Genomic DNA, 57,671 nt, shown 5'->3' on the forward strand with positions numbered 1-57,671 from the left:
GCGGCCTTAGAGATGACCCCTACTTCACCACACGTGAATTTCCCTTCTCAATCAATCGCCTAGACCGAAAATTTCCATGCGACCATTCGTCGCTTCCCCCCTGGCATACGCTTTGCTACGTATACCAAACATAAAGACAAAACCCGGGGGCGCCACCCCGGAATAAACTACCCACACTAAGGAGGATTCACCATGAAACATTTCATCAAACACATCACGCTCGGAGCAGTCTTAGGATTAGCCATGTTGGTCAGCGGTACTGGCCAAGCCCATGCCTTATTGTTAGGAGAAGACATTCGAACTGATTTTCTCGCTCCTAATACCAGCACTGTTCAGTTCTCTGATGTACAAACCGTTGTTGACCCTGGAGTGGAATATGCAGATTTCGCAAACTTAGGCCGCGTGGAGATCGACTTTTCCGCCAATTTGATTAAATTGACAGCCTTAATTGATTATACATTTGATAGCCTCCCCTTCAATGGCCTGCGCTTCTCAGATGAAAACAGCACCATCCCCAGCTGGATTGCCTCAGTCAATGTCGGGATGACCAGTGCTGGATTATTGGGAAATTTTGGCCTTTCCCATAGCGACAACGAAATTCTCCTTAATGTCCAAGGTCTCACGGTGAATGCTGGCGAGATGATCGCCTTGAATGTGAAGCCAGTGCCGGAACCCAGCACCCTGCTCCTCTTGGGCACAGGCTTGGCGGGCGTGATCGCTTGGCGGAAGCGACAGGCCAACGTGTAAGCTGACACACTAACGAAACACAGTAATTCTATACCTCAATGAAAATACCACGGGCCTCATTCTGAAAACCGAATGAGGCCCGTGATTCATTCCTACCTTCTTATTTATTTAGAAAAAGATAAGTTATAGAAATACCTATACAGCTATTCTTTTCGAAGACTCCGCGGAACCGTTTCTATTGTATTCCTCAAAAATTCCGCAAGAACTTGCACATTGGGTTCTTGTAGAAGATGCTCATGCTTTCCCAGAACAGTCTTCACTTCAAGTCCCCCCCAAGCCACTTCGCTCCACCCCAACCCTTCTTGACTCGAAAATGTTTCATCGCACTGAAAAATTGTCAGTGGCCCAGCATAGGGACGAACTTTATAACCCGCTTTCGCTTCTTCACTTGTCACGTAAAGCATATAGTGACTTCTCATGGACAAAGGAATAGGAAGTCTTAATACCCGCCATGTATAGCACATCCAACGTCGGGCCCTTGGCACTGTGCGACTCCACCAACTCCTCATCATTTCTTTGATACGACTCCAAACATAGTGCCCCTTACTGGAACTACTCAACCTCCCCACATTTTCTAAATGGCGACCAAACCATTTTTTAAAAGGTTCCTTTATTCGTTCAGAAGTGGCACGTCGTCGATAGTTCGGCCCAGGAGTATCAAACAACATGAGCACCGCTACCGTCTGCCCTATTTCTTGGAGTTGCTGGGCCATTTCATAGGCAACAACCCCTCCAAACGAATATCCCCCCAAAAGATATGGACCCTCTGGTTGGATCCGACGCATTTCATGAAGGTAGGCCTTCGCCATCTCTTCCACTGACGAATGAAAATCTTTCTTTCCATCAAGCCCTTGCGCCTGAAAACCATACAATGGCTGATTACTCCCAAGGTATTTACCAAGATATCGTAAATACAACCCAGTATCCCCTGCTCCGGGCACAACAAACATGGGAGTCTGGCCTCCGCCTGGTTGCACTTCTACCACAAATTCCCAATGGGGGGCTTTTCCTTGCTCACGTATAGCCAGGGCGAGTTGAGCAATAGTTGGAGACCGATACAGAAGAGAAAGAGGCAGGGATTGCCCTAATAAACTTTCCATTCGTGCCCAGAGTCTCACGGCTAAAAGACTATGCCCCCCGAGTTCAAAAAAATTATCGTGGACACTGATAGGCTTCACCCCCAAGGCCCCCTCCCAAAGACAGACTAATTGGGCCTCTAATGAATCACTTGGCGCTACAATTGAGTGGTGTGTTCCATAGGATTCAGCATTCAGCTTGGGCAATGCCCGGTAGTCGGTTTTCCCATTTAACGAAAGTGGGACGCGGGCAATTGATAAAAAATTTGAAGGAATCATGTACATCGGCAACCACTGCTGGAGAAAGGCTTGCAAGTCAGTCACTAAAGTCGAGGGAATGCCCCCCGACTCTTGAGCAATCTTATTTCGCTTTTGCTCCGCCGAGGGGGAAAGGACCATATAGGCGATTATCGCCGGGTGCTCTAACTGCTCATTCAATACAACCACGGATTCCTGAACGGCTGGATGAGTTGAAAGCACACCTTCCACTTCAGCCAACTCAATTCGAAAACCTCGCAGTTTTACTTGGCGATCTACCCGGCCTAAAAATTCAATGTTCCCATCCGCACGGTATCGGCACCGATCACCTGTCTTATAGAGCCTCGCCGTTGCATCTTCCTTGAAGGGATTTGGAACAAACATCTGATCGGTCAGGTCTGGTTGGTTGAAATACCCCCGTGCCAATCCATGCCCTCCAATATACAATTCCCCTGGCACCCCAATAGGAACCGGTTCTTGACAACGGTTTAAAATATACAGTTGCACATTGGAAATAGGGCGGCCAATGGGCAGCAAGTCTGATTGCATTTCCTTTATAGGCACTTCATACACGCAACATCCCACGGATGCTTCCGTGGGACCATATTCGTTTACCACAATCACTTCGGGATCCTGAATTCTCCAGACATTGATGGTACGCCCCCGTAGAGCTTCCCCACCGACAATGAATCGCTTAACGCACCCATCCCGCCCAGGCATTCGATAGGCCAACATATCCATATGGCCCGGAGTCACTTTCAAAAAACTCCATCCCCGTTGACTGGTAAGAACCTGGGGCAGCGTATCCACTTCTGTAGATTCTGGAAGAAACGTCACTGAATTCCCAACTAACAGTGGCGCAAAAAGACTTGTAACAGCCATGTCAAAACCAATAGAAGAGTGCACTAAAGAACCTATGCCACCCTTGAGGTGATAGGCTCGGGAACACCAGAACAGATAATTTACCAACCCTCGATGAGGAATCATTACCCCCTTGGGGTTCCCGGTGGTTCCGGAAGTATAGATGACATAGGCAAGATTATCTGGAGTGGCTAGGGAAGAGGGGTTTGTGTTTGGTTCCTGTTCCAATTCATGATCCATCCCGTCTAGACAGACAACCCGTGGCCAAGCCCCTTTTTCTGTTTTTTCGTATTCGACGGCGATGAATTCTGAGTGCGCCTCCTGAGAGCCATCTTGACTTGGATAGGAATTAGGAGAAGGAATTTTTCCAGATAACGAATTCTCTGTGAAAAGCACAAGCATTTCGCTTTCAGTGATAATCTTTCTGATCCGCTCGGTAGGAGATGAAAGATCTATTGGCACATAGGCCCCACCAGCCTTCAACACGCCCAGAAGTACAACCATCATATCAATCGACCGATTCAGAAAAATACCGACGAGTGCATCGGGTCCCACACCAGCCTTCCGGAGATAATGGGCGACCCGATTTGCTCGTTGGTTTAGCTCATCATAGGTCATTTGGAAATCCTCAAAAATGACAGCTGTGTCATTTGGTGTCTGTATCACTTGCGCTTCAATCAATTCTTGAAGACAGCAATTTGGGTATTCATGCTGTGTGTTATTCCACTCCACAAGAACTTGGTGCCGCTCTTCCTGAGACAAGAGCGGCAAGGACATGACGGGCTTTTGGGGGCTTTCAACAATCCCCTTCAACAACACCTCAAAATGCCTAGCCATACGCTGGATCGTTTCCTCTTCGAATAAATCCTTACGATACTCGATGGCACCATTGAGACCATTGACCGTTTCTTCAACAAACATGGTGAGATCGAATTTCGCAGTCTGCTGTGCAAGATTAATGGGGGCAACCGTCAGGCCAGAGATTCCCTCGACGACAGGACCTTGGCCTAAAGAAAAATTATGATAGGCGAACATCACTTGAAATAAGGGACTATGGCTTAAAGTTCGTTCGGGTTGGAGAGCCGTGACCACCTGTTCAAAAGGAATATCTTGATTGCCAAAGGCTTCTACCACCACTCTCCGCGTTTGCGTTAATATATCGTCGTATGAAGGCAAACCTGAAAAATTCACTCGAAGGGCTAAGGTATTGACAAATAAGCCCATTACACCAGCCACTTCTTGGATCGTTCTCCCAGCTATTGGCACCCCGACTAAAAATTCTTCTTGTTCTGAATACCGAAAAAGCAGCGTTTGAAAAGCTGCTAACAAGACCATAAATATAGTCGCTCCTTCTCGACTTCCCAATTCAGCCAGGTCCACAGCATTTTTTTGAGAAAGGTTGAAAGAAACTTTTCCACCCTCAAAATTTTGAATGGATGGCCGGGTACGATCGGTTGGGAGATCCAAAAACATGGGACATCCGGAAAGTTGGTTTCTCCAATACTCCAACTGTGGCTCCAACCGTTTCTGATGAATAGCTTGTCTTTGCCAAAGAGCAAAGTCTCCATACTGAAAAGGCAATGGCGAAAGTGCTAAAGGATGTCTCCCAAGATTCGCGTTATACAACCCTACAAACTCGCGAAAAAAGATATCCAGCGACCAGGCGTCAGCCACAATATGATGGATAACAAAAATCAACACCCACCGATGTTCCCCTTCCCGAATGAGGGTAAATTTCCATAGCGGCCCCTCACCAAGTCGGAAAGACGTTTGAGCCTCTCGCTCAAGTAATTGTCGGGTGGCCTCTTCCTGCTCTTGTTTAGGAAGATGCCTCAGATCCTCAAGATGCACGACAGCATCTAGGTCGGAGGAAACCTTTTGGATAGGACTCCCAGCAACTAGAGGAAACGTCGTCCGAAGGACTTCATGTCGTTGAACGAGTTCTCGAAGGGATTGCTCGAGCAACCGAATTTGCAGATCCCCTGAAAGAGAGAAGGCCGAGGAAATGTTGTAGGCAGGATTCCCTGGTTGTAATTGGTCAAAAAACCAGAGACGTTCTTGGGCAAAGGTAAGTGGAAGCGGATCTTGTCTTACCACCCTGCCAATCGAAGGTTCCGCGTGGCCACCTGACTGTGATGTTACCCGCAAGAGTTTCACGAGTTCTTCTTTGGACTCACGAATCCGCAACTCAAGCTCAGGAGTTAGTATGCCTTTGGGTGCATTCACCCGGACATGGCTCCCTTCGGCCCAGATTTTCACATCCTTTTGACGAAGGAGATCTAGCAAGTCAACGGTGGTCATAGGACATTGTCTTCCCGGTCACTAGAGGTCACATAAGGATTTAACGATTGGGTTTCCGCCAACCAACGCATCGTCTCGATGTATTTGGCTAAATGCTCAATCGTGGGCCGTTCAAAAAATGTAGAGACGGACACTTCAATCCCCTGATCAGTAAACACTCGCGCGAGCATATGATTGGCTAACAATGAATGGCCACCCAATTCAAAAAAGTTATCATTCACACCAACACAAGAGACGCCCAACATTTTCATCCAGAGCTGAACCAATTTTCCCTGAAGTGAGTTCTGGGCTGGGACATACGTTGTTGGAAGATAGGAGGGTTCCTCGGGATGGGGAAGATTGTGACGGTCAATTTTCCCATTTGGGGTAAGGGGGAATTTATCAAGCACCACAAAGCGCGAGGGCACCATGAAATCAGGGAGACTCTTCTTCACAAAATCTCGCAACTCAGCCATACGAGATGGTTCCACTAGTGATTCATGTTGAACACCATTCGCAACTTCATGTGGCTTGAGCAAATCCTGCATCAACAGATAGGCGACAAGTTGCATATCCTGATCAACGGACTCATATGAACGAACATGGTTGTCGGATTCTTGCTCACGCACAACCACGACTGACACCTGAACCAAAGGGTGTGAATTCAAGACCGCTTCAATCTCCTCCAACTCAACCCGAAATCCTCGTATTTTGGTTTGGGAATCCAACCGACCTAAAAACTCGATTGTGCCATCTGAACGATACTTCGTCAGATCTCCGGTTTTATAGAGTTTGGTCTTCGATTCTTTCCTAAAAGGATTTGGCACGAAATTTTTTGACGTCAGATCCGGTTGGTTCAAATAACCAAGCGCCAAACCTGCGCCCCCAATATACAATTCCCCAGATATTCCAATTGGTACTGGATGGAGATTTGCATCTAGGATATACAGCTGAGTATTGGCAATCGGATGCCCGATCGGAACAACCTCATCTCCAGGGACGACACGATGGGTAGCCGACCAAATGGTCGTTTCCGTCGGCCCATAGAGATTCCAAAGTTCCACCCCTTTGGCTAATAATTGATTGGCTAGAGCCCTCGATAATGCCTCACCTCCACAAAATGCACGAAATCCTTTTGTCGGCATCCACCCAGCCTGAACCAACAACTGCCAGGTCGTGGGAGTTGCTTGCATGACCGTGGCCCGAGATTCCTCGAGGAGCCGGTTCAACTTATTCCCATCGGCGGACGTCTCCCGACTTGCCAGGACAACTTGAGCCCCAACCACCAGTGGAAGAAACAACTCAAGAATAGAAATATCAAAAGAGAGATTCGTCACCGCCAGCAACCGATCATGTATTCCCAAACCGGGCTCATGCTGCATAGCATGCATGAAATTGGCCAGCGCTCGATGGGAAATGAGGACACCCTTCGGTTGACCGGTTGACCCCGAGGTATACATCACATAGGCCGGAGTCCCAGAACTGATGGCGACATCAGGATTGTCGCTGGACTCCTGAGTCCATTTTCCATTCGACATGGTTACCACCACAGGTCCGGCATAGGATCGAGCAGAACCATTCGATATGGAGGAAAAAGTAGGAAGGCGAGAAAGGAGAGAGTCCTGGGTCAGAACGAGGGGTACCTGAGAATCCTTCAACATAGCCAATACGCGATCTTCAGGATAGGCAGGATCCAAGGGCACATACGCACCTCCAGCCTTGAGCACCCCAAGAAGGGCGATGAGCATGTCCACTGACCGATCTAAAAATATTCCGACCAAGGACTCAGAAACAATACCCAATTTTCGAAGATGATGTGCGACCTTATTGGCTTGCTGATTGAGTTCACTATACGTCAACGACACCTCCCCACAGACTATAGCGACCCTATCGGAAGTCCGTTTTGCCTGAGATTCAAACATTTGCTGGAGAAGACATTCGCTTGAATGGTCCGCAACCGTATCATTCCAATCCACGAGTAATTGCTGGCGTTCTGCTTCGGTCAGCATAGCCGCCTCACCAATGGAACAATCGAAATCCTCGATCATATGCTGAAGAAGGGTTTGATAATGTCCCTGCATCCGCTTGATGGTATCAACTTCAAAAAGATCGGCATTGTACTCCAAGATCACCTCATGACCTTGTCCCGGAATGTCCGGAACATACATGGTCAAATCAAACTGCGCGCCTCCCCGATCCAATGGCAACACTTCAACGCTCACATCTTTAAGCTGCAATGTTGGCATGGGAACATTTGGCATCGAAAACATGACTTGGAAAAGCGGCGTACGACTTAAGTCTCGTTGCGGTTGCAGCGCTTCAACCAATCGTTCCACGGGTAAGTCCTGATGTGCATAAGCCTCAAGCGTACGCTCCTTCACCCTTGCCAATAAGTTACGAAACGAGGGGTCCCCCGAAAGGTCCGTACGCAACACTAACGTATTGACAAAGGGACCAATCAGCTTTTCAGCATCAAGCCAACGCCGATTGGCCACAGGAATCCCTACCAGCACATCATCCTGTCCTGTATACCGAAATAAGAGAACTTTGAATGCCGCCAACAACACCATGAAGAATGTCACACCTTCCTGGCGACATATTGTCATGATTTGTTCGACCAGCTGAGATGGCAATGCCTGAGTTTCTCGTGCCCCGCGAAAGGTTTGTCGAACAGGCCGTGGGTAATCAGTGGGCAACCTGAGCACCGATGAGGCATTGGCTAAACGATCGGTCCAATAGGCTAATTGTGTTTCGAGTTCCCCCCCTCGCAACCACTCCCGTTGCCAATGCGCATAATCCGTATATTGAAACGCCAACTTCGGAAGTGGGGATGGTAACCCAGCGCAAAAAGCCGGATATAGGGCTCCTAATTCTTGAAAAAAGAGGCTCAATGACCAGGTGTCGGTGATAAGATGATGCATGTTCACGAACAACACATGATCGTTGTCATGAAAACGAAACAAGGTGATTCGAGCTAAAGGCCCGCGGCCCACATCAAACGGCTGTTGAATCTCTTGTTTCACCCGACGTTGAAGTTCCGATTCCTTCTCGTGGGCAGGAATATCCGGAAGGTCCACCAATGTCAGAGGGGTTGCCTCGAAGGGGTGGATCAACAGAATCGGCAAGCCGTTTTTGGTTTGAATTGTGGTGCGTAATACTTCATGCCGACGGAAAATCTCATGAATGCTGGCTTTAAAAATTTGTAGCTGAAGAGGCCCTGTTAATCGAACCGCAAGGGGCAAGGCATAGGCACGACCATCCTGGTCGAGTTGACTAAGAAACCATATCCGCTCTTGAGAGAAAGATAAGGCCTTTTCCCCCTCCTGCGATACAGTTTCCGACGGATGCTTAAGGGCTTTGTGGGACTGTTGTTGGGTCTCAATCACACGGGCCGAAAACCCCTCCAGCGTGGGATTCTCAAATAGACTCCGAACGGGGAGTTCCACATGAAACACACTTTTCACCCTCGAAAGGACCTGAATCGCCAAAAGGGAATGTCCTCCGAGATTAAAGAAATTATCCTCAAGCCGGATTTCAGCAAGGCCTAGCACATCACGCCAGATTTCCGAAATCGATTCTTCGATGGGATCACGAGGGCGCCGGGACAATCCAGAAGACTGGGATGCTGCCCTATCGGGAAGAGGAAGCGCTTGGCGATCCACTTTCTTGTTCGGCAAACGCGGAAGTTGTTCGAGCACCATCGTCCACACCGGAATCATATGGCTCGGCAACTTCGACTTAAGAAAATTTTGCAGGGTCGTATTCGAAAGAGTTGACTCCCCTTCCACAAGCACGACATAAGCCACGAACCCTTGTTCATTGAGATGGGCAGAATTATCGTTTTCGGCCAACGTATGACGTGGAATTTCCTTGTACGCCACGATGGCTTCTTGAATATTCGGATGCTGCCGAATACTTGCTTCCACTTCCTGCAACTCCACACGATGCCCACGCACCTTCACTTGCAGATCGACTCGTCCCCGAAATTCCATCACCCCGTCTTCCCGGTAACAGGCCATATCTCCTGTTTTGTATAAACGAGCCCCTAGCGAATCGTTCGGCGACTCACTGTGCCCCGTCAACGGATGCGAAATAAATCGTTCGGCGGTAAGATCAGGGCGTTGGAGATATCCCAAGGCAAGTCCATCTCCTCCAATATATAGTTCACCTACTACACCCACCGGCACGGGTTGGAGATGCGCATCCAAAATATAGACTTGGGTATTTGCAATAGGACGTCCAATGGGAACAGAATTTTCCTCAAGCCCGTTCCCCTGCATCCCATAACAACAGGTATAGGTAGTATTTTCCGTTGGTCCATATCCATTCACCAATCGACAACGGGGTAAAGCCTTGAGCGCCTTTCGCACATGAGAGGCCGACAACACATCACCACCCACAATCAATTGATGAAGCGGAGTGAGAACTTGCACTCGAGTCTCAACTATTCGATGGAACATATCCGTTGGCAAGCGCATGGTCGTAATCTCATGCGCAAGAATGATACGACCTAATTCATCAAAGGTGGGGGGATGTGGAGGAAACAACACCAATCGAGCGCCGTTTAGCAACGCCCCCCAAATTTCAAAGGTTGAGGGATCAAACGCCACCGGAGCTAATTGGAGAAAAACCTGGTCCGGATCGAACTGCACAAAATCCGTACCTTTGACCAAACTCACCACCCCTCGATGAGGAATACACACTCCTTTGGGACTTCCGGTGGATCCTGAGGTATACATGACATAGGCCAAGCCCTCTGAAGAAACAGTGCAAGGTAAATTGGCAATTGGGAACCTTTCAAAATGTTTCCATTCCAAGTCCAGGCATATAAGGTCAAGGGCGTCATGAGTCAATCGGGATCGAAACTGTTCTTGTGTAAGAAGAACCTCCAGGCAGGCGTCTTCAATCATAAAACGCAATCGTTCTTCGGGATATTCCGGGTCGAGTGGAACATAGGCACCGCCCGCTTTGAGAATGCCGAGCATTCCAATGATCATTTCCAACGACCGTTCGAAGCAGATACCCACCAACTGTCCAGGCTTGACTCCCCGTTCTTGGAGACTATAGCCAACTTGGTTGGCCCGATCATTCAGCTCACCATATGTAAGAGTATCGCCCTCGAAAATCACGGCCGCACGATCAGGCTGTTCTCGAACTCGATCTTCAAAGATTTCCTGGATACTTGAGAATTTGGGATACTCGGTTTGGGTCTGATTCCAATCAACAATCATTCGTTGTTGCTCTGTGGTAGAGAGCAAGGAAATTTCCGACAGTCGTGCCGTAGGGGAGGCAACCATGGCCTCACATAATGTTTCCCATTGTCTGGCCATCCGTTCGATTCGTGCAGGAGTAAACAGGGCCGCACGATATTGAATTGCAGCTTGGATCTCGCCATTCACCTCTGTAATGATCAGCGAGACATCCATTTCAGAGGAACGCCGTTTCAAGGGATAAGGAGTCAATTCGGTATTGCCGAATTTTATCCGGGCATCGGATTCTCCAAGGATAAAACTGGAAAAACCTTCTTGCGTCATGCGCTGGGGCCGTTCATGAACCAGCATGACCTGACATAAGGGCGGCACATTTGGGTCCCGCTTCAGTGCCATCCTCTCGACCAATAAGGGAAATGGAAAATCTTGGTGATCCAATCCTCGGATCACCGTCTGATGATTCCGGGCAATTAGGGAAGCAAAGGAAGGATTATCGTCCAGACGAGCTCGGAAAGGCAGAATATTTACAAAATAGCCAATGACTGGCTCAAACTCCGATTTAGTCCGTCCCGCCACCGGCGATCCAACCAGAATATCATCTTGCCCTGATAACCGAGACAGTAATACCTGCAAAGCAGACAACAACACGACATACAACGTAGTTCCCTGTTGCCTTGCTAAGGTGTGTAATTTTTGAGTGAGCGATGCAGAAAGCCTAAAGGAATGGGTAGCTCCTTCGACATTATGGTCTGACGCTCGCGGGTAATCCAAAGGTAGCGGCAGGACGGGAATGGCTCCATGGAGTTGCTCACGCCAATACTCCCACAACCGTTCACCATCTGGGCCAGTTAGACGATCAGCTTGCCACCGGACAAAGTTGGAATAGTTCGACCCCACAGGCTCAAGGGAGGATTCGCACCCATGTTTTTCAGCGACATACAGTTGGCGAAGTTCGTCGACCAATATCGACATGGACCACATATCCATCACCAAATGATGGACCGCGATGAAAAGAATGGCTTCCTGATCCCCACGACAAAACACGTGCACTCGAAACACAGGCCCGTGCTCTAAATCAAAGGGTCGATACGCCTCCTCTTCAAGCCTCGCCTGAAACACTTCAGGAGAATCTTCAGAGGCATCAATGAGATTAAACATTTCATCGTGATACGGTCCCACCGTTTGCCGAAGAAGTCCTCCTGTTTCCAGAAAGGTAGTTCGCAACACGGAATGTCGAGCAATGAGGGTCTGTACGGCCTTCTGAAAAGCCGGTACGTCGAACGCACCAGATACCCGGGCGGTAAAACGAATTTGATAGACATCGATTTCTGGTTGTTCTCGCTGAAGGATCCAAAGTCCTTGTTGACCATAGGAAAGCGACTCGTCAGGGATCATGGGTGGGGAATCTTGACCCGGGCTGACAGTCCCTTCAAAGGACACATCTCTCTGAACCATGCGCTGATGAGATGGAACGGTAAGGCCATCAGCAGCAGAATAATTTATTTGGCATTCAATCTCGTGAGCTAACTCATTGAGGGAAACTTCATCCATCAACAGAGAAAACGGCACCATCACTCCGAAACCTTTTTCAATATGCTGTCTGAGGGAAAATAGCATCAAGGAATCCAATCCAAGCGTCACCAGTTTTTCATGGACAGGCACATTGTGAGTACTCTGGTGAAGAAGGCGGGCAAGGATGTATTGAAGGTGGTCCTGAATTGTTGCCCTTCGATCCTTGGTCGAAAGGGTGAGCAGTTCATGCACCGAGAGATGAACCGCCTCCTCTGTGGTACTGGAGGGACTCACTCTATTCTCGACAATGACGTGCAATTGTCCAGCCAGATAGGCCTGACGACAAGCCTGACGTTGGACCTTGCCGCTGGACGTTTTGGGAATCGTTCCTGCACGCACCAACACGACTGCCAAGGTGTGAAGATGATGTTCCTCAGCCACGGATCGTCGAATAGTCTCAACGATTTTATCCGTGTCTTGTCCTTTCCCCTCACGCCTGAGTTCTTGCACGATGACGAGTTTTTCTTCGCCATCTTGTTCAATGGAGAACGCAATTCCCGCTCCTTGGCGCAAAGATTCATGACTCCGTTCAACGGTACGTTCTATATCCTGCGGATAAAAATTGCTGCCGCGGATAATGATGAGATCTTTCAATCGCCCGGTGACAAACAACTGGTCATCACGAAGGAATCCGAGATCACCTGTACGCAGGAATGGACCCTGCAGCCTATCAGCCAGAAAAGCGTTATAGGTATGGGTGGTTTCCTGTTCCCGATTCCAATATCCTTTCGCGACACTGGGACCAGCCACCCAAATTTCACCCACTGTGCCAGAGATACACGGGTGCAAGGTGACTGGATCCACGATCTCCACCTTCATCCCGAAATCAACTCGCCCACTCCCCACAAGAGCTTTGCCCAAAGGATCATTGGATTCCACCTCCAGAACCTGATTCATTTCCAGTGCCTGAGAGCTAACCGTGATGGTGGGAGGAATCTCCGACTTTGGCTTCGCTGACACTTTCAAGGTAGATTCCGCTAACCCATAGGCCGGGCAAAAGGCTGACCACTTGAATCCCTGGGAGGCAAAGTTTTTGGCAAACCGACTCAGGGTTGAATGACGAACTGGTTCAGCTCCGCAATAGGCCAATTCCCATGTCGATAAATCTAATGAAAATCGTTCTTCAACTGAAATACTGTTGGCACACATGTCATAAGCGAAATTGGGGCCACCACTATGCGTGGCTCGATAGTGGGATATGGCGTGAAGCCATCGTAGAGGACGTTGCACAAACGACTGAGGAGACAAGAGGATCCCTCGACACCCTTGAAAAATTGGCTGAAGAATCCCATTCACCAAACCCATATCGTGAAAATGGGGAAGCCAAGAGACTAATATACTTTGAGGAGTGTATTCGCATCCCTGCTCAATATAAGCGAGATTATGAAACACATTTCCATGAGTCACCATCACGCCCTTGGGTTGAGATGTGGAACCGGAGGTGTATTGCAGATAGGCCAGACTGTCTTCCTTTATGGTTGGCAGGGTCCAATGCTCTTGCAAGTCTTCCGACAGTGCATCGGTGGGCAGCCAGATCAATGAGGAATTTTGTCCAGCATCCTTCTCTTGACCTTTCAATTTCGAAATCACATGTTTCGTCGAGAGAATAGACTTCGCCCCAGCATCATGAAGAATCGCCTCCAGTCGAGAAAAGGCTCGGCGGAATCCCAGCAATGGAACTGGAACGGCTACCGCCCCAGCATAGAGACAACCGAAAAAAGCGGTAATAAATTCCAGCCCCGGCGAAAACACAAGGAGGACTCGCTCTCCAACCAACTCTAACTTCTGCAACTGCGCGGCAATGGTCTTGGCTTGGGAATCCAATTGTGCGAAGGAGATGTGCGCCGACTCTTCCTCACCGTCACCAAGAAAAGTCAGCAAAGGCTTACACCCCTGCTTCTCTGCCCTGACGCGCAGCAGTTCAACCAAATTGTCCGATTTCATGGGAAGATCCCCTAGCGAGCCGTCCCCACTTGTTCAAGGAGGGTAGCTGAGGAAGACTCACGTTGATGGATGTCGGCAGGATGGAAGGTAGGCACAATGCTCTGCAACCATTGAGCCACAAAGAGAGGATTTTTTAAGACAGAGGCATTTTCAAATTCCACCAGTTTCTTGAGAAGGTGACTGGAATCTGGATGCTGCCCATTTTTCACACGGTTTATTTTTTCCACAGAAGAGGGCTGAACGTTTTCATCTCGGCCAACCAGTTCTTCATAGAGTTTTTCCCCTGGCCGAAGTCCGACAAAGGTAATCGGAATTTCCACTTCTGGAATAAAGCCTGATAACCGGATAAGATTTCTGGCTAAATCAATTACCTTGACTTGTTCTCCCATATCAAGAACATAGAGGGCACCCTGTTCTCCTAACGTCGCAGCTTGAAGAACTAAATGCACCGCCTCTGGGATTAACATAAAATAGCGTTGCATTTCAGGATGAGTCACGGTCACAGGGCCTCCCGCTAGAATTTGTTCCTTGAAGGCCGGAACGACAGAACCATTACTCCCCAAAACGTTTCCAAATCGAACCACAGAGAAACGGGTCTTTGACCGTTGAGCCATATGTTGTACGACCATTTCGGCAACTCGTTTCGTCGCACCCATGACACTGGTGGGATTTACCGCCTTATCTGTAGAAATCAACACAAATCGTTCTACGCCAAATCGATCTGCCGCCATGGCCACCATCTGAGTCCCAAACACATTATTCTTAATGGCTTCACAGGAATTCAGTTCCATAAGCGGCACATGCTTATGTGCGGCGGCATGAAATACCAGCTGAGGGCGATGCCTCGCCATAATTTCATCAAACCGCTCACGATCAGTCACATCCCCTATCACCGGATGCATGGGCGCGGCACCAACCAAGTTTTTTAATTCCATCTGAATGTTGTGTAGGCTATTTTCATATCGCTCATACAACACCAATTCCTGAGGATTGAAACTCATAATTTGCCGGCATAATTCAGACCCGATCGACCCTCCAGCGCCAGTCACCAGGACACGTTTTCCTTGCACAAGCTCACGGACCCTTTCAGTTTCCATATACACTGGCGGACGGCCTAACAAATCTTCAATAGCCAATGGCCGAATTTGAGTCACGGCCACATTACATTGCAGAAGTTCATGCACACTTGGTAACGTTTTGATTGGCACATTCCACGTTTGTAGAGCCGACACAATCCTCCGACGGATAGATGAATCGGCATGAGGAATCGCCATTAAGACTTCATCCGGGCGATGATTTTCCAATATTTTCGGGAGATCCGCACATGTTCCGAGGACCCGAACTCCGTGAATACGCTGCCCCACTTTCCTCACGTCATCATCGACAAACCCAATCGGAAGGTACAAAGATTCAGCATGCCGATGCATATCCCGGACAATCATTTCCCCAGCATCTCCCGCCCCAATAATGAGCACTCGCTTATCACTTTGAGGTATCACAATGCCCCGAACCAATCGTCGGATTAAACGAACGCCGCCGAGCATCACCACAAGAAGCAGTGCATCGATGAATATAATTGATACCGGATATCCACTTCCCGCAAGACCGGTTTTTATCAAGAGAAAAAATACACCTGAACTCATAGCGACTGCGGTAATGATATTTTTGAGATCCCATAACCCTGTGTATTTCCAAAGCCCCTGGTAAAGCCGGAAGGGAATAAACGTAAGGCACCGAATGGCAACCAACCACGGAAGGGTGTTCAGGAATAAGGAAATTTCGCTTTCAAAAATGACACCATCAAATCTCAACCAAAAGGCTAAATAGTTTGCCAATACCACCAGGGCAATATGAATCGACACCACGATTGGACGACGACAGACAGACACCAGGTGCCCTATCCGCCCAAGATGTGAGCCTCCCCCACCTGACTTCCCATTTTCTTCGGGAAGCCTAAACAATACTCTTTTGATACCACATAATCTCAGACATGTTTCTCCTATTAACAGGAGGTCATATAACAATGAAGATTGACATACATACAATTTGGCTAACCGTAGCTTATCAGGAAGAATATTGTTGACATACTCATGTTCTGGATTGGCACTGGCGCCAAGTGTCCTTTGCTCATCAACATATTTCAGGCTCGCTAAATCCGTTAATCCAGGACGAACCCTCAATACATCCGCATATTCTTTTTGAAACATGTCGACATAGCAGGGCACCTCAGGACGTGGCCCTACAATACTCATATCCCCTTTCAGAATGTTCACAAGCTGTGGAAGCTCATCCAACTTCCATTTCCGCAGGACGCAGCCAATCTTCGTCACTCGATGGTCCTGGCCGATGGTCAGTTGCCCACCCTGTTCAGAGGCGTCTTGTCTCATGGTGCGAAACTTCAGCAACTCGAACCGACGAAACCCCTTTCCAACGCGGGTTTGCTTAAAAATTATGGGCCCTGGTGAATCCCATCGAATGAGCATGGCCACGATGAAAAAAACTGGCGACAACATCACAAGCCCAAAGGCAGCCACAAGCACATCACACGTTCGTTTTATCATCGTCGATAGGTCCTAATAATTTCGCGGACAACTTCGATCACATACTCAATATCCGCTTCAGTCATTTTTGGATAAATAGGCAAGGATATAATCCGTTCAAAACAGGCACGAGCATTGGGAAAGTCTTCAGGTTGGTATCCAAAGGTCTGTCGGTAATACGGGTGAAGGTGCAATGGAATGAAATGAACACTCGTGCCGATATTGTAATTTTTTAGTATTTCGATAAATTCATTTCGTCCGATTCGCAATCGCTCCACATCTAACTGCATGACATACAAATGCCAGGCATGCTGCACATTATCCGCGACTGAAGGCCTGATAATTTCTGGTAGATCCTTGAATCCCTGGTTATATAACCCCGCATACTGTTCTCGAGTTTTTTGGAACTGATCACATTTTTTGAGCTGTTCAATTCCCAGGCTGGCAGCAAGATCTGTCAAATTATATTTATGCCCTGCATGGCAAATATCGTAACTCCATGAACCATTGGCGCTATACCGACTCCAGGCATTTCGACTGATCCCGTGCAGACTCATCATTCGCATTTTGTCCGCCCATGTTTCATTTTGCGTCGTCGCCATCCCCCCCTCTCCAGTGGTAATGGTTTTGGTCGCATAAAATGAAAAACACGTAATATCTCCAATCGACCCGACCTGCACGCCTTGGTACCATGCCGGAAGCGCATGAGCCGCATCTTCGATTACTCGTAAATTGTACGCTTTTGCCAGTTCCATAAGTGGGATCATCTCACATGGATGGCCAGCAAAATGAACCGGAATAATGGCTTTCGTCCTCGGGGTGATTAATTTCTCGATTTGGGTGACATCAAGGGTAAGATCATCAGGGCGACAATCAATTAAAATTGGCTTCGCACCCAAATAAGTCACCACTTCCCCTGTCGCGGCAAAAGTCATCGTCGGAACGATGACTTCATCCCCTTCCTTTACCCCAACGGCCTCCAAAGCTAAGTGCAAAGCAGCCGTACAAGAATTGAGTGCCACCGCATGTTGGGCACAAACTTTTGCACCGAAATCTTGTTCGAATTGCTTTACTTTGGCGCCGGTCGTCAACCAGCCTGAACGTAGCGTTTCCACCACAGAGCGAATCTCTTCTTCTCCAATTGAAGGAACGTGGTACGAAAGAAATTGAGGCCGAATATGTGGCAAAGAGGAAACCGACAAACTTTGAATACTCATAATTTTATTTCCACTAACAAATTGCAGGACGGTGAGACATCCTCAGATTCAGGTCCAATAATGGTATATAACCGTGAATAATTAGAAATAACCTGGACAAACGGTATAGACTCGAGGAGAAATGTTAAATACGAGAATTGGCGTAAAATTCGAATTGTCCAAACGGAAAAAGCTTAGGCAATAGACGAATTGAGAAATGAAAGAAAAGCAGGAAAGAAAAAAACTATGGAACAATGGAAATGATAACATTGGCTTGGGCACTCGTATCGATACCACCATTACTCGTACCACCATTATCTTCCACGTGGAATGCGAACGTACTTGTTTCTAGCCCATCACCTAACGATCGATGGAAAACATGCGGATCCTCTAAAATCACCGGTAATTGGGATTGAACAATCTCAGGACCACCAGCAGTCAGAGATAAAATGCCTGCCGTTGGAACGGTGTCCAAGACAAAACTCAGAACCTGGTCGATTTCCGGATCTCCATCTTCTCCTGTGAGAATAATGGGAACTTCGCTATTTGGATTTACTTGGAGGGCTTGAGAATGTGCAGTCGGTGGATCATTGATTCCTGAGACTTCGAACGTGACAGTTCCGGTTTTACTGAGCAACTCACCATCACTTACCGCAAACTGTAATGAATTCATCCCTACGAAATTAGGATGAGGGGTGTACATTAAATTCGGCCAATCGCCAGTTATCGTTCCATGTTGAGGGTGTTGTTGAATGACAGTGGAAAGCGGATCACCTTCAGGATCAAAGCCTGGCAACACCATGCTAATGGGTGTCTCTTCTTGAACCGCAACAAAGCGATGGCCTGACACCTCGTGAATTTCATTACTGTCCACACTTTCCTGAGTCCCATCAAAGGCTCGGATGACATAGTATGATGGAGTACCAACTGCAAATCCTTCCCCATCATGAAAACTGAACACCAAGGGTTCTTCAATTTTTGCCAATAATTCATAAGGGCCACCGGAATGTTGACTTCGATACACACGTTGCTCCACGACATTCGGAGACGATGATGGCAGCCAGGAAAGAGCGTACGATGTAATAGTTGGTGGATCATTCACCGGTGTCACTTCTACAGAAACGGTCGCCTTACGAGTGATGAGTCCATCCATTATGGTGTAGGTAAGTGTTTCGGTGCCGAAAAAATTCTGAGGTGGGGTATAATAAAGGCCCTGATGATCAGGTCCGATGGTCAACAATCCATTGTTTGTGATTGAAGTCACTTCAGTAATGGTTAATACTTCCCCAGTATCTGGAGCTGTCGTATCATTCGCCAACACATTGAAGTATGTCTCAGGGTCATCTTCCTTAATGGTAAACACATCATCTATGGCAATGGGCGGGTCATTCACAGGCAACACCGTAACCATGACATTGGCTGGCAGGCTCTCTAGGGTTCCGACACTCACTACATACGAAAAACCATCCACCCCATTAAAGTCCGGCAGGGGCGTATAGGTGAGATGAGGAGGCTGACCACTCAGATGTCCATAAGCGGGAACCGTAGCAATGGTATAGGAAACCGGAGTGACGGCATTATGATTTTCTCCCATCAGCGTAATGGACACGGCTCCATCTTCAACCACCTCAAGGTGAAGGGGTTTCGCAACCGGCCTATTGTCACGAGGTTGCCCACTCAGTTCCGGAGTCAATGGACTTTCTTGGGTCCCATCAAACGCACTGATCGCATAGTAGTAGATCGTATCAGCCACCAAAGGTTCATCGACAAAGTTGGTGGTGTGACTTCCGGATATCGTGGATACGAGGGAATAGGGGCCACCAGAAACTGACCCGCGGTACACTCGTTGTTCCACAACATCATCCCTAGGAGATGGAACCCAGGAAATTGATAAGGCAGTGCCATCATCCTGAAGCAGATCCGTAACACTCAGTCCCGTTGGAGGACTGGGAGGGAGATTATCCAACGCCAGGGCACTAGCTTCATGACTATTTTCACTTTCTTGGTTACCATCGAACGTCCGAACGATATAGTGCTGAACCACCCCATTGGCCAATTCCGTATCTTGGTAAGTCGAGACTGAAGAAGTTGGAAGGGTACCCACCAAGGAATAGGGTCCGCCAGATTGAGCACTGGAGTACACGCGATATTCTTGGATACCTGAGTGTAAAGAAGGCGTCCAACTAATTCGTATTGTTCCTCCTTCATCCGAAGGTTCATCCTCAGCCGTTACCTGGGTTGGCGGATTAGGAGGAGCCAGACATGTAGAACAAAAAAATAATTCAGTGGACCCAAGGGCTAGAGAGGAAAACGAAGCTTCACCCGAACCGCCACTAACTAAGACTTTTCCATTGTTCAGAAGGGTCGCCGTATGATGTCCGCGACCAATTGCCATCGGTTCAACCTCTGAAAAAGTCCCAGTTTCAGGGTGAAAAATCTCTACCGAACTCAACACAGACTGTTCACTGCCCGTCCAACCACCTACGACGAGAACCTCCCCATTCTGCAATCTCGTGAGCGTATGATGTTGCCGCTTATTGATCATGGGGCCCGTATGAACGAAACTTCCAGTTCCTGGAAAATATAATTCTGCTGAGGAAAGAGCTTGTCCTCCTGAGCCAACGCCTCCTGCCACAAGCACTTCCCCAGACTCTAACCGGACCGCCTGAAGGAATCCTGCACGTCCAATATGAAGTGCCCCTGTCGGAGTAAAGGTTCCTAACGCAGGATCATACACTTCAGCAGAATTCAGTATGGTCTTATTCGGCGGCCCATATCCCCCAAGCACCAGCACCTTTCCAGTCGTTAACAACACCCCACTAAAATTCGAACGCGCCCCATGCATGGATCCAGTTTGGGTAAAGACTCCAGTTGAAGGATCGTATAATTCCGCAGAGGCAAGAAAATTCGTCCCGTCATGGCCACCAACGATCAATACGTTCCCATTGGATAGTTGAACGGCAACATGCCCAGCGCGTGGCGTCATCATCGAACCAGTGATGGCAAACTCCCGGACTCCAGGTTCGTACAGCTCCGCTGTAGATTGGTATGCCCATTCATTATTGATCCCACCGGCCACCAACACGCGTTCATTTTGTAGCAAAGTCGCCGTATGTCCTGCCCTGGATTCTGACATAGATGCAACGGGGATAAATTCATCAGAAGACGTCATGTAAAGTTCCGATGCCGTGGTGGCATTGGAAACTCCATGGCCAGAGCCATCTAGCCCGGCTTGGCCTCCGACCAATAACACGTCACCATCTCCCAAAAGAGTGGCGGTAGCAAGATAGGTTCTCGCAGTATCTAGAAATCCGGCTTGCGCCCAATTTCCTTGAATATCCGCACGAGTGGGAAGATCGAGACGCGGCATAAGGACCAGAAACCAAATGACCCCTACACACAAGCCCAACCCCATCCAAATAATTTTTGTTTGCAATCGTGTTTGTTTCCCCATGTGTTTATTTTTCTAAAAGCGAAAAGACAGGTAAATGTTTAATGGTTCGATGGCATAATTCACGTACGCCCCATCAGCAACGGTCATCCTTCAAACCCCTGAAATTTCACTGTAGGCTTTAGCGGAACACCGTTGGTATCAAACCTGACGAACATCGGCCTTCCTCCGATGCCGGGGCCAGCCTTTTATTGGGGTAGGATATTTTCAAACAGAGGGGTTCAGATAAATAACCTGTGGAAATGTCCGGTTACTATGAACCACATACAAGTTCTCAAAACACTGGAGAACAACTAAACTGTTAATATGAGGAAAGCCGAATGTCTCACTCCCATGCACTACGACAATAGCACCACATTCTTGGATGGCGCCTGAATATTTCTCGTACCATAACGTGTATCAAAAACAAGAGACGCCTGCTGTACAATCATGTCATAGTTGAATGCCGAATGCGCGGTAAGAATCAGGGCACAATCACATTGGGCCAATTCATCAGCTGTAAGGTCCACCGCCTTATATTGTTTGCCATCTATCACCAAACTGGGAGTAAAAGGATCTGCATAAGACAGACAGGCGCCTTCTTTCTGCAACAACTCCATCACTTTCGTTGCCGGAGATTCTCGAGGATCTTCGATATCCGCTTTATAGGTCACCCCGAGCACTAAAATCTTCGCCCCATTTAGACACTTCTTCTTTTCATTCAGAATTCGTTGAAGTTTCCCCATCACGTAATAGGGCATATTTTCATTGATTTCCCCGGCCAACTCGATAAACCGTGTATGCAAATCATATTCTTTGGACTTCCACGCCAGATAATAGGGATCAAGGGGAATACAATGCCCGCCAACACCAGGGCCGGGATAAAACGCCATAAACCCAAAATTTTTGGTAGCCGCAGCATCAATCACCTCATACACATTGATGCCCATCCGATCACACAGCACAGCCAACTCGTTCACCAGCGCAATATTGACTGACCGGAACACATTTTCAAACACTTTAGTCATTTCCGCCGCACGAGGGGACGACACTGGAAAGACTTTTTCTATAGATTGCTCATAAAAAGATCTGGCCACTTCCAAACATGCGGGGGTAGCCCCTCCAACCAATTTAAAAGTGTTATGGGTTTTAAACGCCTTATTCCCTGGATCCACACGTTCGGGGGAAAATGCGACGAACAGGGTTTCCCCTAACTCTAAGCCTCCCTTGGTAAGTGCAGGAATAATAACTTCTTCCGTCGTGCCAGGATACGTCGTACTTTCCAATACGACCAACATATGAGGATGAGATTGGTGGGCGATATGCTGTGTCACTTTGACAATGGCGGTAATATCAGGTTCCTTATTGAGTGTCAGTGGTGTGGGCACACAGATCAGGACCACATCACATTCCTTCAATCGCCCAAAATCAGTCGTCGCAACCAACAGGCCAGATTCGACCGCCTGAGTTAATTCTTCATTCTTGACATCCAAAATGTAATTGTGGCCCTGGTTCACCCTGTCCACTTTATCTTCGGATTCATCAATACCGATGACTTTATAACCGTTTTTGGCTTGGAGGACGGCCAAAGGCAAACCCACATATCCTAAGCCAATGACGCCAACTACCGATGTGTGATCTTGAATTTTCTTTAACAACATTGAATAACCTCTTTAGTGTATGCCAGAACTGCCACTTTTACATATACTCGAAAGTGGAAAATATGGAAAAAGTTCGCCTCCCTAAATTCAAAAGTTTCAGGAAGTCGAACTTCGGGGTCTTCAATACCTTCTTCCTATTTATTTACCCTTTTTTGGAAGAAAGATACGAGAGCCTTCTTGTGAGAATTTAATGGTGAACAGGAACGAACATCAATACGCATTTAGGGCAATAACAACCGCGGGTTTCCCATATGAAAACACAGACACGGATATATTTTCTGAAAAAAACAAAGTAAAAATGAAGATATCAGCACCAAAATTACCGACATCAATAAAGCCTGACAAATTGTCTCAAGGACAAATGAGAAAGGATTTCACTGCGGATTAGGAAGTGTGGCTATTTTCTTGAGTGGTTGACATATACGATAAAGAGTTGTACTCCACCGTTCGATCATTCGATCCAAACTAAACTCTTTGATGGCAACGGCTTGGCCTTCTAAGGCAACCTCATGCAAACTTTTTCTATCAAGCACGAATTTCTCAAGGATGTCGCGCAAGGCCCTGCTATCGCCCTTTGAAAAAAGAGGAAGATTCGCCAATTTGGCAATTTCCATCGCTCCTCCGCTTCCAGTTGTCACAACCGCACAACCAGCCAACATGGCTTCGACCATCGTTAACGGCAAGCCTTCATCCCTCAAGCTTGGAAACACTAGGACATCATGCTCTTGATACACACATGGCATCTTTTCATGGTTGACCTTTCCTAAAAATGACACCAATCGCGACAAATTCAATTTCTCTACTTGTTGTTTTATTTCTCGACCATACTTTGACATGTTGTCTCCGGCGATACTCAATGAAATATTTGAACGCACCTTTTCGTCCATAAGACCGAGAGCGTCAAGCACGGAATGCAGGCCACGATCTGGAGTAATTTGTCCTGCATAGAGAAGCCGTAATCTGCGAGGTGTTGCGTCTCGTCCATTGAGCGGATGAAAAAACTGTTCGATAGGGATACCACCATGAATTACTTCCGTAGATGGAAATACGAGCCCCTCTTCATGGTAAAGTTCCCTAAGATGTTCGCTCACAAAACAGACGTGCTTTGGGCAATTTGGAAATTCTCGGGTTGGGAACCCAGCCTTGGTAAACTGCTTTTCCAGCTTCCTCCCCGCCAGTCGGAAGAAAGGGCGGAATATAGATGGCCCCCAGTTCCCATCCCAACAACCGCTCCAAATTTCCGAGGCATTTTCTCCCTTCGCACCATATTCACGAATCATCCACCAATGTTCGATCCAATGCACATCAGGAATTCCCCACTCCTTTGGCAAAGGAAGCAGCATTTTTGAGAGGCCATACATACTCCACCAATTGACCACATCAGGTTGAAAGGAAGCTATGATTTCTTGAAACTTCTTTGCATCAAAAAAATGACGTTTGGCGTCAAACAGTCTTCCCGGCAAACGCTTGGGTTGTGGTTTATAGTGATACTGATTCAAGCTGCGGTAAATCTGAACTCCATTGATGGTTTCCAATTTTTCTGATGCGTTTCCGAAAGTTGGCATGGGAAGCCCATAGGTACTCGTCAACACACAGACATCATGCCCTTCTCCATGAAGTGCTTCCGCAACTTGAGCACATCGAACTTCGTACCCCCCTTGGTAATAGGGAGGATAAAGATTAGAAACCATTAAAAGTTTCATTAAAACCTAAAGATATTTGCGTTGTAATTTTTCAATTAAACTTATCGCCAGAGGTCTTGTAATTGGACATGCCTTAGCCAACAAGCAAGGAACGAAATTTTGTTAACATTTGGTTGATGTCAAAATTATCTCTAACTCTACACTTTCCATTTTGTCCCATCTTGAGCCGCTGCTCTTTATCCATGACAAGCGTACGGATAGCTTTCGCCAATTCTCCTACCACTCCCGGGGGAACAATTAGTCCATTCTCGCCATGAATCACCGCTTCCCGATTCCCTCCTACATCAGTAGCAATACAGGGCAAACCAAAAGCCATGGCTTCAAGTAAAGAAAATGGAAGACCCTCTTTAAACGAAGGAAGCACAAAAATGTCAGCCTCTTGTAAAAATGGCCTGACATCATCCTTATGACCTATAAAATGAACCTGCTTACTGATATCAAGCGCTTCAACCTTTTCTCGTAAATCTTTTTCGGCTGGACCATCACCGACCAAAAAACAAGAAAGGGAAACATTCTCCCGTTTCACTTTATTGATTGCATCCAATAAAATCCCTATCCCTTTTTTCCGATCCAAACGAGAGACACATACAAGGATGACTTCCTCAGGCCCAATTCCCAGACCTTTTCGTAAGTTCAATCCTTGGTCGGTGATGGCCCCATAGTAATGTAGATCAATTCCATTCCAAATGGTCTTCGTTTTATCTCGGGGATACCCATAATCATCAACCAGTCTATTTCTTACGGCATGGCTAACACAGATGGTTTGGCTGGTTAAAAGCCCAGGAATTTTCCGGCGCCCGATCTTTTTTGCTATTTTGTCCTTCCAAGATAACAACCCACCATTTCTTAAAAGTGGATCCCCAATGGAATGTTCAATGGCCAACACTTGCTCCGCACCTGACAATCGTGCGGCCAGGTAGGCTTTCCACGGAAATAATCCGAGTTGGCCATTAACAAAAACAATGACGGAAGGCTTGACACGTAGAAACCGTATCCAATACGAAAAAAAACCTTTTACGGTTGGACTATCATCAGAAAGCACAATAGGAGAAGTGCCTTTAGGAAATATTTTTTCATAAAAGGCCTTCGTGAATGACAAGATATAGGTAGTCACATCCTTGCTCTGTAATCCAAGAACAAGATCTTTTAAATGCTTTTCTGTACCTCCAAACCCCAAAGGCCAAGTCACGTACAGTATAGTTTTCTTATCCATTTGAGGATTCATCAACATAAATTAAATTTTTAAAACCTTCTTATTCAGTTTTCTTACCAACCTAACAATGAGCGAGTTTCAACAAACATAGGACTCCGAGAAAGACAATTGGCTCTACCTGGGGAAAGATGTTTGGGTCCAAGTCGCACCCCTTAATTTCACACGTCGGTGTTTTTCTCACTAGACGGGAAACCAAGTTGATATTCTTCGAGAGAATTCCTCTCCGTTCCAATCTCGAGTCGAGACCCTGGGTAATTGAAAGGGATCCACTCCTCTTCGAACGATTCCTGAATAGTTTGAACACGCATAGGAAAATCCCAACTGCTTGACAAGTTCAGGGGTCTGTACCGAATAGTCCGATCGTTCACCATAGGGATAAGCAAAACTCAAGATCGGTCGATTGAGTTTTTCCTCTAGGCCCTCCTTACTTTGTAAAATCTCATCTCGCTGCTCAGAAAGAGAAAGACTAGATAATACGGGGTGCGTCACCGTATGAGCGCCAATCTCTACCAGTCCCCCCTTGCCTAATTGTTCTAATTCATTCGTTGTCAAAGAGGCATGTGTCACTCGCCCCTTTCGATTAGAACCAGACCACTTTGCAATTTCATCCAATAAGGGTCTTCTTTTTTCCTCCGGTAAGGGACGCAGTAAGGAATGAAGGGATCGGTACAATTCTTTTCTCCCCAATTTTCCCTCTTCTTGAATTTTTGAAAATTTTGGTGGAACGATTTCCGTTGAGGGAGAAGGATTCGATGGCACATCAACCTTCCATGAATGCTCAATACCTTCTACAGTCAAGGTAAGTGTCTGTGGTAGGCTTTGCGGTTGTAGTAACATACGATCCAAATCATCCCACCAAAACTCTTGTTCTTGATCCAAGCATCCACATGTGACATAAAACGATGCCGGGACATCGTATTTTTCTAATAACGGTTTGGCATTATAAAGATTGTCGGCATACCCATCATCAAAGGTAACGGCTACTGCACCTTTTGGAATTTTTCCCTTTTGCGCTGCACGATGTAATTGTTGCAGGCTCATCGGATAAAATTTCTTCCGTAAAACATCCAAATGTTCCCCAAAATGTTGCGGTGTAACCGACATTAATTGCCAATCAGAAGGCAATTCCGCAACCCGATGATAGATCAGAATGGTAGCCCCCTGAAACATATGGTTTTTTATATATCGCCCAACCCATCGAATGTTAGAAATAACCGTATTTCCCATCACACGCCTCTTCTACTCCATCGTTGTAATTTCGTATTCATCTAAACGATCGCCAAAAATTTCTATTTAACACGACGATGACTTGCTTGAAGCCAATGATAGACCGGACTGGGCAATACTCGCTGAGCCAGATCCTTCCCAATCCCGATAATGACATTTTTCAACTGAATGGTCCGTCGACGTACTAATTTTATATGCCAATATTGGTAGCGTTGAAATTCCTGATGAAACACTACCCAGACTTCTTTATCTAGCACATTACATCGCTTGAGATAGCGTTCCAGCCAAAGTAGGTACTCTCTCCGTACTGCATGGTGTTCACCACTTTGCACAGTTAACGAACAGCGCTGCTTGTCATGTTGTCGATACCGAAACCAACATTTACCCGACACAAATGCCGTAACATGAAGACCGAGCTTTGCATAAAGAACCTGATCGTCATAAATACTCCGAAACGATTCTTCAAAACCACCAACCTGTTGCAAGATTCCCCGGTCAACCAGTATTCCCGAGGGAGGAGGAACCGCAGCCCCATTATGATGCAAATAAAGAGGAAGCAGTTGAGGTGAAGGAATAATCGAATTCAACGAACAATGAAGGTCTTGAATGACGTCACTCTGAGGGATTTGAGACTGATGGTCCCAACTATACCACCATTGTCCAGGTCCATAAACAAAGTTGACTCCTGGATGAGATTGAAAAATGGCTACTTGTTCCGCCAACTTTTGGGGTACCCAAACATCATCCGCATCTAAAAATGCCACATACTGACCTTTAGATTCTCTCATTCCCAAATTCCGGGAAGCACTGGCTCCACGATTTTGATGATTGAGATGCTCAAGATAACGAATCTTCCCTGGAAATCGAGTGACATAACCCATGGCAAGGGCAGTACTGGCATCGGTCGAACCATCATCCACGAGGAGCAATTCCCAATGAGAGTAGGTCTGGCAAATAACACTTTCGATGGCTTCTTGAAGAAATTCTTCGCCATTCAAGAAATTACACACCACGGACACTAATGGGCTACCCAGCATGTCCTGTTCACATTTTAGAGTCGTGCCCATTGTATCCACGCTTTTGTACGCCTCATTCCTTCAACAAAATCGATTTTGGGCTCATATCCAAGGACATTTTTGGCCTTTTCGATACTGAACCTAACTTGTTCAAATGCCGTTACCATATTTACTTCTGGTGGAGACAGTGGCGAAGGAATTGCTAGTGTGGCACCATGAGAACTCTTCGGCTTCGCCTTGGGCGTCATTCTTCGACGCAAAGCACCACGAATAGACATTGGAAGTATTATCCTAGCCACACTTCGCGTCAAAGATTCCATACGCCTCACGAGAGGAATAGAACGTAGGGCCTTGAGGGTCTTGCGGTCGGAAATAATGTTACAAATTTGCTTAAAAGATGAGGGAACCTGACTCTTAATGTACTGCCTCATTTGTTCTATCTCTTCCACCGTTTGTTCCTTTAGTGGGAGATAGGTCGATCCTAACGCATGAGCATGCTCTTCAATAAAAGCCTTCCATGTGACAGGGCTCTCATCAGAAATATGGAATATTTTCCCTACGGCCTCATCTTTTTCAGCGGCTAACAACATGGCCTCGACGAGATTATCAACATACAAAACATTACACGTTCCCCAACCTCCATTCACTAATACCATCCGCCCTTTACGAATGAGGTCAATCGTTGAAACAGAATAATCTCCAAAGGGTCCATAGACGATTGTTGGGCGTAAAACCGTAACCGGCAGCCCCTGGTCCAGAAAATATCGAAGGGCTATTTTTTCAGATTCTATTTTCCCATCGCAGTAGGCATCACCTGACAAATTAGGTTTCCCTTCCTCAGTCGAGGTGTCCGGCTTAGCTTGATAACTAAATACGGCGGTACTGCTCAGGTGCACAACACGGTTGACACCTAACTCCTTGGCCACTTGCATGACATTGTCCGTTCCCTGAGCACTCGTCTGTCGGTGAAGGTCTCCCTCAACACGATTGTCTACGGCGCAATGAAAAACCACATCACAGCCCTTCATGGCCTTACAAAGAGATTCCTTATTCAAGATATCCCCATGAACCATCTGGATCGGGAGTCGGGCTAGACGTACGGCACGAGACCATTGCCGCACCAAGGCCACAACCTCAAATTGCCGTTCACACAGCACTTCAGCCAACCGACAGCCAATAAACCCGGTTCCCCCTGTAATAAAAATTTTCTTCATCATCTTCCCACTTCCACCATTGAATAATGAGCCGATTTCATCCAAGGCCATTCCACAGGCTTCCGTTCTCGATAGCATTGCTCAATAAGCGCCACCGTTCCGAGCGCACCATCCCCGGAGGTTAATGCCCTTTCCCCCGTAAGAATTGACTGGGCAAACATTTCTAATTGAATAACAAATGCATCATGCCATGATTGGGGGCGCTCAGATTGGGAGTCCGTAATAAATCTCGAATGGCCTTCAACCTCGTGGGTCGGCCACATTCGCACTGAGTCCATGCTGGATAGATCCCATTCAAGGGTAAATTGTTCTCCAACAATCCTCACTACATTACTCAGGTTTCTCAGGCGACTAAGCACAACGGTGCCAGAAACGGGACCAGTCGGACCATCGAGCGTTAAAGATAATTCACAATCACTTTCTACTCCTCCTAGTGAATCGTCTCGATACTCGACATCTTTCACCTCCCCGAACCACCACAAGAGGAGATCCAGCATGTGGCTCCCTATATCAACAAGCTGTCCGCCGCCAGCCTGGTCTTTGAGGACGATCCCCCCTGATGCAGCCGGCCAGTCATACAGCAGGCCGTTTTCCAATGAAAAACCTTCCAATTTTCCTAGCCAATCATTCATCAACGCTCGTTTGATCAGTTGAGCCCCTTTGAAATAGCGAGACATCAGCCCAACCTGCAAAGGAACCGCATGGCGCTTCGCAAGGTCAACCATCTCCTCTGCATCCGTCACTGTCAGAGCCATTGGCTTTTCAACGAGTACCGCAATCCCTTTTGTAAGAAACTCCTTGGAAACTGAAGCGTGTAGATAGTTGGGAAGACCAATGATGACACCATCAATTTCAACTTCTGAGAGTTGCTGGTAATTCTCCAGACATTTAGACACGCCAAACTGTTTCGCGAGAGTTTCAGCGCGAGGAAGCTGTCGATCAACCAATGCAACGACTTCCATATTTGATATCTGCTGCACAGCAGGAAGATGGCACAATTCGGCAACCGCACCACACCCAATAATGGCAATACGCAATGGCCTATTATTCGAAGGCCTCATTTCACTCTGCATTTCTCTTTATCTCCACAATGAAATATTGTCACCCATACCGCGGTTTCCAAAAAACTCATTTCCCCGAATCAGGCTGGAATTTTCTCCGTCTCTCTAACGATCGAGTTTTTCTGCCTTGGTAAATTTTTCCGGAAATTTGATTTATAATATTCAATGGTTTTCATGAGTCCCTCTTTTAACTCGACCTTGGGTCTCCACCCTAAAATCTTATTGGCCTTTTGAATATCAGGACGTCGTAAAGCCGGATCATCTTGAGGCAGTGGCTTAAACTCCACTTTTGATTTGGATCCAGTTAAACGTATGACCTCTTCGGCTAATTCGAGTATGGTAAATTCGTGGGGGTTGCCTAAATTGATGGGCCCCGTTTCCTCATTTCCCGATTCCATAAGTAATATCAACCCACTGATGAGATCATCCACATAGCAAAAACTTCGAGTCTGACTTCCATCACCATAGACGGTCATATTCTTGTTCTGTAGGGCCTGAATAATGAAATTACTGACCACCCGACCATCGTTGGGATGCATTCTCGGACCATAGGTATTAAAAATTCGTGCAACCTTGATATTCAGGTGGTATTGGCGGTGATAATCAAAAAATAATGTTTCGGCGCATCGTTTCCCTTCATCGTAGCAAGCTCTTTGACCAATAGGATTCACATTTCCCCAATAGGTTTCCACTTGAGGATGTACTCGCGGGTCTCCATATACTTCGCTTGTTGATGCCTGCAGAATCTTGGCTTTGACCCGCTTGGCAAGACCTAAGAGATTGATACTTCCGTGAACGGACGTTTTGGTCGTCTGAACAGGATCGAATTGATAGTGAAGAGGAGATGCCGGACAAGCGAGGTTATAAATTTCATCGGTCTCTATATATAGTGGAAAGCAAATATCATGCCGTTTAACCTCAAAATACGGGTGATTCATGAGATGCAAGATATTTTCTTTTCGTCCTGTATAAAAATTATCCACACAAAGGACTTCATGACCTTGCTCAAGGAGCCTTTCACAAAGGTAGGACCCCAAAAACCCAGCTCCTCCGGCAACCAAAATTCGTTTACTACTAAGATTCTTCACGAGATATCACTCCTATACGATTTTGGGTAAATGAAACTTTCCCATCCATTCTCAATCCACGTTTCATCAAACTCCTGAATTTCTTCAAATGGAATAAGAATATTCTTAAGAAAAAGGTTGTTCACCCTCCCGAATACTTCGCTAAACTCATTTGAGTTCCAAGCCAAGATTTAGAGGACTTGTGGCTATTAGAAACAATCTTATTCAGACCGACAAACCCAACAGGGGGTTCAACATCAGCACAAGAAGGGCAAATTGGAATAGGCTATATGATTTAAGAATGTAGGACAGGAACAGTGAAATACCCAAAAGGGCTATATTAAAACCTGCTCTCAACGGTTGCCAAAATTGGTCCTATGTCCGAATGCGAGAGATTCGTTTAAAACAAAGGTTTATACATACCCCCGGCCATTTTAATACCGGCTCATTGTTGAAAGCATTGACAATCACTTTTACCCGATGTTTCCAGACAGAGAGGAAATTCTTGTATTTATGGTAAGGTTTTACTGCTATCAAAATGAAAATATGGTCTCCAAGGCTTTGCACCAAACTGATGCCAAGGTGCAAAAGAAAACCACACCGGTTGACACAAGCCACTCCTAGGCTATCAGGTTCCTGGCAAACCACTTGAGTAGGCTGCAATTTCAACTCATACTGAACTAGCCCCCAATTTTCCCCATTTGGATTAAACTGATCCGGCAAGTGGTCAGAATCTCTTTCGGGATTACATTTTCGGTTTCGGCTGGCAGACCATGGTTCAAGAGGAGAGCCATGGTCTAAATGATAGAAATCATGATCTACGAGTTCTCCTAAATTGACAAACTGATACTTATTGACCAACCGCAAAATCATATCTTTTTCTTGATTATCCATATAGATAAACCGCTCATCGTAGCCTCCACAATCAGCCCACAGCTTTTTGTGCAAAAGCCATATACCGATGTAACATTGATAATAGAGATGCGGAGGTGGTGGCTCCATCAAAGGGAGAACCTTGTTAAACCATCGAATATATCGTTCAACCCCGAAAAATGAAGGGCACCGCTTTGCAAACCTGTAAGGAATTCGTCGACGATTAGACAGGAGCAATGCCGACTCCAGTGGCACAAGCAATTGAGACTTTTCATATAAATCAAAAAAGGTTTTCAAAAACTTTTTGCCAACTAGAGTATCTTGATCAATCCGACCAACATATTCTCCAGCAGCGCGCCTTGCTGCAGCGTTCAGAGCCAACACTTCCGGAAAGGGGCTATCTTTTTGAAGACTTTTGGCGACATCGGAAGATACATGTAGAAATTTCACCATCTTTGCGGCTGCAGGAGAAAGCCGAATCATCTCATGCAACCCCACCTGACTTCCCCAATCGGCGACAATTACTTCAACCTGAGTTCCCCTATTTAATTCCTCCACTTTCTGGGCAACATAATTTAATGCCGTTTCTAGCCGCCAGCGGGAATTGCCCTGGTATTGGTCATTGCGAGAACAAAGAATTAGAGACATTACCGGAGTTTGGCATTCATTAGTTTTCCTCGAACTATTTTCAAGATTATTTTTCATCCAACATTCCTTCATTTTTTCTCAATCTTGCTTGAAAATTGACTAATTCCGAGAGGCAAATATACATTCTGGTTCTTTTAGATAATTCCAAGAGTTCAAATAACCGAGATGACTATATTTTTCTTAAAGAAAGAGGAGAGGTCCACTTCTTAGAGGACCACGCTGGGCTTAACGGTCTCACATTTTCACTCAATTATTTTTTAATCGCTCTAGCCTTGCATATCTTTTTGAGGTCCATAGTCCCATAATCAATGTAGGCCAGTGGATAAGTGACTTTCCGGAAACGGTTTCCTTTACCAGGTTAAACCGATAGATCCAGGTATTAACAAAATCTTTTATTTTCTCCAATCTCGGCATGACAACTTTAAATACAGCTGCATTAATATCATCAAGGATGCCCTGGATTTTGCTGCTCGTGACCAAGGAAATAAATCCGAAGAAACTTCCCTGACTTTTTACCATTCCTTTATCAACTCCATTAGGTCTTTCACCATGAGGGGGTGATACCGTTAAATGATAAGTCCTTAAACCCCAATCAAGGCTATTAGGATGAAACTCGTCAGGAGTTTTTGTTAAATCCATATCAGCATTACTTTTCGTACTCGCATGAACTCTAGGATGGAGAATGCCAGACCAAGAAGGTTTTTCTTGATAATGATCAAGATGAAAAAAGTCATAATCAACAATTTTTCCCAAATCCACCATTTGATATTTAGTCTGAAGCCGTATTATCATTTCGACTTCCATCCAGTCATAGTAAATCATGGTTTCATTGTATCCACCACATTCTTCCCATATCTTTTTTGTTAAAAGAAAGATCCCTACGTAACTCGTCCAAAATAAGTCTGGGTAATGGGGATTATAGTTCCAAACCTTCAAAGCATCCCCATAGTCCTCGATATATTTTTCCACATAGGCGAATTTCGGGCATTGCACGGAAAATCGATAAGGAATACTTTTTCGATTTGCGAACAAAATAGCATTCTCGTAGTCACTCCCCCCTTGGGAGGAATGCCCTAGAACTTCAAAAAACCATCGCAAAAATTTTTCCCCAACAAGAGTATCTTGATCTATTCGTCCAATATAGTTTCCTTTTGCAACTCGCGCCGCTGCATTCAACGAATGCACCTCTGAAAATGGGCTGTCCTTCTGACATTTTTTTGCTATAGAAGGAGGGATACATATGAAACGAACAATATCTTTACCTGCCCGATCAATATTAAGCACATCTCGAATGGGAGTGGAACTCCCCCAATCGGCAATGATAATTTCCGCCTCTTGGACTCTATCAACCTTCACTAAATTCTTGATGAGATAATTTACCGTCGTTTCCAGCCTCCACATGGGATTTCCCATATAGTTGTCATTCCTGGAACAGACAATAAAAGAAATTTTTGGGCTCATATTTGTCATTCTATGCATTTCCTTATTTCAGAAAGAACATTGCCGTTTGTTACATGAAATCAAAATTCAAAAAAAACCCTTATTAGCTCCTCAACGATCTCTTACCTATTCACATTTACGTCTGTTGCTAAAATCTTATATGGCCCAATTTCCTGAAGCCACACTCTGCACGGTTTTGTTCTCAACAGGATTTTCTTTACCAGGAAATACCTGATCAATAATTTGTTCAGGGAGATAGTTGAGGCCAATCAAACATTCAAGAATTTCCTTAAGGTTGGCTTCTGGAGTATCCAAATCGGTATGCACGACTAATTCTGGATTATCTGGTGGCTCATAAGGATCTGACACCCCGGTAAAATTTTTGATCTCTCCCCGACAGGCTTTGGCATACAACCCTTTGACATCACGATCTATACATTTTTGCAAAGGGCAATTAACATAAATTTCTACAAATTTTCCAATTTCAGTTCTTGCTCGATCTCGCGTTTCGTGAAAGGGCGAAATGGCTGCAACGATAGGAATCGCGCCAACCTTGGTTAATAATTTTGCCACGTATGCGATTCGTCGAATATTTTCATCTCGATCTGCCTTTGAAAATCCTAGCCCTTTCGTAAGACGTTGACGAATTTCGTCCCCATCTAAAATCACTACAGGAAGACCTGCTTCCTCTAAACTCTGGCATACCAAACGGGACAACGTACTCTTACCTGAACTCGGAAGTCCGGTTAACCAAATTGTAAAACCACTGTTTAATTTCATGTCTCTCATGTCATTCTCCTTTTTCTCCATCTCGAATATACTGAATGGAGGAAAGCTAAGTACCTTAAAAAATAGATTTCTTCCTGAAAATACCTTCTTATCCCCTTTTAGGACATAGGCGTTTCAGGTTTCATTGCCTGGAATAATAATCCTAGTTCATACCGCCGTTTTGCTTCTTCCTCACTATCAGTTTCACCAGATTCAATGGCATCGTACCCACATTCGAGAAGGGAAGGATTAACAATCAGCGCCAGATCGGCCAACGTGGGTGAAGAAAACTTTCTCCATCGACCAACGCTTGTGGTCTCGATCTGAGACTTGGAAAATGTTTTCCAGTCACTAAAACCTTGAGAGTCTTTATGATGCATTGCACGAGAGAGAAGGCCCGAATCCCACGGTTCTCCAATAAAATCGAGCACACGGCGCATCTCAGCTTCCGGATTTGCCACTAAATCTTCATATCGAAGTTCAAGAGAGTTCTCCTGATGCAAGGCAACAAATTTCCGAAGATCTCTCGTTACATCCACCCAGGCATGGCAAAACGCTTCAAGCGGTCGTGGATATTGTCTGACATAGTGATATAACTCAGAAAAATACACTTGGGATTTATCACACCAATCCATCATGCTACAGGCCACATCCATACCATGCCGGGTAATGCAAATAAATAAAGCATGGTCGCCGAACAAACGACTTATTTCATTGATATAAAACGCATCGACGGCTGTCTTTTCGACCCATCGAGCTTTACCTTCACGGGCCGCGTGTTGACGTCGAAAAGTAAAGGCGAATTCTCGCAGTCGGTCGAGAACCTCCTGTGTTTCAAAACCGGCATAACCAAGCCCGTTGAGCACCCCGACATTCATACCATCAACCGCTCGATCGCTATGCAGAAAGCGAGCACAGGCCGTCAGAATATGGGTTTCCCCCGGAGCGGCGATATTGGAATGCGCATTTAACAGCCTCCGGAGTAAAGTCGTTCCGGAGCGAGGGCATCCCAAGATTATTATTCCCTCGTATTTCCTGTTTCTTTGCATACCATTTCCTCTTTGCTGTTGGGGAAATTAGTGGGAGCCGTTTTTGCCATTAGCCCGTATCTCAGTAAAAGTCAGAATACGACTGACCGAATCCAGGTTATCAAGATTCACCTCTGCCGGTTTAATCTTGATTCCACATTGTTTTTCAATAAAAAGCACAAGCTCCACCATAGTAAATGAATCAATCAACCCAGATGAGATCAGCGCCATCTCCGCCTCAATTTGGTTTGGGGCCATGTTGATTTTATTTCCCAAATAATTCAGTAACACATCTCGTTCTAAGGTCATTTTATTAATCACCTTCAAGCTAAATTTTTAATAATGTGAGAAGGCAAGGAGTGCGTCACAAACGCAAACCAAATATCGACTACCAACAAAAGGTTTTTGTCATTTTGCTAATACGAGGCCAGCCCAAATTCGATGGTTCTACTTCTGGCGGGTTAAACCTTAGGTCTTCGATCAAGCGACTTGCGGGGAATACTCATTACTTTGCAGTAGATTTGCTAAGGCCTTACGGTCCACTTTTTCATTTGAATTTAGCGGCAGGATTGCCAGTGTATAGACGCGTCGAGGTACCATATAGTCTGGAAGTTGTTTTTTGGCCGTCTCAAGGATGGCTTTCACATCGGCTTTAGGGGTCTCTAGAAAAGCCACAATGCCCTGAGCCCCATCAGCGGTGATAGGCCACCCAAGCGCAACCGCCCGATCCACTCCAGCCGCGACCCTTAAAATAGCCTCAACTTCACCCAACTCGACTCGTAACCCGCGAATTTTTATTTGATAATCGATACGACCAAGATACACGATTGGCTCTCCATCCTTTGGACGACGAACCAAATCCCCGGTCCGATAAAAGATATCCTCAGAGCCTGGTGGCCGAAGAAATGCTTGTGAAGTTTTATGAGGATTATTCCAATATCCTAGCGCCACTTGAGGTCCAGACATAAGAAGCTCTCCGGTCTCACCTTTATTGACTTCTTCTAAAGACTCGTCCACAACCATCGCCCTCATTCCTGGAAAGGTTTCTCCAATAGGCACAACCCCGTTTTCGCAGTCCTGATGCGAGGACTCTCCCCTCCAACGATACAACGTACATGCCAACGTCACCTCCGTGGGACCATAGAGATTTTCTAGAATTGAATTGGGCGAGGCCTTCTGCCAAGCGTCAGCAACACTCGCCGTTAACGCTTCCCCACAAAACAAACTCAAACGTAGACTTGGGAAAGCCCCACCCTGAAGGAACCCAAGTTGTTTCATGAGTACTGCTACAGAAGGCACTGAAAACCATACCGTAATATTTGATTCCAACAGATAGTTTGCTGGAGAAAACAAATGCTGGCTGGAAGGATTGCACACACAACCACCAACTTTCCACGCCATGAACATATCAAACACTGAAAGATCAAAACCCATGTCGAACAATTGTGAAAATCGGTCTGTCTCATTCAGCCGATAACGCTCCTGCATCACTTCTAAAAACCGAGCCACATTTCGGTGTGAAACCATGACCCCTTTCGGAACCCCTGTACTACCTGAGGTAAAGAGTAAATATGCGATTGTGTCGGCGTCAGGGATAGTGGGTTCACACAATTCCTTTTGCGTACAGTCATTTAAACCGAGGACAATATGTTGGGGAAACTTTGTCACCAAATCGGCAACATCCTGACGCTCGGGGAAAATCAAAACGAGTTGTTCCTCGATTCCTTTCAAGACACTATCGAGTTGCTTCTCCCCCATTGCATCAATAATGACTGCCCTACAACCTGCCTGGGTAAGCATTGAACGTGTTCGATCAGCTGGAAATTTCGGATTGAGTGGTACATATCCATGCCCACGAAGTACAGCCGCCAATACTCCTGAAAACGCCGTGATAGAGTGATAGGCGAAAACAGCTGTCAGAGGAGGCTCAGTGGAATTGAAGTATGCGTGCATCGTAGTCGCAAGTGACGCGGCACGGTGATATAAATCGTGATAGGTCAGCACTTGCCCATCACTCTCAAGGGCGGGACGATCAGGATACTTCTGCAGGGATGTCAAAAAGCCACTGCCAAGCCAATGGTTGTCGTTATTCATATCGCTCACACTTTTCCTAATGAAGTGGATTCAGCCCTAAATTATATCCCAGTAGTTTGGCAAATACCCGCAACCCCGTCCATCCGCCATAGCCAGAAGTTGCCGAAAAGGCATAGCTCCCGGTTACAAACGCGAAGGTAAACGGCACACCAACATACTTCCAGGAATTCCCCAATACCGTGTGCCATCCTCGACTTCGTTTAATTCTTCCCCAAGTCAAAAATATGGAAACTCCCGTGGCATGATAGGCCCCCCACAATATCCAGTTCGATGTGGCCCCATGCCATAACCCCATTGTGAGGAACGTACTGTAAACGGCTGCATAAGGGCTTCGGGTCAGCCCTATTGTTGGTAAATAAATATATCGCTGAATCCAACCCACTAGCGTCATATGCCACCGCTTCCAGAATTCACCAATGTTACTGGCCAAAATCGGAAAGTTGAAATTCTCCATGATGCGAAACCCATAGAGCCGACTTGCACCAATGGCAATATCAGAATACGCACTAAATTCGATGTACGCATACAAAAAGGTTAAGGCCAAATACCCCCACACCTCATGGGTCTGCAAACTGGTTAAATGCGAAATTAGGTCCAAAGGAGTAAGCACGCTCCCCCCCGTCACCCACGGCTGAAGAAGTTGAGCAATAAACAGCTTCCCAATAACAAACAGCTTGATGAGCCCATATACGATTCGCGTAGCACCCTCAACCATTGACTGCCGTTGCCACGAGTCCTCGCGGTTAGCCAAGAAGTGATCAAAGCGTTCAATTGGTCCGGCGGTGAATATCGGATAAAGAAATATATAACAGAAGAATCGCGATAACGAACGATCGGTAATGTTACCCCGTACGACTTCTACTGCATAATGAATCAGTTTGAACGTAAAGTAACTGATTCCTAGAGGGACAATCGGACTCTTTAAAAATTCCAGAGTAGGGAACAATCCTACCAGGATGGGAAAGTATTTGTAGTAAAAGAGATACCCGAGTATGGCGAGGATTAATGCTGGCACGATCAACCGGGTCGGCTGTTTTTCCGTCATTGCATGAGGCGTCACATAGAAAAACACCAGAATCCACGCAATTAACACCGTCACCGCGACTGGCTCGATCGAGGCCAGGTAGGCATAGGAAGCCAGCGCAAGAAAGCCAGCACGGAACTTCAGCGGAAGAAACCAGTAGATAAGAACCGTGCTAAAGAGTAGCAGCCAAAAGTTTGAAGTCTGTATCATATAAAAATCGTTGAAATAGTGTTAGAAACCCTGATATCTAAAAAGCCTCACGCCAGCAGCGGTCGATACCAATTCACATAAGGCTATAAAGAGGAACACTCCCATGACAAATCCTTGCAAGGAGACACCAAAAACATAGGCAAATTTTTTCATTAGGGTAACCTCAACTACGTGGGCCTTTGAAAACCGTGTCGAACAAACTGGAATTCGGAATCATGACACCCTTATCCGAAAGTAACGATGGTACGCCAGCCCCTATACACTACCGTTACCCGCGGCGTTGGAAGGCAATTTTGGCCATCATCTCTGAAGAGTTGCAGCCGGTTCAGTTAATTTTGCAACCATTTCCTTCTCGGTTATAACCTTTGCTACTTGCGAGGCGATGGCTTGCGTGCAGCGTTCTCTTGCCTCACGACTACGAAGGTGCCCCGCATAATCGCGGAAGTCATCGGGGAGAAACTCTGTTGCCTTATTAACAGATAAAAACGACATCCGTTGCTCAGTGGCAAATTGACGAAGGTCATTCGTGTACCTCTTGAAGAATTCCCTACCCTTGGGTTCGTCATACCACAACGGATTGATGGGACCTTGCAGTAGGATAAAGGAGGCACCATTACCCTGTCCTCTTAACTTGGCAACTATCTGTCCAATAATGCCCAGATTAGCCTGCTTATTGGATTCATAGAGAGTCGATGCCTTGGAAAGGTATGATTTCTTCCGCTCTTGCCCTAAGGCTTCCAACCGTTTGCTCTCCGTCATCCAAGAAACGTCCAAAGGGTCGCCATAAGGCTGGGGACCCCTGAAGAGCAAATTGAGGATGGCAGAAGAAAGCCGAGGTAAGATAAAACGCCAATTGTCGATGAAGTAAATACCTGTCCTATATGGCACATTCATACCCCAAGACCTGGATTCGCTGTCCAACACCTCAGATGTTAACCCTACATGGGGAAATTCCCCGATAGTTTCTAATAACGCTCGAGTTTCGTTTGATAAGACTGGCGGAGCTACTCCAAAAACCACGACACCTCTAAATTCAGCAGGAAGGTACTCCGCAAATGTTGCCCACTCCCAGGAGATAGTTCCATCTGCACTCATATCATAAACAATGGGGGCTGGCCTCTTTAGCTTTGCCGCAACCATTCCACCGAGGCGCTCTTCACTGCTAACACACCGAACTGTCACAGAATCCCCTAGGATCACGAGATCCGGAGGTTTAGAACGTCGTAAACGCAATGCCTTGGCCGTGACGATTAACTCACTGTCGTATGGATCCTTCATGAGGTAACGATGCAGGGGACCCGCAACAAAATCAGGAGTTACGTAAAGACAAAGGCCACCAAAAGCAAAGGGAGTTACAGAGAGTGTGATCACCCAAGATAAAAGGGTGGGCCGAGTAGCACCATTCCAAAATTCTGACCAGCAATCACATAACCAGCTCTTGCTCCGTTCATCGGAATTGCCCAAAGTAGGACTTTCTGCTTTTTTCAACATATATATGAACTCGATCTAACAATTCAGTGCGATTCATGAAATCCTCTAATCGTCCAAAACCTTCAAGGTTCACCGGCCGTGGGAACAATACATGTTAAATTTATTCCGAAGTCTTATTTTTTATTTAACGGGAACTGCATCAAATTTTCCCACTCCAATTGTGAAACTTTAACTCTGATACTAAACCCCTACGTTGTAGAATTTTCGACATGTAACTCTGAATAACGTTTTATGACTTCACCAACCTGAAGGGATGTTCCATCAGATTACAGCCAACAAATGCCTATTAATTGTGAAGAGCATTCCGAATTGTGGATAATAAATAAAAGTTAGCTAGAACCCTTGATATCTAAAGAGCTTTACTCCGCTAGCTGTAGCAACTAATTCACAAAAGGCAACAAACAGGAGCACCCCCAAGACAAAGCCTCGAAAATATACCCCCAATAAATAAGCATAACGTTTCATTATTACGACCTCACAAAGCGGACATGTTTTACTCGTGAAACGAACCAGTAAGGGAAAGAGAGGACAGACTAAAACAAATTCTCTTTTAGTTTCATGGAAAGCGTTAGAAAGATTTAGGGAAATGTTCTCTCCAACATCTGAGAGCTTCTTCCTACAACTAGTGGATTACTTTAACTCAGATTTTTGACTAAACCATCGCGCTGGGACACCATTTCTTTTTTGGTCATTACCTTTACTACTTGGGTAGCTATGGCTTCTGAACATCGTTCTATAGCTTCCCGATTATCGAGGTGCCCCTCATAATCCATAAAGTCCGCAGGGAGGAGAGCGGCTTGCATAGTCGCCGACAAAAAAGACATCTCATGCTTAGCAGCAAATGTTTTTAGTTCGCTATGGACTTTTTTAAAGAACCTCTCAGCACCGTGTACGTTATTCCAAGCTGGATTGTAAGGCGCTTCCATCAGTATAAAAGAAGCGTTACTACGTTTTCGAAGATTGACAACAATACGTTGAATGACATCAAAATTTATATTTTTATTCAATTCGTATTCCTGCATTAGCCATGGCAAATCATCAATCTCTTGCTCTATGAAATTCTGCCTATCAGGGCTCTCAGGCTTATTGACATCATCAAAGATATCACCAGTAGGTTGAGCTCCAGTGACAAAAAGATTACGGGCAATAAAATATCGCCGCGCCGAAAGAAATCGCCAATTATCAATAAAGTAAATCCCCGTCCGTGAGGGACCACTCAATCCAGAAAACCCCGCTTCTTGTTCGAGGGCCTTAGACAAAAACCCTAGTCTGGGATTGGCCACAATATCTTTCAATTCTTCAACACCATAAGACAACAAACCTGGACCTATTCCGATGATCAGTACTCCATCAAATTGCGGTGGCAATTTCTCGACAATTGCAGCCATCTCCCATGAAGTCTGTCCAGGCACGCTTAAATCAAAAACGGCAGAAGGGGCCTTTCCCATTTTACTAGTGACCATTCTGGCAAGACGCTCTTCACCTGCAACACAGTGCACAGTCAGTGAATCCCCGAGAACGACAATGTCTGGAGTTTCAGATTTCCGGATAGACAGAATCTTAGCCGTGCTGGATACATTGCGGTCCCACGGATCCTGCATTAGATAGTGATGACCATCTCCCATCATAAAGGCCGGTGTAATCAAAAGACTTAAACTGAAGAACACGATAAGGTTCAAAGAAATGACTATGACGAGAGAAGTCAGGGAAGGTCCAGTCACTCCACAAATAAAATTACCCCAACAATCACGTAACATTTTCAGGCCTTTCATAGAACACTAAACCCAACCGACATCATAAGTTACAAATCCTTTTTCATTACAAAAAAACAAGTCACCGCCCGAAAGTTTGTGCTTACCATTTTCAGGGAAAATCATAGGAAGGCAGGCAACTCTTTAATACTTTTCTCTACCTACACTCTTTACTCATATCCTTACTTTAGGATGAGAAATTTTTAAAGAAATCAACTTCGCCACTAAAACAAGACCATTTTTTATCTATTCAATAGGCATTAAAAAATCTGGCTGGCCCTTATTTTTCACCCATTGAGCGAATGCACCAAGGTCAGGAGCAGAATACCATTCTTCTTTAGTCTTAATATTTATTCGGTTTTGATTGAATCGATTTTCTAAACCAATATTCTGATGATATTCAAAGTTCATTGAGGTTAGAGGAAGTGGCCGAAGCATAAACGTTCCGTAGGCAAAACGGTCTGCCAATTCTTTTTGCTTCTGAGTAAGTGGCGGAATATTTTGAATACTTGAAAGTCTTGTGAAATACTGTTCTTTCGTTTGGGAGTCTATGGTAAACCCTTTGTGTGAATATCGCCCAGAACCTCCAGTGAGTACCGGCACTCCCATCCTGGCTGCTTCAATTCCCACAGTACCACGCACAGTCAGGCAATAATCCATAATCGGGAAAAGGGACAAAGTACTAATGTCATAATGTGCAGGAAGAAGAAAAATATGAGCAGGAAGAAGGCCAAAAACCTCTCGCAATGCTATCACTTCAGCCGGCTCCCCGTGAAACCCCTCGACAGTCCCCTTTCCTACATGAGCCGGATGAATTTTTATTACCCAATTTACTTGCTCGTTTTGACAAGCCATCCTGACTGTTTCAATAAACCATTCTTTATAACTTTCAAATAAGTTCTCACCATGAAAGATCGGAGCATCCCATAAAATATGGGGAAACACTATTGCTGTCTTCTTTGATGGATTTAGGCCAATTTTCTCTTTTATCTCATCAGGATTCATGAAGCGTTTGTTAAATTGTGTTCCATTGGCACTATACCAACTACCACTGGCATAGCCATTGTAAAATTCCTGATTGAGTTCCTTGGTATGTGCTTCCGTCCAATCGAGATTTTTGAGTAACTCCCAAGTTTCGTTCGATATCGACCAGGGATGATCATTTCGAATATCATAAGAGTACCGCTTAAACATAATAGAATTGTTCTTATGGCCGATATCCCATGAAATAGCTTCAATTCCATACGCCAAACAATTATCAAACAATTCTCCTTCTGGAGTATAAACTCCATCTACAAACATGGCCAAATCAGGCTTCACTTGATGAAGTATTTCTTGAGCTGACCGTGCAAAGGCCATCGATGTCACAAGGTGTTTTACTAAAGGCTCACGAATCTGTTCAGAATTAAACTCAAGTGAACCTAAACGAAGCCTGCGTAACATTGTGGCCACTGCAAATCGGCCAACTCTGGCATTACAATATTCAAAATTTAGAAGGTCATCTACAGATCTGGCGTCCCGAACAACTGTTTCAGCCACAGCCAAAAATTCAGATTTTTCAGAAGCCTCACGATAACGGAATACGTGCTTAATCCCAGCAAGGTCATAATACTGTCGAAGTAATTCATCTTCGTCCATAATCAGAACAACGGGTTCAAATCCAGCTAATTCAAATCCTTTAATCAAACCCAACTCAATTTCAATCTCTGGGAAACCAATACTACTGATCAAAACTTTTCGAAGATTAGTATTGGTGAGATTCAAATTATGCTTAAGAATACCTCCATGTGCATTTTTGTATTCGGCAAACCTCTGTTGTTTCGCTTTCTCTAAATCCTTGCCCTCTTTTTCTTGTCGCCGAAGCTCAGGATTTACTAACAAACGAATAAAATAGAAGAAAGACCAAGCAATGCTTAATAGTCCAAAAATATGAAGTAATGATTTTATTCTTTTCCTTAAAACGGGATTTCTCATATCTCGTTTATACCCTACTGTAAGAAAACGTATTTTCAGAAGAGATAGTTAATTTGGAAGTATCTCTATATGGAATCAAAAACTTTTGCGATTTTATTTCGGCACAGGAAGCTAAAAAGAGGAACACCCCTTTCCAGCATAGCTTTTGATTTTTCACAAAATTTTCTGAATACGTTGCCCTATCTCTTTTGCGACTATTTCGTTACCTTTCGGTCCCACGTGACACCAATCGATGTAAATGGGCTCAGCAACATCATCAAACATATTTCCTAAAAAATATATATTCTCATCTTCCTTATCAGACAGTCTCGCTTTGGCTTCAAAAAAAACTTTGCGTTGCGACTCTCTAAACACCGGAGTACTATTGTTTCTTAAGATCTCCGCTTCATACGGCAAGAGATTCCTTGTTCCACTAAGGAGATTGGGTTGCCAAAAGAAAAAGACCTGAAACCCATACTCTTTAGCAAGAGCTTTTACCTGGCGAACATGGGCTTCATACGCATCAATGACACCTTTAGTATTTTCAGTAACCTTTGGTTGAACGATGCTATCCCATTTTTCTAATTCTTGTTCTTCCAAGTATGCATTCGTCCACAATGAACGTTTCAGGTAACCGACAAGACTCCAATAATTAGACCATTTGAAAATTTTTACGATCAAGCTAGATTCAATAGGGCTGCCTTGTTTTTTACTTATTTGATCAGACCTGAGGTTATGAGGATCTCTAGGGATAGCCGGTGAATATGCACCGGCATATCCATCATTGACACCATCGTAGAACACGACGACATCAGGAATATTCCCCTTCACTAATTGATACATTAAATAGTTTAATTCTTGCGTTGAAACCCACCCGGTTTCACCATAGTTATAGACAACATACTCATTTCCAAGTATCGCTTGAAGAAAAGAGGGAATAGTATGTTCATCCTTTACTCCCATTCCCCACATGGTTGATCCTCCGAACAAAAACACTTTCTTCCCACCCTTGCTTTGACCAGAATTAAGCGTAAACCTCACACCATCAGAACCTACATTTATATATTTCCCACTTAACTCATTGCCTCGCCAATGGTAGTACGGCTCAAAGTGCATCGTATCGAAAGCGTTTACTTGTTCTTGCCAGAATGCCTCCTTATCTGGATAGGATTCATAGGCAGGTAGCTTTGCTCTTGAGTCAACACCGCTCAATTGCACATTTAACCCTTTGCCTACAATATGTGAATAGTTATGTTTCACATAGATACCAGCACCTAAAAGAAAGTGTCCGGCCACAAATAAAATAGCCATATAGCCTACAAACTGGCAAAATTTCCCGCACGATGAAATGAATTTCTGCACACTATTAAGGCTATTCACCCTGGTCTTTCTTATATCTTTGGTCATCTAATGATCCTCTAAGAAATCGCTATGCAAGCCTTCACGATTACGACATTTTCAAAACTACATCATGAAGACAAAGATACTTTGGAGATCTTTACTATGAAATCTCTATTTGAATGTAAGTTTGTCTCCCAATGGCTTTCCCTTAGGGGAGAAGTTAAAGTTATGTCGCCTCAGGCTAGTTACCAATCAAAACCCACTGGCACTCATTACGACGCTTTCCTTTGGTTGCCATTTCAGTTTTTTCCTTTGTGGCAGCTCAATATCTAAGATATCGGTATCTTTATTTCTGAGAGCTTCCGCAATAGCTATCGTGTCTTTCCGAACCCTTCGCAGTCCATCTGGCTCTAATGAAGCCGCATGATCTGTCCCTTTCCAGGATCGATCGAGCGTAAAATGCCGTTCAATATATTGAGCGCCTAACACATACGCAGCGCCATCTAATCCAATTCCCGTGTAATGAGCAGAAAACCCAATTGCTTTTACTCTTTCACCTAATGACTCGACGAGTTGCCGAATCCCAAGCAAGCAAATATCTCGATGTGGAACAGGATACCCTGACGTACAATGGTACAGCACGACATCTTGAAGACGTTTATGATTTTGAAGCAGTTGTATAATTTTACCTTGTTCTTCATAGGTCGTCATACCAAGTGAAATGTGTATATCCCCTTTATAATACCTGCACATATGCTCCAATAACTCCCAGTGCGTATTAATAGCCGATGGAATTTTTATATGATCCAGATTCAACTCCATGATTTCCTTTAAAGACGTCATATCCCATACAGAACAGCTATAGCCAATGCCTAAACCCTCGCAATATTCCTTCAATTGTGCATGTTGGTCGATATCAAATTCTAAAAATTCTCGATGCTGTCCATATGTTTCGCCATAGGAGTGATAGGGGACAGGATGAGGAGAATTATATTGCTCGTCCGTCATTAGTTCTCGCGAGTTTCGCTTCTGAAACTTCACATATTCCACGTTGCAAAATAGCTTTGCTATTCGAATCATCTCTTTCGCAATCCCGAGATCACCTTTATGATTACATCCTATTTCAGCAATCACTACTGGTGGTTGGGCCTGTTTAATTTTGTCCATCATCTTCTAGCCTCCAATTTAAATGAGGGTATAACCCATGCCGGGCCCCCCTCTAATGTTTGTATATTTACGCGGACTCTTCGCTCTATCATTCTCATCTTTACGTAAGGGGTCCTCCCATCAATTTCCGGAAGGGAAATCATGGCAAGGAATACGATTGTGGGGATTGACTGCCTAGGAACCGAGGAAAATATTTTTGCGTGAGGAATTCAGGAGGGTGAAATGGCTTTAATACTTTCCAATCTATCCACCCTTCGAGCACATTGCCAGAAACAAACCATGCTCACGTATTTTGTTAATACACCTCTTCTTTGAGGAGGAATTCTGCAATTTTTAAACTTAGAGGTTGATCAATATCAATGATATTTTGTTCTTCCATGATAAACGGCAAAATATAATCACCCGTCATGGAATGCTTTAGTTCTAGAGTCGATCTGGCAATGACATCAACATACCCCGTCTGCCAAAGGACCCTTGGTAAATTTTGCCGTGGCTGGTTATAGGGTTCAGGAATATTGAGATCCACGAGGGGCTTCATAAAGTGAGCTTCTTCCGTCCACATTTTAAACGGATTTTGCAATGGGAAGGTTACCGCTCTCACCGAATCGGCACTAGGATTATCGACTAAGAGTTGAATCGCTTCATCAATTTTTTCTGCCCTTCGAAGCGGTGTTGTCGGACGCAAATGGACTACAAAATCTGGCAAATATCCTTCATACGTTTTCAACCATTCCAAGGCGTGAAGAAAAACCGGGAAATCTTTAGTATCATCTTGCGCCAATTCCGATGGACGCAAAAATGGAACTTCTGCCCCCAATCCCCTACTGACCTCTCGAATTTCCTCGGAATCAGTACTGACAATAGTTCTTGAGATTAATTTACTTTGTTGAGCGACCTGGACACTAAAGGCAATAAGTGGTTGGCCTGCCAGGGAGGCCAAATTCTTCATGGGTATCGACTTTGACCCTCCTCGTGCAGGAATGATGGCTAAAATTTCAGGGGTCTCTACCATGCGGTCCATCCTCCATCAATAACCAAATTGGATCCCGTCATATAAGAGGAGGCATCGGAAACTAAAAACAACAATGCACCACAATACTCTTCTTTCTCCGCCATTCTCCCCAAAGGAGTTCGATAACTGTAGTTCTTCACAAATTGCTCTTCGTGATTATTAAAAACTCCACCAAGAGTCAAAGTATTCACACGAATATTTTTGTTAGCCCAATAAGTGGCTAAATAAGAGGTAAGGCCTAAGACAGCGCTCTTGGTTACCGAATACGTTACAGGTTTATAAACAGGTGTTCCACCAGAGTCACTTTGGTAGATTCGTTGGTCCGGTCCCACCAAACCATAAATCGAAGAAACATTAACAATCACGCCTTTTTGTTGAGCTAACATGGTCGGCGCAACTGCTTGAGCACATAAAAACATCCCTGTTACATTGACAGCCAAACTGTCATTCCACAGCTGCAGAGGATACTCTTCAAAACTATTTATTTGCTCACTAGCATGATCAGGATCAAACTTAGGATCCAGCGCAGCATTGTTCACCAAAATGTCCACTCGGCCAAATTCAGCAATGGTCTGAGCAATCATCGCTTGAACTGAGGCATTACTCGATACATCGGTTTGAATTCCTAATGCCCTCGCTTTTGAAGACTGAGTAACTTCATAAGCCAAGTTCTCTGCTGCCTGAAGATTGATATCCGCAATCACCACGTGGGCACCTGCTTGTGCAAGAGCGACGGCATACTGACGACCAAGCAAACCAGCTCCACCCGTTACGATAGTGACTCGACCTGACAAATCAGACATTTTTAAATACATATTCACTACTCACCTCAATCACTTTCCTCTGCACGCCAGATTCCTTTGCGGCCAACGCAATCTCCAAGGCGCGAATACCATCATTCAAGGATACAACGGGTTCCTCGTTTTTATATAGGCAATCAAAAAAATGTTGGACTTCATCCAAAAACATATTATTTCTTTCAAACCCTGGTGGAGAAGGAATGGCATGCCACTTTTGCTCATCCGCTTGATAATAAGTCACAGTGCCATCGGCATTATCCCATTTGATAGTCCCAGTCTGACCCGTAATTTGAATCCAATGAGAAGGAGGACGTTGCACATAATCTAAATGAACCGTGCCTATCACACCGGACTGGAACTCTACATTGATATTAGCGGTATCTTCTACTTCTAGTTCTAACCCCCCAACCAGACCAGATATTGCAGAAACGGATTGTATCTCACCAATGAGCCATCTCAGATAGTCAAAAGGATGACATAAGGTGAGAATAACCCCTCCCCCCAAATCTTCCTGGGCACTGTAGCTTTTTCTATAGTCTTCCCAAGGATGCCACCCCGGCAGATATTCCCCCCAATGCACCTGACAAGAAACGACCTTGCCAATTGCACCATCATCAATTAACTGTTTAACTGCACGAAGGCCTGGGTTAAACCGGAACTGAAAACCCACCATGACATGGAGTGATTTTTTTTGAACAATGGCCTGTAATTCGTCGAGTCCCATTGTTGAATTAGAGAGGGGTTTTTCAATAAATAAGTGACATCCTGCCTCCGCTGCAGCCAAGGCTACAGGCACATGCAAACTGCTAGGATTGGCAATAAACACTATTTGTGGTTTCTGATTCAATGCCTCCTCTAGACTCGGCACCACATTCAGTCCATAGCGTTTTTCTAAAGCTCCTGTTTTTTGTTCCAATGAATGATCAAAATGAACATGGTTATTTTTACCTGTGCGCCAGGCCATCACCTCAACCTTATTCCCAAGTAAGGCCCGTAGGTTATGAAGATGCCTCTGCCCTACAGCCCCCAAACCAACAAAAAGAACCTTCAGATCATCACCACATTCATGTATTTCGTTTCGTGTTTCAGTCATGACAATTTCTGCTTCATCCAATCTCTTCGCCTACGGTAAAAAATGAAATATCAAAGTCAAAGCACCGGCGCATCATATGGATGAAAGAAATATGAGGCACCACATGAGACCCCTTCAATTTAAAAAGTGGTTGCCGAAGTTGCCTTCCTCTGTTAGGATCTCGCCCCTATCAAAGGCAGCATGCAGCATATCCTATGAAAATTGAGGAATGAAAAAATGTTGGCATAGAACTGTGGCTATAGGATGAAAAAAACCGCTTTCCCTTTTTCAAGACATGAACAAGGCTAAAAAAATTCCAATCCAACAATTACGCCTAATCGTGTATGATTTTGACGGAGTCATGACAGACAATCGGGTCTTAACCATGGAGGATGGCCGTGAGGGTGTATGGGTATCCCGGGCCGATGGGTTAGGAATAGAACTTATTAAAAATAAAGGCATTCCCCAAATTATTTTATCTACCGAAACGAATAAAGTCGTGAAGGCTCGTGCCAAAAAAGTTGGTTTGCCTATACTGATGGGTGTGAAGGATAAGCGAGCGACGCTAACGCAATATTGTCAAAAAAAAAGACTGCCTCTAAGCTCAATTCTTTATATAGGAAATGATGTCAATGACCTCGAAGCCATGAAATTGGTCGGATTTCCTATTGCTCCTGCTGATGCCCATCCTACAATATGTAAAATGGCGAACAAAGTTTTACAAACGCGTGGCGGAGAAGGTGTCATTCGAGAACTTGCTGATTTATTGAATTAACCTTCAAGAATCCACTTTACCATAAGACATCAGATCCTCTTTAAATTACACCACCTACTAATTATTATATCCTATTGAAATGATTCCCCTTCAACTAAACCTACCCCGTCAAATAAGGCCATGAAATACCAAGGCTAATTCCTTCCCTTAATTCTTGTTCAACATAACTTAGGATATCATCTGCCCCAGATTGGCCTATCCTTCATTTCCTCTAAGGAATGGCTCAAATAGCTTCTCACTATGATTTCGATATGCGCGATGAAAAAGATGCTGGACATTGGATTTGCCTTCTACGCACCCCTCTGGGTCATCCCCCCAAATTCTATTGACGATGAACGACCGATCCTTTTTGAATTCCCGCATATCAAACAACAATCCAATAAAGTCATATCTCTTAACGACATCTTCCAGAAATTCTCGATCTAAATAGTCTGCCGAAAACGGAAAGGCAAAAGGAACCTTCTCTTGGCCGGTAACTTCTTTGATAACCCTGCATGAGGTTACAATCTCTTCCTCAATCTGCTTCCTCGTTTTTAAAGTGTAAAGGTATGCGTGCCGTTGGCCATGCGCCCCGACGGTGAAACCATTCTGCACTAACCTCTTAATCTCTTGAGAAGTTAAATATGGTTGATGTTTTTTCAAGTATTGTTGAACGTCAATGTTCAGCATGACACACATTTCATCAATCATTGGGGTGTCAGAATAATGCAAAGATCCCATCCACGCTAGAAACCCTTTGCGGGTTTTGAGGTTTTGCTTAAACCGGTGGTTAATATCCTGCAATACTCCCTCAAACTTCACATCATCCAGACTCATCATTACGTCATCAATTAGGGACATTTTATTCGGATACACCATAAATTTGTTATCAATGACTTCAGATGTCACAAAAAACATACAAGGAATATTATGTTTTTTTAATAGGGGCATAACCACTGAGTAACATTCTGAATACCCATCATCAAAGGTTAATATTACTGAATTCTCAAATTCTCGCGTGTTCTTCAAAATGAGTTCTTCAACCTGCGAATAGGAAAGAAGCTTATAGTTACTCTTAAGGTATGTCAGATCGTTTTCAAATTGCTTGTGAGATTTATAAGGCAAAGTGTATTTGATATGAGGCAAATCTTGATCTGAGACGATATGGTAGTTCAAACCCGTCACCTCTCTTCTCATAAAAATTCGGTAAGCCGAAAGTGGCAACACCTCTGCGAACTTCCGACCACACTTTCCAATATACCGCAACAACATTCTCTTTGTTAAAATTATTCCCATTTTTATTTTTTCTCAGACAAAAGAATAATCGCCATCACAAAGGTCAACTTCAATTTCATTCACCACTTGAGCTAAGGGGCTATTTTTATGCTCTGGTCGACAAACATACAGATGCTTAATTTCGGATAATAAAAACCTGGATATCCCATGTGTCATAAAAAATGTCGACAATTTAGGTGAAATAACGATCGCATCAACATTAAATTTTGCCGCCTGTTGCAAAACAGCAAGAAAGATCACCGACAAATCGCAATGCTCTTCCAATTTAAAATCTAACACTTTTATTGTAGCATTCCCCCCTTCAACGCTAAGAGATACCAGGAGGAACCCTAGGAACCGTTCCTTACAAGAAGAATAAATCAATAAAGGTTTTATTTGAAAATGCTCTCGGACTCCACGAAAATGATAATTGTCGTATGAAACGTCAATTTCATCTTTACTAAAAAGCCACTGGTATTGAATTTTCCAATTGATCCATTCAGGTCCCCGGTAAAATTCCGCCGTGGACTGTTGGACATTACGAGGAAACCTTTCAGGAGGAATGGCTGTAACGGTTTCACAATAAATACTGTGCAGTTCTCTACGGAATACCCATAAAAGCAGCTTGAAATATCCCTTTTTTGTCCGAGAGTAGATCCGCCCCTTCCACTTCCCAACAACCCGCCTTACAATAGATGACAACCCAAAACGAGTGGCACCCCTTAAATTAGCAACTCGCTTCTCAAGGAAACACAAAATTGGATCAATCCAATTCAGTTTATTCACATTCACGACAAAAACACTTCGCGGCCCTAATGGGCCAATTAGTCCGAGCCCCCTCCATACCTTCTCAGCCATTTGGCTCATTTCAGCGCCAACTAAATCAATCTTGAGAGACAACAAATTTTTGATTAACAACAGACCAATCCCAGCCGTTCTATATTGCGGGGCAACATAAAATGTCGAAGCCCAAAATACCTTAGAGAATTCCTCGCCATTTCTGAGCAATCCTGGAATCAACCCAATATATCCAGCGCAACGGCCATTAAGATAGGCCACGATTAATCCAACATCCACCGCATCAGCATAGGGATTTTTCGCCTGAGCAATAGCTAAGTGCTTGGTAATTGGAATGACCCCAGAGTCTTTTTCCTTTTCGATAATGCTATCTGCGAACTCAACGAGTTCCTTAACTTTGACTCTATCAATTTGTATATCTTGCATAAACTTTATTGGGCTTTCTCAATCATATGACCATGCCAAATGACAAAATCACCACAAAGCACAACACACAAGGATTTATGGGGACCTGTCCCCAACCCCACACTAAATATTCAATGTTTGAGATCGTTCACCAGATACTTTTCCCAAGCAAATAGCCAGTTTGATGGGATAAGCAGAAATAAAAACGAAGGAGGTAAAATGAACTTGCGCCCGAGGGTATCGTGACAATTCAAACTTAACTTGCGTCTTGTTTCTTTTCGAGGAAACCCACAATATTATTGATTGTCTCAAAATTTTTGGGAATGACTTCACCATCACCTACTGCAACTCCGAATTCCTCTTCAAGAAAACGTATCAACTGAATAAAGGCTAGGGAATCCAGGATTCCTAGAGTATACAAATTTTCGTCATACCCTAATTCGCCCATACTACCATCGCTAGTAGTTTTATCTAGTAAAAATGTCTTTAATTTTTCTTCGTTGTTCATGCACACAACCCTTTCCTAGAAATTTCAGGTTCAACAACTTTCTTGATAAGGCTCTACGGCAAGATATGCATTCTATTATCATGAGCCCTTCGCAAAAATGAAATTGTTATGTTTGTAAATCAACTGTGATTTTACACACAGGCTAACAGAGGGCGATTGATTTTCCCTGTGGAGGTTTTTGGTAAATCTTGGCACAACTCAATACTCTCTGGAATCATATATCGCGGAAGACATTTCCAACAGTGAGTTTCAATTTCTTTACCTGCGAGTTCCGTTCCATCCATTGGCACGACATAGGCTTTCAATCGATTTCCAATAAGTTCATCGGGAATCGCAACCACGGCGACTTCTTTAACTCCCGGATAATGATACAGGGCCGATTCAATCTCCCCCAGCTCAATGCGATATCCCCGAGATTTGACCATATGGTCATTTCTTCCGATAAACTCCCAGTTAACACCATCTTGGTCCAGCATTACGATATCACCGGTTTTATACGCTAGATCCGTAAAGTTTTCTTGAAACGAATTATTGATAAACCGTTGCGTGGTCTTTTCCAAATCTCCCCAATATCCATGAGCAAGACATGCCCCTCTTACCCAAAGCTCACCTCTCTCCCCTGGTTTCGTCACTTTTTGTCCATCATCATTTACGGCGAAGACCTCAATGTTCTCACATGCAATTCCTATCGGAAGCGGTCGCCTTTGATCAGGATAGACATCCCTACCTTGCACCTTATAATAAGTACATACATTAGTCTCAGTAGGACCGTACAAATTGTAAAACTCCGCTCGGGTAAGTTTTTCCGTTAACTTTCGTAAATATTTAATAGGAAAAACCTCTCCTGCAAATAAAACCATTCGCACTCTCGTAAGATCATGGGTATCAAGTTCTCCATAATTCACCATCATAGAAAGTATCGACGGCACAAGATAAACTACCGTAATTTTTTCTGATTCTAACAATTCAACTAATTGAACCGGGAATACCGAAAGATTTTCAGGGACAATGATAATTGTTCCACCCGCCATGATAGTCACAAAAATTTCAAACGTAGATAAATCAAAATGAAGTGGCGCATGGAAAGGGATTCGATCATTTTCGGTAATTGAGAATTTTTCATAGCACCAGTTTAAAAATGTAAATATAGCCCTATGGGAAACCATAACTCCTTTAGGATGCCCCGTTGAACCAGAGGTATACAGAATGTATGCTAGATCTCCATCTATTGATTCAGTGCACATGACCTGTCTATCACTTTTAGATTGGACGACAGACCAAGGTATAATTTGAAGAATTCCTTTTAGTGGAATTTCTTTTCCTTGTTTACAGTTGGCCATTAATATTACTGATTGAAGGGAATGTGAGTCTGCCACAATTTCCTCAATATTTTTCAACTTCTCAGGAGTAGAAAGAAGTATTTTTATTCCACAATTGTTAAGAATATAGGACAACCGTTGTGCAGGCGCACTTGGATCTATGGGGACATAGACAGCCCCTGATTTCAATACGCCAAAAGTCGCAATTATTGATGCTAGAGATTTAGAAACAAATATTCCCACCCGATCTCCACGCCGAACTCCCAAGTCGAGCAGCGTTTGTGCAACTTTGTTGGTAACCTGATCCACCTCTTGATAGGTCAAAGTTGCCCCCTGAAATCGCACGGCTTCTTTATCAGGAAATCGCCGAGCACTATTTTGCAGCAACTGATGTAAAAGATAGGCCACACATCACCTCATATTGTGCACGTAAACCTTAGAAGCTACTTCATGTATTAGAGCCCTAACCATTTTGCAATAATTACTCGTTGAATATCTGATGTACCTGAAGCCAATGTACCACCAAGAGCATCTCTGAGGTCACGTTCAACCTCATACTCGGAGAGATATCCATAACCACCATGGACTCTGATGGCATCGAGACCAGACTGAACAAAACATTCACTCAAGTATAATTTGGCAATCGCGGCTTCCATTACCGCGGACTTTTTCATCTTTTTTAGCCACGCGACTTTGTACAACATAAGTCGAGCCGTCTCCAATCGCACCTTCATATCGGCAATACGATTTCCCACAGATTGAAACTTTCCAATAGGCTGATTAAACTGTCGTCGTTTCTGTGCGTATTGGATGCACGTTTCCAGTTGCCGCTCCATGGTCCCAAGACAACTCGCTAAAATAAAGCTACGCTCCCATTCCATCGAATGATTAAAAATTCCAACACCAGCTCCCTCTGGTCCTAATCGATTTTCTTCTGGCACAAAGCAATCCTGAAATGTTAATTCCCCCATGGGATGAGTTCGAAGGCCCATTTTTTCCAATTCTCTGTTAATCACAAAACCAGGACTTCGGGTATCAACAATAAAAGCGGTTACTCCTCTTATTCCCTGTGAAGGATCAACAGTCGCAAAGACCACGGCAATATCCGCTATAGGGGCACTGCCAACAAAAGTTTTTGTTCCATTAAGAATATATCCTTCATTTCGCTTTTCCGCTTTGGTAGATAAACTATAGGCATCTGAACCTGAATTTGGTTCTGTCATGCCATGCGCCGCAATTAACTTTCCATTACATAAATCTGGTAAGTATTTTTCTTTTTGCTTCTCAGACCCAAAAGTGAGAATAGGAAGTTGCACACTCCACATTTGAGCATTCAAGGCAAAAATAAGTCCATTATCATGACAACCATATCCCAGGGCTTCCATTATGGCCGTAATGGCTACAATATCAACATTTTGTCCACCATATTCTGTTGGTATGGGTAAACCTAAAATGCCAAATTGAGCACATTTCTCCCAATTTTCACGAGAAAATTCTCCATTTTTTTCTCGCTCTCTTAATCCAACATTTAACTCTTTTTGTGCAAATCTAATTACCTCATCTCGTTTTAAGGGCGAAAGGTCTTCGTTCAAAGAGAAATCCATATTTTCACACCTATTTATTAGTAGCTAAAGTTTTCGAATGGCTATATTTAAAGTTAAAGAAAAAAATGAAATCGTTTTCCTTGGAAAAATATACCAAGTAAATGGGAGAGCATTTTTCAATTAATTAGAGAAAACTTTAAATGGGAGGTTAAGGCGTTGGACTATATCGAAGCAAAAAGTAGAGCCAATTATACATTCGCCTGACTCCTTCCCTAATAAATCTTTTTCTGACAATTTTCCAAAAAAAAGTCGATGGAGGAGACCAAACCTCTACTTTTTCCTCAAGTTTCAAATCCGCTAAGCGCCCTTCAAATTCTGGTGTAATCACATTCCCAATATGATCAACAAAACGACCAAAGGTAGAAAGTCGAGCATACCCCAGGGAATCGATTCTTTCGTCTAATCCACTTTCCGTGGCATTCGACTCTTCTGATGCTGGCCCCTCTCCTCCCATCAGACGACTGTCCCATTTGCAAGCATTCAAACCTTCAAGAATAACGGCCTTGGGAGTCACATATTGGAAATGAGTTGCAGTGGAATAGGCTTGAAGTCCCTTACGTTCTAGTAAAATATCCGTACAACCACTGGTGCAAGCAGTCGCATCTTTCATGGCCCATCCAACACTCTGAAAGAAATCTTTTTCCCACTCCTCTGGTATAAACTTCCCATATTGAACTGCAATCTCAGGATACTGAGACAAATAGTCTTTTAAATACTGATTCCCGTAACGGAATTGCCACCTAATGGGTACGCCACTGACCATTCCAACACGAGGGAACTCATCAATTACTTTCAAATGGGCTTCAAGCCACCCGGAATGAAACAAAACATCGTCTTGTGAATAGGCAATAATCTCACCGGGAGCAGCATTAAACATGACCTTCAACGCATTTAATATTCCAATATTATCTTGAGATAAAATCAGATATCGGATTCTCCCTTGGGTTTGCAATTCACGTAAATACGTAACAACTTCTGAACAACTTCCATTATCAAATACCATTATGTCGTAGGGTTGAGGAGTATGTTTAAAAATACTCGCCAGGGACATTTTTAATAC

The 57,671-nt window shown here is 44.7% G+C and carries 36 protein-coding genes (1 of these 36 only partly in view); 2 read left to right on the forward strand and 34 right to left on the reverse strand.

Features of this window, described 5'->3' with window-relative positions; all coding sequences use genetic code 11:
* Positions 1–192 precede the first annotated feature (192 nt).
* The gene (locus tag PPG34_RS04085; protein WP_313831866.1) at positions 193–747 is read left to right on the forward strand and encodes a PEP-CTERM sorting domain-containing protein; all 555 of its coding nucleotides are present in this window, start codon (positions 193–195) and stop codon (positions 745–747) included.
* A gap of 143 nt (positions 748–890) precedes the next feature.
* On the opposite strand, the gene PPG34_RS04090 is transcribed toward PPG34_RS04085, so the two are convergent.
* From PPG34_RS04090 to PPG34_RS04225, 28 genes are all read right to left on the reverse strand, one after another.
* Positions 891–5,243 carry an amino acid adenylation domain-containing protein gene (locus tag PPG34_RS04090; protein WP_313831867.1) on the reverse strand — a complete coding sequence of 1,451 codons (4,353 nt, stop codon included), beginning with the start codon at positions 5,241–5,243 and terminating at the stop codon, positions 891–893.
* Positions 5,240–13,948 (reverse strand): non-ribosomal peptide synthetase, encoded by an 8,709-nt coding sequence (locus tag PPG34_RS04095; protein ID WP_313831868.1) that lies wholly within the window; start codon positions 13,946–13,948, stop codon positions 5,240–5,242. The genes PPG34_RS04090 and PPG34_RS04095 overlap by 4 nt, the downstream gene beginning before the upstream one ends.
* A gap of 11 nt (positions 13,949–13,959) precedes the next feature.
* On the reverse strand, positions 13,960–16,509 hold the full coding sequence (locus tag PPG34_RS04100; protein WP_313831869.1) for an SDR family NAD(P)-dependent oxidoreductase: 2,550 nt from the start codon (positions 16,507–16,509) through the stop codon (positions 13,960–13,962).
* Positions 16,506–17,705 (reverse strand): DegT/DnrJ/EryC1/StrS family aminotransferase, encoded by a 1,200-nt coding sequence (locus PPG34_RS04105; protein ID WP_313831870.1) that lies wholly within the window; start codon positions 17,703–17,705, stop codon positions 16,506–16,508. The genes PPG34_RS04100 and PPG34_RS04105 overlap by 4 nt, the downstream gene beginning before the upstream one ends.
* A gap of 223 nt (positions 17,706–17,928) precedes the next feature.
* Positions 17,929–21,138: an Ig-like domain-containing protein gene (locus PPG34_RS04110; RefSeq protein WP_313831871.1), complete on the reverse strand. Its 3,210-nt coding sequence runs from the start codon at positions 21,136–21,138 to the stop codon at positions 17,929–17,931.
* Positions 21,139–21,473: 335 nt separating this feature from the next.
* On the reverse strand, positions 21,474–22,775 hold the full coding sequence (locus tag PPG34_RS04115; protein WP_313831872.1) for a nucleotide sugar dehydrogenase: 1,302 nt from the start codon (positions 22,773–22,775) through the stop codon (positions 21,474–21,476).
* Between the two features lie 374 nt (positions 22,776–23,149).
* On the reverse strand, positions 23,150–24,466 hold the full coding sequence (locus PPG34_RS04120; RefSeq protein ID WP_313831873.1) for a glycosyltransferase: 1,317 nt from the start codon (positions 24,464–24,466) through the stop codon (positions 23,150–23,152).
* Positions 24,467–24,551: 85 nt separating this feature from the next.
* Complete coding sequence (locus PPG34_RS04125; RefSeq protein WP_313831874.1) at positions 24,552–25,691, reverse strand: glycosyltransferase family 4 protein; 1,140 nt, start codon at positions 25,689–25,691, stop codon at positions 24,552–24,554.
* A gap of 180 nt (positions 25,692–25,871) precedes the next feature.
* Positions 25,872–26,918, reverse strand: a complete 1,047-nt coding sequence (locus tag PPG34_RS04130) for a polysaccharide deacetylase family protein (RefSeq protein WP_313831875.1) — start codon at positions 26,916–26,918, stop codon at positions 25,872–25,874.
* Between the two features lie 62 nt (positions 26,919–26,980).
* Positions 26,981–27,985 carry a glycosyltransferase family 2 protein gene (locus PPG34_RS04135; RefSeq protein WP_313834266.1) on the reverse strand — a complete coding sequence of 335 codons (1,005 nt, stop codon included), beginning with the start codon at positions 27,983–27,985 and terminating at the stop codon, positions 26,981–26,983.
* Entirely contained in the window at positions 27,970–29,151 is a 1,182-nt protein-coding gene (locus PPG34_RS04140) for an NAD-dependent epimerase/dehydratase family protein (RefSeq protein WP_313831876.1), read from the reverse strand. Before PPG34_RS04140 ends, PPG34_RS04135 begins: the two co-directional genes overlap by 16 nt.
* Complete coding sequence (locus tag PPG34_RS04145; protein WP_313831877.1) at positions 29,148–30,221, reverse strand: Gfo/Idh/MocA family protein; 1,074 nt, start codon at positions 30,219–30,221, stop codon at positions 29,148–29,150. The genes PPG34_RS04140 and PPG34_RS04145 overlap by 4 nt, the downstream gene beginning before the upstream one ends.
* 68 nt (positions 30,222–30,289) lie before the next feature.
* The gene (locus PPG34_RS04150; RefSeq protein ID WP_313831878.1) at positions 30,290–31,297 is read right to left on the reverse strand and encodes a UDP-glucuronic acid decarboxylase family protein; all 1,008 of its coding nucleotides are present in this window, start codon (positions 31,295–31,297) and stop codon (positions 30,290–30,292) included.
* A gap of 354 nt (positions 31,298–31,651) precedes the next feature.
* Positions 31,652–32,854 carry a hypothetical protein gene (locus PPG34_RS04155; RefSeq protein WP_313831879.1) on the reverse strand — a complete coding sequence of 401 codons (1,203 nt, stop codon included), beginning with the start codon at positions 32,852–32,854 and terminating at the stop codon, positions 31,652–31,654.
* Between the two features lie 189 nt (positions 32,855–33,043).
* Entirely contained in the window at positions 33,044–34,267 is a 1,224-nt protein-coding gene (locus tag PPG34_RS04160; protein ID WP_313831880.1) for a glycosyltransferase family 2 protein, read from the reverse strand.
* A 126-nt stretch (positions 34,268–34,393) separates the two neighbouring features.
* Entirely contained in the window at positions 34,394–35,026 is a 633-nt protein-coding gene (gene cysC, locus PPG34_RS04165; RefSeq protein ID WP_313831881.1) for an adenylyl-sulfate kinase, read from the reverse strand.
* Positions 35,027–35,124: 98 nt separating this feature from the next.
* Entirely contained in the window at positions 35,125–36,054 is a 930-nt protein-coding gene (locus tag PPG34_RS04170; protein WP_313831882.1) for a sulfotransferase family protein, read from the reverse strand.
* 27 nt (positions 36,055–36,081) lie between these two features.
* Positions 36,082–36,342: an acyl carrier protein gene (locus tag PPG34_RS04175; protein ID WP_313831883.1), complete on the reverse strand. Its 261-nt coding sequence runs from the start codon at positions 36,340–36,342 to the stop codon at positions 36,082–36,084.
* 171 nt (positions 36,343–36,513) lie between these two features.
* On the reverse strand, positions 36,514–38,127 hold the full coding sequence (locus PPG34_RS04180) for an amino acid adenylation domain-containing protein (RefSeq protein ID WP_313831884.1): 1,614 nt from the start codon (positions 38,125–38,127) through the stop codon (positions 36,514–36,516).
* A gap of 16 nt (positions 38,128–38,143) precedes the next feature.
* Complete coding sequence (locus PPG34_RS04185) at positions 38,144–39,361, reverse strand: MBOAT family O-acyltransferase (RefSeq protein ID WP_313831885.1); 1,218 nt, start codon at positions 39,359–39,361, stop codon at positions 38,144–38,146.
* 300 nt (positions 39,362–39,661) lie between these two features.
* The gene (locus tag PPG34_RS04190) at positions 39,662–40,852 is read right to left on the reverse strand and encodes a hypothetical protein (protein WP_313831886.1); all 1,191 of its coding nucleotides are present in this window, start codon (positions 40,850–40,852) and stop codon (positions 39,662–39,664) included.
* Positions 40,853–41,487: 635 nt separating this feature from the next.
* Positions 41,488–42,624 carry a hypothetical protein gene (locus tag PPG34_RS04195; protein WP_313831887.1) on the reverse strand — a complete coding sequence of 379 codons (1,137 nt, stop codon included), beginning with the start codon at positions 42,622–42,624 and terminating at the stop codon, positions 41,488–41,490.
* 225 nt (positions 42,625–42,849) lie between these two features.
* Complete coding sequence (locus PPG34_RS04200) at positions 42,850–44,577, reverse strand: hypothetical protein (protein ID WP_313831888.1); 1,728 nt, start codon at positions 44,575–44,577, stop codon at positions 42,850–42,852.
* A 153-nt stretch (positions 44,578–44,730) separates the two neighbouring features.
* On the reverse strand, positions 44,731–45,963 hold the full coding sequence (locus PPG34_RS04205; protein WP_313831889.1) for an SGNH/GDSL hydrolase family protein: 1,233 nt from the start codon (positions 45,961–45,963) through the stop codon (positions 44,731–44,733).
* A gap of 186 nt (positions 45,964–46,149) precedes the next feature.
* Positions 46,150–47,064, reverse strand: coding sequence for an N-acetylneuraminate synthase family protein (locus PPG34_RS04210; RefSeq protein ID WP_420888083.1), 915 nt, complete (start codon positions 47,062–47,064; stop codon positions 46,150–46,152).
* Between the two features lie 295 nt (positions 47,065–47,359).
* Positions 47,360–48,076, reverse strand: coding sequence for an acylneuraminate cytidylyltransferase family protein (locus tag PPG34_RS04215; protein WP_313831891.1), 717 nt, complete (start codon positions 48,074–48,076; stop codon positions 47,360–47,362).
* Positions 48,070–48,891 (reverse strand): SDR family oxidoreductase, encoded by an 822-nt coding sequence (locus PPG34_RS04220; RefSeq protein WP_313834267.1) that lies wholly within the window; start codon positions 48,889–48,891, stop codon positions 48,070–48,072. The genes PPG34_RS04215 and PPG34_RS04220 overlap by 7 nt, the downstream gene beginning before the upstream one ends.
* On the reverse strand, positions 48,872–49,969 hold the full coding sequence (locus PPG34_RS04225) for a Gfo/Idh/MocA family protein (RefSeq protein WP_313831892.1): 1,098 nt from the start codon (positions 49,967–49,969) through the stop codon (positions 48,872–48,874). Before PPG34_RS04225 ends, PPG34_RS04220 begins: the two co-directional genes overlap by 20 nt.
* 274 nt (positions 49,970–50,243) lie before the next feature.
* On the opposite strand from PPG34_RS04225, the gene PPG34_RS04230 reads away from it, so the two are divergent.
* Positions 50,244–50,723, forward strand: coding sequence for a KdsC family phosphatase (locus PPG34_RS04230; protein WP_313831893.1), 480 nt, complete (start codon positions 50,244–50,246; stop codon positions 50,721–50,723).
* A gap of 195 nt (positions 50,724–50,918) precedes the next feature.
* Here PPG34_RS04230 and PPG34_RS04235 read toward each other — a convergent pair whose 3' ends face one another.
* The 6 genes from PPG34_RS04235 to PPG34_RS04260 all read right to left on the reverse strand — a co-directional run.
* Complete coding sequence (locus PPG34_RS04235) at positions 50,919–51,998, reverse strand: polysaccharide deacetylase family protein (protein WP_313831894.1); 1,080 nt, start codon at positions 51,996–51,998, stop codon at positions 50,919–50,921.
* Positions 51,999–52,010: 12 nt separating this feature from the next.
* Positions 52,011–53,201, reverse strand: coding sequence for a GNAT family N-acetyltransferase (locus PPG34_RS04240; RefSeq protein ID WP_313831895.1), 1,191 nt, complete (start codon positions 53,199–53,201; stop codon positions 52,011–52,013).
* Between the two features lie 235 nt (positions 53,202–53,436).
* Positions 53,437–53,688, reverse strand: a complete 252-nt coding sequence (locus PPG34_RS04245; RefSeq protein ID WP_313831896.1) for an acyl carrier protein — start codon at positions 53,686–53,688, stop codon at positions 53,437–53,439.
* Positions 53,689–53,819: 131 nt separating this feature from the next.
* Positions 53,820–55,415, reverse strand: a complete 1,596-nt coding sequence (locus PPG34_RS04250; RefSeq protein WP_313831897.1) for an amino acid adenylation domain-containing protein — start codon at positions 55,413–55,415, stop codon at positions 53,820–53,822.
* Between the two features lie 47 nt (positions 55,416–55,462).
* Positions 55,463–56,611: an acyl-CoA dehydrogenase family protein gene (locus PPG34_RS04255; RefSeq protein ID WP_420888060.1), complete on the reverse strand. Its 1,149-nt coding sequence runs from the start codon at positions 56,609–56,611 to the stop codon at positions 55,463–55,465.
* A 148-nt stretch (positions 56,612–56,759) separates the two neighbouring features.
* Positions 56,760–57,671, reverse strand: partial view of a glycosyltransferase family 2 protein gene (locus tag PPG34_RS04260; protein WP_313831899.1) — the 3' portion only. Its footprint extends 120 nt past the window's final position; the window shows 912 of its 1,032 coding nt (coding positions 121–1,032); the start codon falls outside the window, past its right edge; the stop codon is at positions 56,760–56,762.

It is taken from the genome of Candidatus Nitronereus thalassa (genome assembly GCF_032191465.1).
GTDB classification, from domain to species: Bacteria; Nitrospirota; Nitrospiria; order Nitrospirales; family UBA8639; genus Nitronereus; species Nitronereus thalassa.

Bases quoted from the DNA above. Each gene is read 5' to 3' on its own strand.
- PPG34_RS04085 (WP_313831866.1), top strand. From the start codon at position 193: ATGAAACATTTCATCAAACACATCACGCTCGGAGCAGTCTTAGGATTA.
- PPG34_RS04090 (WP_313831867.1), bottom strand. From the start codon at position 5,243: ATGACCACCGTTGACTTGCTAGATCTCCTTCGTCAAAAGGATGTGAAA.
- PPG34_RS04095 (WP_313831868.1), bottom strand. From the start codon at position 13,948: ATGAAATCGGACAATTTGGTTGAACTGCTGCGCGTCAGGGCAGAGAAG.
- PPG34_RS04100 (WP_313831869.1), bottom strand. From the start codon at position 16,509: ATGATAAAACGAACGTGTGATGTGCTTGTGGCTGCCTTTGGGCTTGTG.
- PPG34_RS04105 (WP_313831870.1), bottom strand. From the start codon at position 17,705: ATGAGTATTCAAAGTTTGTCGGTTTCCTCTTTGCCACATATTCGGCCT.
- PPG34_RS04110 (WP_313831871.1), bottom strand. From the start codon at position 21,138: ATGGGGAAACAAACACGATTGCAAACAAAAATTATTTGGATGGGGTTG.
- PPG34_RS04115 (WP_313831872.1), bottom strand. From the start codon at position 22,775: ATGTTGTTAAAGAAAATTCAAGATCACACATCGGTAGTTGGCGTCATT.
- PPG34_RS04120 (WP_313831873.1), bottom strand. From the start codon at position 24,466: ATGGTTTCTAATCTTTATCCTCCCTATTACCAAGGGGGGTACGAAGTT.
- PPG34_RS04125 (WP_313831874.1), bottom strand. From the start codon at position 25,691: ATGGATAAGAAAACTATACTGTACGTGACTTGGCCTTTGGGGTTTGGA.
- PPG34_RS04130 (WP_313831875.1), bottom strand. From the start codon at position 26,918: ATGGGAAATACGGTTATTTCTAACATTCGATGGGTTGGGCGATATATA.
- PPG34_RS04135 (WP_313834266.1), bottom strand. From the start codon at position 27,985: ATGGGCACGACTCTAAAATGTGAACAGGACATGCTGGGTAGCCCATTA.
- PPG34_RS04140 (WP_313831876.1), bottom strand. From the start codon at position 29,151: ATGATGAAGAAAATTTTTATTACAGGGGGAACCGGGTTTATTGGCTGT.
- PPG34_RS04145 (WP_313831877.1), bottom strand. From the start codon at position 30,221: ATGCAGAGTGAAATGAGGCCTTCGAATAATAGGCCATTGCGTATTGCC.
- PPG34_RS04155 (WP_313831879.1), bottom strand. From the start codon at position 32,854: ATGAAAAATAATCTTGAAAATAGTTCGAGGAAAACTAATGAATGCCAA.
- PPG34_RS04160 (WP_313831880.1), bottom strand. From the start codon at position 34,267: ATGACAAATATGAGCCCAAAAATTTCTTTTATTGTCTGTTCCAGGAAT.
- cysC (WP_313831881.1), bottom strand. From the start codon at position 35,026: ATGAGAGACATGAAATTAAACAGTGGTTTTACAATTTGGTTAACCGGA.
- PPG34_RS04170 (WP_313831882.1), bottom strand. From the start codon at position 36,054: ATGCAAAGAAACAGGAAATACGAGGGAATAATAATCTTGGGATGCCCT.
- PPG34_RS04175 (WP_313831883.1), bottom strand. From the start codon at position 36,342: ATGACCTTAGAACGAGATGTGTTACTGAATTATTTGGGAAATAAAATC.
- PPG34_RS04180 (WP_313831884.1), bottom strand. From the start codon at position 38,127: ATGAATAACGACAACCATTGGCTTGGCAGTGGCTTTTTGACATCCCTG.
- PPG34_RS04185 (WP_313831885.1), bottom strand. From the start codon at position 39,361: ATGATACAGACTTCAAACTTTTGGCTGCTACTCTTTAGCACGGTTCTT.
- PPG34_RS04190 (WP_313831886.1), bottom strand. From the start codon at position 40,852: ATGTTGAAAAAAGCAGAAAGTCCTACTTTGGGCAATTCCGATGAACGG.
- PPG34_RS04195 (WP_313831887.1), bottom strand. From the start codon at position 42,624: ATGAAAGGCCTGAAAATGTTACGTGATTGTTGGGGTAATTTTATTTGT.
- PPG34_RS04200 (WP_313831888.1), bottom strand. From the start codon at position 44,577: ATGAGAAATCCCGTTTTAAGGAAAAGAATAAAATCATTACTTCATATT.
- PPG34_RS04205 (WP_313831889.1), bottom strand. From the start codon at position 45,963: ATGACCAAAGATATAAGAAAGACCAGGGTGAATAGCCTTAATAGTGTG.
- PPG34_RS04210 (WP_420888083.1), bottom strand. From the start codon at position 47,064: ATGGACAAAATTAAACAGGCCCAACCACCAGTAGTGATTGCTGAAATA.
- PPG34_RS04215 (WP_313831891.1), bottom strand. From the start codon at position 48,076: ATGGTAGAGACCCCTGAAATTTTAGCCATCATTCCTGCACGAGGAGGG.
- PPG34_RS04220 (WP_313834267.1), bottom strand. From the start codon at position 48,891: ATGTATTTAAAAATGTCTGATTTGTCAGGTCGAGTCACTATCGTAACG.
- PPG34_RS04225 (WP_313831892.1), bottom strand. From the start codon at position 49,969: ATGACTGAAACACGAAACGAAATACATGAATGTGGTGATGATCTGAAG.
- PPG34_RS04230 (WP_313831893.1), top strand. From the start codon at position 50,244: ATGAACAAGGCTAAAAAAATTCCAATCCAACAATTACGCCTAATCGTG.
- PPG34_RS04235 (WP_313831894.1), bottom strand. From the start codon at position 51,998: ATGGGAATAATTTTAACAAAGAGAATGTTGTTGCGGTATATTGGAAAG.
- PPG34_RS04240 (WP_313831895.1), bottom strand. From the start codon at position 53,201: ATGCAAGATATACAAATTGATAGAGTCAAAGTTAAGGAACTCGTTGAG.
- PPG34_RS04245 (WP_313831896.1), bottom strand. From the start codon at position 53,688: ATGAACAACGAAGAAAAATTAAAGACATTTTTACTAGATAAAACTACT.
- PPG34_RS04255 (WP_420888060.1), bottom strand. From the start codon at position 56,611: ATGGATTTCTCTTTGAACGAAGACCTTTCGCCCTTAAAACGAGATGAG.